Here is a 57671-nt window from a genome sequence, read left to right as displayed (position 1 = left end):
TACCTCACACGAGGTTACAGGAATGATAGGTAATAATTTCATGAGGCTGATAAACAGGTCTGGCGGAGTGGTGGATATTGGCAGAAATATCGCTATCGAGCATGAATAATGTAACAAGCCAGAAAAGCTTTATGTGTCTAATAACGAAGCTCTGAGACCACAATTTTTTAGCAGTGCCGCTTGTTTATACTATCTAAAAATGTAGCGGTTCCCTCATTTTCTCTCGCTTGAAAATTAAACTAAAGCTGCTCTGTTGAAGAAGACAGGATAAAATAAAAATCATGGGTAAACAAGTGTTGACCTATAGAAAAGACATAGATGGTTTAAGAGCTCTAGCCGTTCTATCCGTCATAGCCTTTCATACAGGGCTGGAATTTTTTCCTGGTGGTTATGTCGGTGTTGATATATTCTTTGTGATTAGCGGTTACATTATTACAAGTGTCATTTATAGCGAAGTTAAAAATAACGAATTCAGCTATATTGGATTTTACAAGAGGCGAGCTGCTAGGCTTCTCCCTTCTTTTATTATAACTCTACTCATAGTGCTTGCTTTCGGTTTCTACTACTACACGAGCAAGTCGTTTGACAGATTGGGGAAAGAAATTTTTTTTTCATCAATAGGGGCTGCAAATCTTTTGTTTGCCCAGGGTGTCGATTACTTCGCGGAAGATGCGGCCAACCAACCTTTAATTCATTTATGGTCGCTTGGTGTCGAAGAGCAGTTTTATCTTGTTTGGCCCGTTCTGCTATTGGTTGCTTTTAGGATCTCGAATGTTTCGGTGATTCCATTGTCATGCCTTGCCTTTATAGCGACAACAATAATAGCAATAGCAGCAACCAACGCTGGAAATAGCCAGGCATATTTTTTATTGCAATATCGAGCAAACGAGCTGTTGATCGGCTCGCTTACGGCACTAGTTCTTTCAAAATATAAGAGCCTAAATATTAACATGCATTTCAGCAAGTATATGAATTATTTGGGTTTGGCTCTTATGCTTGCGCCCGTACTGCTTTATGACAAGAACACTGCATTTCCAGGCTATAATGCATTAGCACCATGTATTGGCGTTGCGCTTATCATCGCCTTTCCTAGCAAAGGCATAGTTACCCAGGTGCTTTCTCACAGAATTTTGGTTTTTATCGGATTAATATCTTATCCTATGTACTTATACCATCAACCTCTTGTTTCCTTCATCCGTTACTTTGACATGGCAATGCCAGGCTATGTTTTATTCATGACTATTGTTGTTTTATCTTCTCTCATGGCGATGGCAACCTACCGTTACATCGAGCATCCAATTAGAAGCATCGGACGTTCAAGTTCATTAAAATCTTCTGTGACCATAGGAATGATTTCTCTTTCTATTCCAGTTTTAGCTGCCACGGGATTAGCTGTTGCAAAAACAAACGGCCTACCAGAAAGGTTTGAATACTTGAACCGGTTTGCCTTGCAAGTCAGTGAGTCGCATTCATCTACTTTTCACAAATACTACGAGCGAGGCTTTAAAGTTGCAAGTGCTGAAAAGGGTGAGGTTTTATTTGTTGGAGACTCAGTATTGCAGCAGTACGTTTTTCCGTTGAGCATTGCTCTTGGTTTTAGCTCAGGCGAGGTGGATACAGTAACGAGGGGCGGTTGTGTGCTTCTGAAAGGGGTAGAATTTATCGATAAATACGCAGATATATCATGTAATGACTTAAGGGAAAGTTTATACAGATCTCCGAAAAGATATGATTATGTGGTGATTTCTCAATCCTGGGAATCTTATCAAGATTTAATCACGAACTTTCCTGACAGTGAAAATAGTTATGACAGATGGACTGGATTTCTAAATCAGACGATTGAGCATTTCTTAAAGTATGCAGAAGAGGTGATTATAATCGGAGCCCACCCAAGAGTGTCTGGTACTACGAACTTGCAACCATCTATAGGACTCACTGAAGAAATCTATCAAGCCGGCTTGAGATCGCTAAGAATAAATAATCTTGAGGGGTTAAGTTCCGCAAGTTTTTTCTTTCAAAAATTTGAATTAACCAGCGGCGTGACAATTTTGGAGCCTCATAAAATTTTTTGCACGCCTGTATGCATGGTTGACAATGAGTCGTGGTCTTACTTCAGTGATAGCCAGCATATTACAAGCGCTGCCACAAGTTATGTTGTCGAGAAAATAAAGAGTATTCTTGTGTCAAAAGCGAACGAGAGCTAAGCGCTACATAGTTGTAAATTAGATAATCCTCTTCGATGCGAGAGCTGCTGATGAGCCAAAGAGTACCCTATGGCTTATGTTTTTCATACTCTAATCCTGCTCCCATGCATGAAGCTGCTGGACACAGGTAGCATCGAAATCAAGCGATCCTCCGTGCCAATAAAAAAATTATTTATATCAAGCGCCTACGTGTATTCACCCAGCAGGATCGATGACGTCAGTTATGCCTTGACTCAGTCTTCCCGTATGAAGAAATCCATTCACTTTCAGGTTCGTATTTTTTGTAAGCATGTGTAATGGTTATTGTATTCCTGTAACGTCTGGCTGATTGGTGAATCTACCAAGCCTTCAGCTAGCAGACGGGGAAGCAGGAAAAGGACGCGGATCTCTATGCAGGAACCCTAGGGTCCATCTGCTATTCATGGGGATCGCATGCATTAGGGGAAACTGCCATGAGCACGCGGAATGTCTCGAAAGCAAGGGAGAAGACAATGAAAAAATTTGCACGTGGTGCCTGCTTCGTTGTTACGTTGCTGCCACTGGGCTTGGCAGGTGGGTGTGCCCTTGCACCTGGAGGCCATATCGATTATGAGGCCCAGGAAGTATCATTGGATGAACAGGTCGATATCATTACGATTACTCCGGAATTGATTTCGGCGTATCGCATGGATAACGGCACCAGCAAGGCTCAAGGCATCACGCCGGAGCTAGCGAGCGAAATTGAAAATTATGAGTACCGAGTCGGCCCCGGTGATGTACTGAATATCGTTGTCTACGAGCATCCAGAGCTTACCATCCCGGCGGGTGGGGAGCGTAGCGCAGAGGAGTCTGGCAATATAGTCCACTCCGATGGAACTATCTACTATCCTTATATCGGGAATTTAAAAGTCGAAGGTCGTACAGTCGGTGAAATTCGGCAAATGATTACCAGCCGTCTTTCAACTTATGTTACCGAGCCTCAGGTTGAGGTCAGAGTGGCTGCTTTTCACTCCAAGAAAATTTACGTGAGCGGAGAGGTCAATACACCTGGTGCGCAACCTATCACAAATGTTCCGCTGACAATATTGGATGCAATTAGCGCAGCTGGTGGAGCAACAGAAAATGCTAATTGGCATAATATCACCTTGACACGGAATGGCCAGGATAGAACATTCTCTCTTTATGAAATGCTGAAAAAGGGGAACCTAACACACAATTCGCTTCTGCAGCCAGGCGACTTACTCCATGTAGCTTCTTCCGAAAATCAGAACATATCGGTGATGGGACAAGTCAGGAACCCTGGTAACATCACGACGGGAAGGGAGCGTATGAGCTTGACCGACGCACTCGGACGCGCGGGTGGAGTTGTCGAGTCCAGGGCAGAACCGTCGGGTATATTCGTGATTCGCGGTAATCCTGCGGGAAGCAGCAAGATGGCGACTGTGTACCAACTCGATATTTCCAATGCCGTCGCGCTTAATATGGGATCCTATTTTCCTCTCGAACCGCATGATGTCGTTTACGTAACTTCGGCTCCGCTGGCGCGCTGGAACAATGTAATCAGCCTGCTTCTGCCGTCAATATCGTTGCCCGGTAATGTGGCCTCGACTTCCAATGAAGTTGGCGATCTCTAAGACACCGAAGCTCTTTCCTATGGTGGGCACTTTTCGCACGATAGAGCAGGATATTGTGCTCACCATAGTTAAGTTTCTACCCATGATACTCCTGATGCGCGTGTTCAGAGGGATGGCTGACGATGAATAGCTTGAGTGCAAGTCCGCTTGTCAACGCCGGATCTGGTTTGGCGCCGACCACCAGCATGCCTGGGGAAGAGAACGTTGACCTAGGGCGCATGCTGGGAATGCTTGTAGACAACAAGTGGAAAATTATCTTCCTGACCTTGCTGTTCGGAATGATGGGGGCAGTATATTCGCTATTGGCTACACCTATTTATCAAGGTGATGCGCTCGTTCAGGTTGAAAAGACAGGCCCTAGAACGGGTGCAGATGAGATTGCTGCGATGCTACTTCAGGAGGAGCCAATCACCGGGGCACAGATTGAAATCCTCCAATCTCGGCTCATTGTTGGACAGGCCGCAAATCGGCAGAAACTTGATATTAGCGTGACCCCTGTTGTGTTCCCGTTAATTGGTAATGCGATTATCCGCTATGATATACCCAGGCCCGATTTCGCGCAGGGAAGGCCGGAAATCTGGGGAGGCGAGCATGTCCACGTCGAATCACTAAGCGTTGCCCCCGAGTTGGAGAACAAGCCGCTAACGCTTGAAATCGAAGAGAGCGGATATCGAGTTCTCGGGCCTGAAGGTGAGGAATTACTGTTTGGTCGCGCGGGTGAGCGCTCCGCATCAAGCAACCCCTGGATTGAAATTTACGTAAGTGAAATACAAGCGCCGGTGGGAGCTCAGTTCGAACTGCGTAAACGAAGCCAGCAGGCTACTATCGATTATCTCAGAAACCGTTTCGTCGTTACTCAGAAAGGCGAACGAGATACCGGAGTGTTGCAGCTAGTTCTAACAGGGCCTGACAAAGATGAAGTAGAGTCTTCTCTCGATGCGATTACTGAAGTATATCTGGCCCAAAATATTGCCAGGCAGGCCGCTGAAGCGGAAAATAGCCTGGTATTCTTGGATGAACAACTGCCCAAAGTACGTGATCAACTGGTAGAGGCGGAAAATCGGCTCAATTCTTACAGGATGGAGCAGGAAAGCGTGGATCTCACCGAAGAGACACGCAACATACTTGCTGCCATGGTGGACCTCGAGAGTCGCTTGAATGACCTTGAAATGCAGGAAGCCGAATTGTCGCGCCGATTCACTCCAAATCATCCTGTCTATGCCGCATTGCTGGACAAAAGGGCTCAGCTTGAGCGCGAACGCGCTAACATGGAACAGCGTACCAGCAACCTGCCGGAAACCCAGCAGCAGATTCTGCGCATGAATCGCGATGTCGAAGTCACTCAGCAAATATACGTTCAACTCTTGAACCGCATGCAAGAGCTCAACATTGCGAAAGCCGCAACCGTCGGCAATGTAAGAATCATTGATTTCGCAATGACGCGATCAGCCCCCATCAAACCGAAATCCGGTCTAATCGTCATTATTTCACTACTGGTAGGGTGCTTGCTTGCTGTAAGCTTTGTTTTGCTGCGCGGCTTTTTAAGTAAAGGTGTCGAGAGCGCCGAGCAGCTTGAAGATATTGGGCTGCCTGTCTATGCTACGGTTCCTCGTTCTGCTGACCAGATGAAACTGGTAAAGCGTGTTAAGTACCGTAATAACAAGGCGAGTCAGCATGCCATTGGGAGTTTTCTAGCCAAGTTGTACCCAACGGACATGGCAGTCGAGGCTATCCGCGGTCTCCGTACCAGTCTGCACTTTGCCATGATGGATGCGCGCAATAACGCAATTATGATCACGGGGCCTAGCCCTGGTATAGGTAAGAGCTTCGTTACCATTAATCTGGCCTTTGTCTGCGCTCAAGCAGGACAGCGAGTACTGGTCATTGATGCAGATATGCGCAAGGGTAATTTGCATTTTACCTTCAACGACAAATCAGAAAATGGTCTCTCAGAAGTACTCGCGAGCAAGCTGCCTGTCGAAAAGGCGATCAGACGTTCAGATGTGCCCGGCCTGCATTACATAACCCGTGGTGTAGCGCCGCCTAACCCATCGGAACTCCTGATGCGCCATAGCTTTGCTGAAGCGATTGGCCAAGTAGCACAGGAGTATGACCTCGTGCTCATTGACACACCTCCTATCTTGGCGGTTACCGATGCGTCGATTATAGGCAAGGTTGCTGGTACGTCTCTTCTCGTGGCCCGCTTTGGCGTTAATCCGGTAAGAGAGGTCAAGGTTGCGTCGCGCAGACTGGCAAATACAGGCGTGCAAGTGCAGGGCTGTATTTTAAACGCCATCGAGAAAACGGCTGCTATTAGCTACGGATACGGCTATTACAGCTATTCGTATAAATAACAACGGCCCGCCACGGCCTGGTGGACAACCATCAGGCTTTGGGAGCTTATCTTCCGCAGATATGTTGAAGGTGGAATGCCGTGAAATATACGACTAAAACAGCAGACGTAGATAGCATTCGCGGAGGGCTTCGTTATATACACGGAATTAGCTCTACGCATATCTGCTGGCTGACACTGTTCCTGTACCTTTATCTATTGAGCCCATATTTTGATTTGCGAGCTGCCGTGCTTCACGGTGGCATGCTGTCTATCGTGATGTTACTGGTATCGCACCCAGCTATTACTCTCAAGGCAATGCAACAGGTACCTTTGGTTGTAACTTTTATAGGGCTTTGTTTCTTTTGTCTGTATAATTTAACTATTTTCATTTTCTATACCGAAGTTTTTGCTACGACATTCTTGACCTATATGATACAGGTCGCTCTCTACATATTGCTCGGTTATGTTTTGGCCTTGTCGTTGGTAATTAAGTCGCTGGACATGGATCAGGTCTTGACTTTGTGCTTCAAGCTTGTGGCTTTTATAGTATTTTTGAATGCTTTGGTCATTCTTGTCGAATACAATTTACCGCCATTTCGAGCTTTTATTGAATCGATGCTTTATCAGCCGGAAAATGCTAATATAGATTACTTGAACAGAGAGTTCCGTCTGAGAGGTATAGCTTCAGGCGGGGCGGCAAATCTGTCCCTCTTCCATGGCACGGTCTTGATACTGCTGCAGGCGCTTTATATAAAGAAAAAAATAGGCTTTCTTTATTTTGTTACCGCTTCGGTGACCATATTTACTTCTCTTCTGTTCATTGGCCGTACAGGTATTGTGGTGGCGATTATAGGTATCGCTTTATTTCACGTTCTTAACTTCATTCTTTCAAGGGAGAAACTGTCGCTTCGCCGATTACTCCTTTATGCCACTATTGCTGGAATTGTCATGGCTGTACCCCCCGTCTTTGCTTTCCTGTTTCCTGAAAACGTCCTCTCCTATTCTATAAATTTCTTATATCGAGGTATAGAGGGCGTCCAACAGGAAGGCACCACGGCAGCTTTGGCGAGAATGATAAATATTCCGAATGAGTGGCCTAAGCTGCTGTTCGGTGTTGGCGTGCATAGTGGTGACTTTGGATTAAAGGGCAGTGTGGATCTCGGCTACATGCGAATGTTCACTGCGCTAGGTATTCCCGTGGCTATCGCGTTCTACATTTTTGTGGCCTTTCTGGGTAAATGCGTCTACCACGTAACGCATTACAAGAGTTTTTGGCTTGTGTTCATGATCATCATGTTTATTGCTGAATACAAGGAGCCATTTATCTTTAAAGGCTATTCGGCAAGGCTTATGTGGCTGGTTGTAGGAGTGGGGCTCTGCTACAGATACGCCAATTTGCATTCCTCTGGTAACAAAATTGCTGCCGCTTAATGCTCAGCGTTACGTAATTTATTTATCCTAATTCTTAAAGGAAGGTAGCCATGAGTACGCTAATTTCCATAGTAGTACCTGTATACAACAAGGAAAATTACGTTTCACGAGCGATTAAGTCAGCATTGGCCCAGACATACACAGACTTTGAACTCATCATCGTCGATGATGCTTCCACTGACCGCAGCATGCAGAAAGTGGCAGAATTCAAGGATTCGAGAATTCGTGTACTGCACCGTCCGCAACCCGGCCCTGGGGGCTATGCCGCGCGGAACTATGGCATTCGCGAAGCCCGGGGAAGCTGGATTGCTTTGCTTGATGCCGATGACGCTTGGTTTCCTGAGCATCTAACTCAATCAATGCGAATCGCCAGCGAGTTTCCAGATATTTCCATTGTCAGTGCCGCCCGGATGAGTGATGTAGGCGGTACGAAGAAGCTGGATCCTTTTGCAAAACGATTTATTGATCATGGCCCGCAGATACTTTACCTATCCGACTACCTTGAGTTTGCTTGCAAAGGGTTGCGGGCCATGGGTACCAATTCGATCCTAGTAAAACGGGATGCACTCTACCGAAGCTCCATTTTCCCGGAGGGACGTACCGAGCGTTCAGGTGACCTTTATACATGGGTAGAGCTCTTGGCAAGAATGAAGCGCATGGTTTGGTCGCCTCATGTCGCTTCTATTTCCTATCGTCAAGCTTCCTTTGTTTCTCGCAATAGTGTTCCTTCGATGCGTCTGTTCCATGAAATGGTGAGCGACTTGGAACCCTATATCGATGAAAAGCAGTCGAGAATATTAAAGAGATATGCCAATAAAATGGTGAAATACGCCTGGCTTGAAATGAATAAAATTAATTCTCCCATAAAGCCATCTGAGCTTCGCAGGTGTTTCTTCTGGGAAGTGGATCTGTTTTTTTGCAGCAAGTGGTTCCTGATTTCTTTGTTGCCTTTTGAATTTCTCGAATCCCTTCATAGGCGCTATTCCTTAAGTCGGTAGTTTTATCCTGGTTCTAATCTGGGAGGAATTATGTCATGAAAAAAATCTATCGCCTGGTTCCTGTTGGCATTCGCGAAAGAGCTGCCTTCATGCTGCGCGCTGGTTATTATCCTCAGTTCAACAAACCAGTCACTTATAACCAGAAAGTAAACTACAGGAAGCTGTATTGGAAAAATTCACTATTTGTTACATGCTCTGACAAGGTTGCGGTGAAAGAGTATGTGGCCGAAAAAATTGGACGCGAACACATCATTGACAGCGTTTTCATTGGCGAAACAATCACGCCCAAACAAGCCAAGCAGCTAATGACAGATTATGGTCCTTTGGTCGTTAAGGCAAACCACAACTCTGGTCCAGTTCAGTTTCTCGAGGCTGATGATAATGAAGAAGCCATCCGTAGAGTTTGCCGCAATATTAATCAGCAGCTTTCTGAGGACTATGGAAAGGTAAAACAGGAGCCTTGGTACAGTCATATAAAGCCAAGGGTGCTTGTTGAGCGAAAGCTGCGTATGGCTGATGGCTCTGATCCTTGTGACTACAAATTCCATGTATTTAATAGTCGTGACGGTAGCAAGCAGACAGTAATACTGCAAATGGATTACGACCGCCACAGGATGTTGCATCGTTCCTTTTTTAATGAGTCGCTTGAGTGGTTGCCTTTTTCCTGGAAGCAGCCTTGCCTTAGAACCAGCATAATACGTCCGCCTGGGTACGGCAAGATGCTTGAAATTGCAAAGTTGCTCGCACTCCCTTTTTCACATGCCAGAGTTGACCTTTACAATATTGACGGAAATATATATTTCGGTGAAATAACTTTTGCGCATGCTTCTGGAAGAGGCAGGTTTTCTTCCATTATATATGATAAGTGGTTAGGTCGGTTATGGGAGCTTGATCCTGCCACTTAGAATAATAAAGAACTTAACTTGCCATGAAGGTGATTTTTCTGTCATGCATATCTTCCACATCATTACCAGTCTCTACCCTGGTGGCGCTCAGTCGGCACTCTGCCGCCTATGCATGCGCGACACGAATAACAAGCATACCGTGGTTGCCATGATCGGTGGTGGGGCGTTAGAGGCAAGGCTAATTGAACAAGGCATTGTTGTCGAGGCGTTGGATTTTACCCGACGGGGCGGTCTATTAAAGGGGTTTCTGGCTCTCTGGAGACTTTTAAGATCGTATCGCCCGGATGTCGTCCAGACGTGGATGTACCATCCAGATCTGATTGGCGGTGTTTGTGCTCGTCTTGCCGGAGTTCGTCATGTCTGCTGGGGCATTCGACATACGACACTTGAACCCGGCAAGAGCTCTCGCTCATCTATTTTGACCGCTAGGCTGTGCGCCTCGTTGTCCGGGTTGGTTCCATGCAGAATCGTCTGCTGTGCGCACGAAGCGGCGCGTGTGCATGAATCCCTTGGATATCGTTCCGAAAAGTTGATCGTGATCCCCAACGGTTACGACCTTTCTGATTTTTATCCCTATATGGAGAATAGGGGGGCGCGTCAGATATTTCTTTCTGATAGCGAACTGCATTTGCCCATCTTGGGTATGGTTGGGCGCTTCAATGCACAGAAAGATCACGAAAATTTACTGAGAGCTTTGGTTGATCTCAAAGCGCGAGGTGTGGACTTTCGCTGCCTACTGGTAGGTGCCGATCTAGACGCTGACAATGAGACGCTCGTAAGGTGGATCGAGAAGTTTGATCTTCAGCACGAAGTTAAACTTCTGGGGTTGCGATCGGATATTCCGACAGTCATGAACGCTCTTGACCTGCACGTTCTCTCGAGTTCATTTGGCGAGGCTTTTCCCAACGTGATCGCTGAGGCGATGGCATGTGGTACACCCTGTGTCGGCACGGACGTTGGAGACACGTCAATGATTATTGGTAAGTGGGGGTGGGTTGTCCCCCCGCGTGATTCCAAGAAACTTGCCGATGCCATACATCAGGCAATCAAAGAGCGCGAAACCTCCCCTTCGCTTTGGGCACAACGTCGCCGTTCCTCGGCGGAGCATATAAGGACGCATTTCACTATCGACCGAATGGTAGCTGCTTTCGATGACTTGTGGTCAAACTGCATGGAGGCGAGAGAATAGTATGAAATTCCTTATCGTGGCCGGCGCACCAGGATCGCTGATCAACTTTCGTGGCCATCTCATCAAGGATCTGATTGCGAGTGGATTTGAAGTACATGCTGCCGCACCGGATCTCAGCAAGGACGGCCTGACACACACGAAGCTGGTACAAATGGGGGCAAAAGCCCATGACGTCTACCTCAGTCGTACCGGAATTAATCCTTTCCATGATATGCGCACGCTGGTAGAGCTGGTACGTCTCATGTGGTCCATCAGGCCCGAATATGTGATGGGCTATACGATCAAACCCGTAATTTTTGGGACTTTTGCTGCAGTCCTGGTACGTTGCCCGAGGCGATATGCACTGATTACGGGATTGGGTTATTGTTTCTCCAGCTATGGGCAAACAGCTAAAACACGCTTCATTGGCTGTATTGCAGCCAAACTCTATCGGCATTCGTTGCGTTTTGCCAACAAGGTTTTCTTTCAGAACCCTGACGATCAGGCTCTTTTTCGCGATCGGAACATAATCAATGGGTCTGTTCCTTCCGTGGTTGTCAACGGTTCCGGCGTCGACATCGACCACTACGTGCCGTGTGCCTACCCTCGGCAAGTCGAGTTTCTTCTGATCGCTCGGCTATTGATCGACAAGGGAATTCGTGAATACGCAGAGGCGGCTTATCGCCTCAAGGCCGAATACCCCGCTGCCGTTTTCACACTGGTCGGCGATCTCGACAGTAACCCGAATTCCATTACCGCCCAAGAACTCGACCGCTGGATACAGGATGGTGTCATCAACTATTTGGGCAAGCTGGATGACGTACGTGATGCACTGGGTAACGCTAGTGTCTTCGTACTACCTTCCTTCTACCGCGAGGGTATTCCCAGAACGATTCTCGAAGCTCTGTCAATGGGACGTCCCATTATTACCACTGACACTCCCGGTTGCCGCGAGACGGTCGTCGACGGGGAGAATGGCTATCTGGTGCCACCTCAGAATGCCACTGAGCTAACAAACGCCATGCGCGCCTTCATTGAGTCGCCGCAGCTCATCTCCACCATGGGGAAGCGCTCACGCGAGCAAGCACTGCGGAAATACGACGTGTGCAAGGTCAACGCCGTCATGCTCAAGGAGATGGGAATTTCATGCTCAAGCGTCTCTTCGATATCAGCGTTGCCGCGGTCCTGTTGATCGTCCTGTCGCCGCTTATGCTTGCGATTGCTGCTCTGATCAGACTCAAGCTCGGCGCTCCCGTGCTGTTCAGTCAGGTGCGTCCCGGTCTCCAAGGGCGACCTTTCCGGATGTTCAAGTTCCGCACCATGCTTGATGCGCGTGATGTCGATGGCGTATTACTCCCCTCGGACAAGCGTTTGACTCGATTTGGCAAGAAATTACGGGCGACGAGTCTGGACGAGCTGCCCGAACTCTGGAATGTTCTCAAGGGCGAGATGAGCCTGGTCGGGCCCCGGCCGCTTTTGATGGAATATCTTCCTCTCTACAGCCCGGTCCAGTACCGTCGGCACGAGGTGCGCCCGGGCATAACCGGCTGGGCTCAGATCAACGGGCGTAACAATTTGAGCTGGGAGGAGAAGTTCCGTCTTGATGTGTGGTATGTCGAGCATCACTCGCTGTGGCTCGACATCAAGATTCTTCTTCTGACCGTGACAAAGGTACTGGCTCGGGAAGGTATCGCCGCCAGAAGCCACGAGATCACCCCGCGTTTCAACGGCTCTCGCAATGCTCGTTCATTGGACAGGAATCCATGAGACGTCAGAACATTCTCCTCCTTTCAGCGGGGCGACGCGTCGAGTTGCTGGAGTCCTTCCGCAAGTCGCTGAGCTTCCATCTGCCTCTAGCCAAGGTATTGGCGGCCGATACAGCCTCTCGCTACTCTGCTGCCTGCCACTTGGCTGATTCTTGCTTCGACATACCTCGAGTTTCCGATCCCGGTTATATCGACGCTTTGCTTGCACTGTGTCGAGAGCAACAGGTCGGGCTGGTGGTCCCTACGATCGATACCGAGCTGATGGCTCTTTCGTGGTACCGGTATCGATTTCTTGAAGAATCGATTCAACCCGTTATCTCGGATGCAAAATTGATAGCGCGTTGTCGGGACAAGCGACTCACTGTCAAGGTGTTCAAGTCGATCGGGATCGATACGCCTGATGTCTATTCACGTGACGCCCTGGCTTTCCCTTGTTTCTGCAAGCCTTACGATGGCAGTAGTGGCAAGGGAGCCTTCCTTGTCTCCGGACCGGATCGTCTCAGTCGCTCCATGCTCGAAGACGAGCGAAACATCTTCATGGAGCCGATCGGTAAGGATTACGACGAATACACTATCGACGCTTACTATGACCGGCATGGAAACATGCGCTGTCTCGTACCGAGGCAGCGTCTTGAGGTGCGAGGCGGTGAAGTCAGCAAAGGGATAACCCGCAGAGGGTACGTATACGACTATCTGGCCAAGCGGCTCAAGCGATTGAACGGTGCACGCGGCTGCATCACCGTACAGCTCTTCTACCATCCCGTTACCCGGAGCATCAAGGCGTTCGAAATCAATCCGCGTTTTGGAGGCGGCTTCCCACTGGCCGATGCCGCCGGTGCCAACTACCCCGATTGGCTGATCCGCGAATATCTCCTGGATCAACAGATCGAGAGCTTCGATAGCTGGCAGCAGGATCTTTTAATGCTGCGTTACGACGCCAAGGTATTGGTGCCGCTCGACAAGTAGCGGCATCGCCGGCATTCATGAATCGAAGGGAATTATTTATGTTGAACACTCACTTTTCCCCATGGCCCTCCTTCACCCTGGAAGAAGCCAAAGCGGTCGAGCAGGTGCTCCTCTCCAACAAGGTCAACTACTGGACCGGTAACGAAGGGCGGCTATTCGAGCAGGAGTTTGCCATGGCATCTGGCTGCGAGTACGCCATCGCGGTCAGCAATGGCACGGTCGCCCTCGAACTGGCGCTGCGTGGGCTGGGCATCGGCCCTGGTGACGAAGTCATCGTGACCTCCCGCACCTTCATGGCTTCTGCTTCCTGCGTCGTTGCCGTGGGAGCGACGCCGGTCTTTGCCGACGTCGATCGCGACTCCCAGAACATCACACTCGCCACCGTTGCGGCCAAGATCACCCCGCACACAAGGGCCATCATTGCGGTTCACCTGGCGGGGTGGCCTTGCGACATGGACGGCCTCATGGCGCTGGCGCGCAACGGTATCGATGTGGTAGAGGACTGTGCACAGGCTCACGGGGCGCGCCATCGAGGCCGCGCTGTCGGGTCCATCGCGAAAGTTGGTTGTTGGTCCTTCTGTCAGGACAAGATCCTGACGACAGGTGGTGAGGGTGGAATGGTAACGACCAACGACCCGGATCTCTGGCGGCGCATGTGGTCCTACAAGGATCATGGCAAGAGCTGGGATGCCGTACACCAGGAACGACATCCTTCCGGGTTTCGTTGGCTGCATCATCACTTCGGTACGAACTGGCGGCTCACCGAGATGCAGGCGGCCATCGGAAGGTTGCAGCTGCGTCGCTTGGCGGAATGGTCGGAGAAGCGCCGGCACAATGCCCAGCGCATCTGGGATGCTGCCAGGCACTGTTCGGGGTTGCGGGTGCCGACTCCTCCCGAGCACATTCAGCATGCTGCCTATAAGTGCTACGTATTCATTGAACCGGAGACGCTAGCCGAGGGCTGGGATCGGGATCGCATCATTGATGAGATCGTTTCCCGCGGCGTGCCTTGCTACAGTGGTTCCTGTTCCGAAATTTATCTGGAAAAGGCCTTTGACGGAACCGGTTGGCAGCCGCCTGAAGGTCTGCCGGTGGCGAGGGAGTTGGGCAGGACCAGCCTGATGTTTCTCTGCCATCCTACGCTCACCGAGGCGGAGATTGATCTCACTTGCCGGGTGCTGTCCGAGGTAATGTCGCTTGCCGTTGATTGATTGGGATCTTATTGCGCCTTGAGCTTACAGGAGCTCCATGTTTTCCAACCTGAAGGAACTGATCGCCTTCTATGTGATGCCGTTACCCCTGTTCTTCTGCCTTCTTGTCCTCGCTGCGCTGCTATTTCTCAGCGGGCGACGGCGAGTGGGGTGCGGGTTGGGGACGTTGGCTACGGTCATGCTACTGTTGGCGGCCTGTAGCCCCTTGGCCGATAGGTTACTGGAACCCCTCGAGAGTCGTTACCCACCGCTGCAGCTATCCGGTGATGAACCATGGGTGGAAACCATCGTGGTTCTGGGAGGAGGCTGGCAGCCCGGGCGGGGAGGCTCAAGCCTGTCGCGTCTAAATGAAAGCTCACTCTATCGGCTGACCGAAGGGTTGAAGCTGAGGCAGGATTTCCCTCAGGCTCGCCTGGTGGTCAGCGGGGGCAGCCGGTTGGAGGGCATGCCACCCGTGGCATCAGCTTATGCCCAAGCGGCCAGCGAGCTTGGTGTAGCTACCGAGGGGCTGGTGGTTGTCGACTGGCCCACCGACACGGCAAGCGAAGCCCGGGCAGTACGCGACTTGCTCGATCAAGGCAGCCGCCTTTTGTTGGTCACTTCCGCCTCTCACATGCCCAGGGCCATGGCCCATTTCCGTGCAGTAGGTCTGGATCCCGTGGCGGCCCCAACCCATCGCCTGGTGAATCCTGGGGTGTCCTGGAACCTGGCTTATTGGCTGCCTACCAGCCAGGCATTGAGCAAGACCGAGCGGGCTCTCCACGAATACATGGGACTGGTCGCCTTGACATGGGAGCACTGAAAGCTTCTCGCCACGTTTCGCATCTGACTCTATCACTTCGACATCGGAAGGGAGGCGTCATGAACGGCCACTCCCACTCATCCCTTCATTGAGGGAGAGGATATGAAGGCGGTGGGAGCGGCCTCTCGCGAATCCGGCATCTGTGCCGGCCGGCTACCGGTTTCCATGGGAAGATCCAGCGAGCGCTGCCTGGAAGGCGCAGGAGACCGACCTAGCCATACCAGGTCGACGATCCCATCTCTTGGGACATAACCCGTGGGGGCTGCCATCAGCAGCTCTCGAATCCGCTCATGCTGGAGGTATTCGACAGCTTGCAATAGCTGCCCCAGATAAGCTTCCATGCGTGACCAGGGCCAGTAGTATTCTCTGGCAGTTCTAATGCGAGGATGGGCCGTAGGCGCCTCGTTCTCACCTATCAGCAGCTCCTCATAGAGTTTCTCGCCGGGTCGCAGGCCCGTATGACGAATCTCGATGTCACCTTCGGGGTTCTCCTCGCTCAGCACTTCAAGTCCCGAGAGCCGGATCATCTCCGCTGCCAAGTCGGCAATGCGTACCGGCTTGCCCATGTCGAGGACGAAGACGTCGCCACCGCTACCCATCGCTCCCGCCTGGATCACTAGCTGGGCGGCCTCGGGAATGGTCATGAAATAGCGTGTCACCTCTGGGTGGGTCACGGTGATGGGCCCCCCTCTGGCGATTTGCTCGCGGAACAGCGGAACCACCGAGCCAGAAGAGCCTAGAACGTTGCCGAAGCGGACCATGCAGAAGCGCGTATGAGACTGATGGTCGGCCAGTGCCTGACAGATCAATTCGGCAATCCGCTTGGTAGTTCCCATCACGTTGGTAGGGCGCACCGCCTTGTCGGTCGAGACCAACACGAAGGTTTCCACCTTGCAGGCCACGGCTGCCTGAGTCGTGGCCAAGGTACCGAAGACATTGTTAAGGATACCTTGGGTCACGTTGTGCTCCACCATGGGAACATGCTTGTAGGCGGCGGCGTGGTAGATGGTTTCTACACCGAAGGTACGCATCACGGTGTCCAGACGTTGTCGATCCTGCACGGAACCCAGCAGAGCCCTCACCGAAACCTTCAATTCTTGCTCCTGCATTCGCTGTCGCAGGGTGCGCTCAATGGTGTAGAGCGCAAACTCGCAGAGCTCGTACAGCAACAGTTCCCTAGGACCCTGCTGGAGCAATTGGTGGCATAGTTCCGAACCAATGGATCCGCCCGCACCAGTCACCATGACCACCTTGCCTCGTACGTTGGCGTCTAGCAGCTCCTGATTCGGTGGCACTGGGTCGCGCCCCAGGAGATCTTCCACGGTAACGTCGCGAATCTCGTTGAGACGGGCATGGCCGGCGATCATCTCTTCCATGCTTGGCAGGGTCTGAACGGGGACGGACAAGGGCTTCAGGGTACGCAGGATTTCCCGTCTGCGTGAGCGTGGCGCGCTGGGCATGGCCAGCAGGATGCGTTCGGCCCCGTAGTGCTTGAGCAGACGCGGCAGCATTTTGGGATGGTAGACTTGCAGCCCCTCGACGAAAGTACCGTGCATACCTCGCCAATCGTCGACGAAGGCCACCGGGGCATATTCCGTACCCTGTCGAAGGGTATTCACCAGTTGCGAGCCCGCTGCCCCGGCACCGTAGACGATGACCCTGGCCTTGTAGCGGATCATGCTGTGCATGTTGAGTGAGCGCAGGAGGTAACGCACGCCCCCTAAGCTCAGCAAGGCCAGCATCGGATAGATCAAGCAGGCTGAGCGTGGCAGGGAGATGGCAGACAGGCTGGAGATGATGACGAGCAGAGCTGCGGAGGCTGAAATCCCGATAAGTAGCGTTTTCATCGCCTTGACGCTCAGATAGCGAATCACAGCGCGGTAGAAGCCCAGTCTCGCAAATATGGCCAGGCTTATCGGCAATACGATCAACCACATGCCCCAGGCATCGGGGGCCAGGAGCGGTTCAAGGTTCTCGAGGCGCAACCAGATGGCCGCGATGAAGCTGAGGGTCAGCAGAATGGCGTCGATGAAAAGTTGTATCATTCGCTTGTAGTGGCGAGGCAAGCGAAAAAGACGGTAGAGAATCATCAACATGTCGAGTCCTTTCTGCAAGTGATATCTAAAAAACTTGAAAGGAATGGCTGTCAGACCAATGTATTTGATTCTCTGCAAGCAATCCCTTTTGTTAAGCAATGTTACAAAGCATATGAAAGGAAAAGGGAATTCCCAAGTTGATTTTACTAAGCATGAATTCTTGATGTATACGTTTAGTTACAACTCATAAGGAGCAAAAAATAAAGCAGAGGTAGCGAGATATTTAATGCACTTGAAAGGATGCGGGAGCAAATTATCTGTGATAGAGAGGAAGTGCCTTCCAGCTATTTTGGATGATGCGGCGTGGTACTTGCGTCATCAGCCAGAATCATTCTCTGAGGAGGCGCTGGGCACGTAGCAGAAGAAAAATGCGGGCGCATCGGGACTATCTTATGATTGAGGGACCGAAACCTGGCTAATCCTGCCAATGTCATCATCGAGGCGCTATGTTTCAACGAATCCTGATACTTTGCACCGGCAATATCTGTCGTAGCCCTGTCGCTGCGGCCATGCTGGAAGCTCGACTACCCGGCAAGCAGATCGAGACAGCGGGCCTGAACGCGCTGGAGGGGCAGGGGGTAGAACCCACGGCCCGATCATTGGCCGAGGCCGAAGGTTTGGACGTTAGTGCTCACCAGGCGCGCCAAGTCAACTTGGATACCCTGTTCAAGGCCGATCTGGTGCTGGTGATGTCCGATGGCCAGCGTCTTGCCGTCGGCCAGATGGCTCCCTCCATGCTGGGTAAGACGATGCTCTTCGGGCGCTGGCTGGATGGCGGTCAGGGACGCGAGATCCCCGACCCCTACCGCAAGAGCGCCGAAGCTTTTCGGCAAGTGCACCAGCTGCTTCACGAGGCAGCCGATAGTTGGGTGGGCAAGTTGTGAAGCGAGCCTGGGCGCGACGTAATTGGTTCGCGTCAGAGCATGCCGGTGAACGCGAGGTAGGGAGTATCGTGAATGTCCCGAGCGACATCGGAGCGACAGATAGTCGAGCGAGGCGGCAGCCCTTGGCGATGGGGGAACACGCTCCTGCTGGGGGCTTTCGTTTCGCTATTGCTTCTGATCCCATGGGGGTACAAGGCAGTATCACTAGCGGCACTGATGCTGGCGATCGCGGGGGCCATGCTGCGCCGTGACCCGACGAGGTGGCTGCGGCAAAGGCTGGATAGGGAGGATCGGCTCTGGTTGTTGGCTTTCATGGCTTTCTCAGGGCTGTGGTGCTTGGACGCAGCTCGCAGCAGTGTATTCCTTGGCGTGAACTCGAACAGTGAAATGATGCCATTATGGCCCCTGGTGGCGGCAGGGTTGCTGGTGTGGTGGCGCCGATACCCGCCCTCACGGGAAGGCTTGTGGCTAGGCCTGGTGGTAGGAGGGGTGGGAGCCGGAGTCATTGCCTTGTACGAGCGCTTCGTGCTCGGTGCCTATCGCGCCGACAACGGTATGAATGCCATTCCTTTCGGTAATCTCTCGCTGCTGCTTGGCGTGCTGGCGCTAGTGGCCATGCTGGGTCGCCTATACCGTCCGATTCCCTCCTGGCCCTGGCTTACTCCTGCATTGGGGCTATCCGCGGTAGCCGGTCTTGCTGCCTCCTTCCTGTCCGGCACCCGCGGCGGCTGGCTGGCCGTACCCCTGCTTGCCTGGATGAGCTACGGGGCCTTTCGTCCTTTTCTTCCTCGGCACCAACTACTCCAGCTGGCCGGAGCGGGCTGGCTTCTGGTGGCAGCGCTGGTAGCGATGACCGCTATCACAGGCTACGGAGTAACCCAGCGGGTGGAGCGGGCCATCGATGACGTTCGGAACTACGCAATCGAGGGGGATGGTGGCAGCTCCGTGGGACTGCGGTTGGAGATGTGGCAGGCTGGAGGACGTATGCTCCTGGAGAAGCCGCTGCTGGGGTGGGGAGAGGAAGGACTCGTGGAGGCACGCGACATGATGGTGAATCGCGGTTTGTTGCACCCCGGGGCGAAGCGTCACGATCAACTGCACAGCGACCTAGTGGATACCGCAGCACGACGCGGCCTGCTGGGAGTCCTGGTATTGCTGGCTTTCTATGGAGTGCCTGCGGTGTTGTTCGCGCGTCACTTACGTCGCTCTCACGACATGCAGGCAAGAATCCTGGCATTGTCAGGCCTACTGGTCGTTATCGCCTTCATCGGATTCGGGCTGACGCAGTCGATGCTGCGAGACGTGAGGGGATTGAGCGGCTACTTGGGATTGTCAATGGCTTGCTGGGTGTTGCTGAAGGCACGTATGGCTGAACGGGGAAGGAGGTCAACCGCGGAAACCAGAACGGTGATATAAGGCAGCCACGATAAACATTCAAGTGAACCGCGGCATGGCGGAGCCATGTTACTTTCTGTATCTGTGTTATATTGTGTATTGAGATAGCCGCAGCTGACAGTCATGGTCAGTGCCCGATCAGGTAAAACGCTTGTGGCTATCTCATACATGAAACGGCTGCTGACAGAGGGCCAAGCATTAAATGTGCCATGAACGAGAACGAAATTCCTCAGGTAAAAGGCAGTTAGGTAAAGCCGAATGCTGCTCCAGTTCCTGATGGTTTTTATGATCGTCATTACGCATTTTTTCGCTGCTGCCGCTGCTGAAAGCAACTCATCAAGAACCCGCTTTTCTGATGAGGCGCTTAAATGAACAAGATGAATACCGTACACCTCCCCGTTGCTAGAACATCGAAGGAGCTGCGCAGGGAAATGTTGCGCGCCAATCGATTCCTGGGGAGACACCAGGCATGGTGGGGGCTGGTGTTGACCCCCGTTGTTCTCTTTGTGTTCGCGCTGTTGACCGTCGGTGGCTGGAATTGGTGGTGGCCTTTTGCCGCCTTCATTGTGGCGTGGGGAACTGTCGAGCTATGCTTCCTCCCGCGACGCCTGGCGATCCAGCGGCTCGCCGCCATTGAGAGCCGTGCCGAAGTGGTAAGGCTGGCCTGGCTACATGGCGTTGCCCTGCGCGACGTCATCCGGGAGCGGCATCGAACCGGACATTAGTCATGACCGCTTTTCCCCTCCCGGTCCAGTAATCCCAGATAACAGGGAGGAGAAGAGGGCGAGGCATCCTCGGCGTCTTCCTGCTGCAGCGCGCCGAGTATTGCTTGGCGCAGGAGGGGCAGGTGTGATGCTTCCAGGTCGCGCATCGCAGAAAGCAGCGTAAGCCTGTCCCGGCGAGCATGGCGCATGAGGGGAAGCAGGTTGTCGGGGGCATCACGTAACTCCCCTCGGTAACGAACGGCAAACACCGCACTGCTGATTTCTCCCCTGCGGAGCTGCCGGCTCAGGGTAAGGGACGGCGAGGCATCGCGATACCAATCAGTCAGTTCCAGCCGCTCTCTTGGCATGCCGCGTGGCCAGAGCCTGTCCACCAGGATACGGGCGCCATCGCTGGGGTCGGGCGCGGCATAGATTCTCTTCAGTGCAATGTCGTATGACATGGGCACCTCCAGTCCTTGTCCAGAATGACTAGTTTCGTCATTACGCCGGGTAAGGGCAACTCATACCTGATCGGTTGTCTTTTCGAGCTGCTGTCAAGCCGTATGAATTCGCCTGGGCGCTTGCCTGGCTCGTTCCCGATGTCATCGCCCGGGCGGCAGCAAGGCGGGGTTGGACGTCGCGATACGGTTGAGGTGTACTTGACATGGATTACGTTAGGCTCGGGCATCGACAAACCCAGTCCTTGGAACATTGTCGGCTCCGCCATCAATGCGAGGGATTGTATGAGCGACTTCCTGTTCAGCTCGAGGCGCCTTCCTCCGGGGCGCCTCGCCGAGGAGCTGGAATCGATTTATCTCGAGGATCCCGTTTCTGCACGGGAGTTTCATGGAGACTGGGGGTCCCTGGCCGTAACCCCCTCCCGTTATTTCGGTTTCGCTCCAGTCGAGAACGGAACCCATCTCTGTCTGGTCATCGGCGGCCCGGTGCTGTACTTCAAAGACAACCGCTTCCTGACAGGCAACGATGACCAGGCGGGTACCAGGGCCATTCTCGCTCACTGGGAAGAGGGACAGATGGACTGGAGCGAAGATATCAGTGGTCCTTTCGTTATCTTGGTCATCGACAAGGCCTCGCATCATGTCATCTGCATCACCGATCTCATGATGTTCATCCCCGTCTATCGATACCAGAGGATGTCCTGGCTGGCCTTGGGTACCCATGTCGATGCTCTAGCGGGGGCCTGCGGCCCTGAGGTGGATTTCGATGAGGCTTCACTCGTCGATTTCGTTCTTCACGATATCGTGACCTTTCCATACAGCGCCTATCGCCAGATCCGTCAATGCCACCCAGCCACGAAGCATGTGTTTCGGCTGAGTCATGAAGAGGCTCCTCGCTTGGAGCGTACAACCTACTGGCTGCCCGATGAGACGGCATCGTTCCGCAACCTGGAGGAGGCGGCCGAAGCCTTGAGGAGAGGGCTCGTCGGCTATATCGAGCGGGTTACGGGCCCGATGCGGCGGGTAGCCCAGTTCATCAGCGGTGGAGAGGATTCCCGTGTGCTGGCAGCCATGCTGCCGCAGTGGCTGGAGCGAGACAGCTTCATCTTTCTCAATAGCATGACCCGCGAGGGGCGCATTGCCGAGAAGGTGGCATCTGCTAGCGGGGCTCGCTTCCTTCCCGGCTATCGAGACGAACTTCACTACTTGGCCATATTGCCGGAGGCTTCGCGTCTGGTAGGTAGTGGACACCAGTACATTCACGCTCATGCCCTGGGTTTCCATCGGCGCCATGGGCTCGCGGATTACGATGCAGTCTTCGGGGGCTACGTCAGCGATACCCTGCTGAAGTCACGCTCCGCGCGGAAGCCGCCGCTGTCCAGCTACTTCAGCTTCCTGCCGCAGTGGCAGTTACCGGGCGAGACCCGGACGCAGGCGGTGAAAAATCCCCTGTTTCCCGACCAGCTGCTGCAGGAAGTGACGCGGCGGCGTCGCGAGCATTTTCGCAGAGTGAAAGCCATGCGGCCGCAAAGCGCTCACGAGTGGTTCTCGCTCTGGCCGATGACGATGCGGCTCGGGATTTCCAACCTCTACAGTAACCGTCGCCTGTTCAGGAGCTACGAGGTGTTCATGGCCAAGGAGGCAGTGAAAGTCAGTGCCGCTTGTCCTGCGCGCTGGAAGCTCAATCGACGATTGTTCCTCGCCGCGTTCGGGCCGTACCTGAAACGGACCCGCTTTCTGTTCCATGCGGACGGTCGGCTGCCGGCCTTTCCCTGGTGGGTGAACTTTCCCTTGCATACCACGCTGTGGAGCGCGCGGGAACTGGCAAGACGCTTGGGATTGCAGACGCGTTATCAGGGCTCCTGGGCCGATTGGAAGAGGCTAATGGCCAGTCCGGAGTGGGAGATGGCAAGGGCCGGTGTGAGGCCTGAATACGTGCGACTCCCGGCATTGTGTACCGCATTGGCATCAGGTGCTCTGCAGGAGCATGGACTCAACGCCATCCAGCGCATCAACCTTCTGCAAACATGCCAACAAGTCAGCAACGCGAACCTGCGTCGACAAGCGGAATGGCGGGACACCTCGGCCCGCGTGTGCTGAAATCGGTGCGCTACGTTTCGAGCGCATCCTGTGCGCGCTTCTGCCATGGTCCGGGTAGGTCGGCGGCACGTGACAGCGCCCGCCGGGCTTCGCCATCCTCCCCTTGGGCTTGCAGCAACAGACCCAGGTTCAACCAAGCTGCCCCCAGGTCTTCGCGTTGTCTCACGGCGTTTCGCAACGCCTCGATGGCTCCGAGTGTATCGCCAATGGTATGGCGGGCATTGCCCAGGGCAAAGTACCCCATCCCCGAGTTCGGGAAACGCGCCACCAAGGCTTCCCAGGCCGGCAGGGCGGCCTGGGCCCCCTGGACCTGCTCGAAGGTGGCGATTGCCTCCAGTGCGCGGCGCTGACCCACGCTCTGCGGCATTTCTCCCGGCGGCATGGCGACGAATGCCCAGCGATCGCTGCGCGCCCAGGTGGCATCGAAGCGGCGGAAGGACTCGATGCGTTCTGCTTCCTCGCCGCTGTGTAGCGTCATTTCCTCGGTATCCAGATCGTAGCCGATGGCCACCGCGTAATGCCACATCGGCCATGTCGGTAGAGAGAGGTTCTGCATGACGACCACCGGCTGGCCGGCAGCGATCTCAGTCAACAGCGCATCGAAGCTGTTCTCGAGCACGAAGGGGATGCGGCCGTGGCGCCTCACCGTCGCAAGCATTTCGGGTTGTACGCTGCCTTCGCGACCGGGTATGAAAACCTGTGGAATCAGGCTCTCCATGGCCACGTCCACGTCGCTATGGTTGAGGATCATGGCCAGCGAGGCGGGGCCGCACTGGTATTCACGCTGGGAATGGAAGGGCACGCCATCGACCAAGGCCTGCCGGGGGAGAGCCCGCTCGGTGCTCTCGGCCAGGCGCGGCGTGGAGGCACAGCCCGTTAGAATCATCAGCCAAAGGGCCAATAGCAGAACGCCCGCTAGGCGGGCGTTCATGCATGCTGGCTGAAAACGACCTTGCATGTCCTGTCTCATCAGCGCGTGAAGGGGAAGACGTTGGTCAGGCCCAGGATATCGGTGACCAGCAGCACGAGGAAAATGAGCACCAGAGCGCCCACGACGCTGGCACCGGCGGGCAACTGGTCGAGCTGCTCGGCCATCTGGCGCGCTTCTTCATCGGAGAGCGCCGCGACGCGGGCCTCGACTTCGGCAAGATCGACGCCTTGGGCGACGAGCTGTTCCTGAACGCCGGCCCGGGACAGGACCTCGTTGATGCGCTCTCGGTCGGCGTCGGCACGTTCGGCCGAGAGGGCTGCCTGGGTAGAGACCAGTTCGCTGGCGGGAAGCGGGGCGGCCGACACCGAGACGCTGCCGAGTACCAGGGCCAGAATCAGCAGGGGACTGAGAAAGCGGCGGAGTGTTTTCATGATCAGTGTTCCTTCTTCTTGAGATAAGGCTTCCGGCTCTTGAATGATCCAGCGCTCCCGGTTCGGTGAGCGCAGAGGTCCACTTGCTCCAACGATGCTGTATAAGTATAAGCAGAAAGCGCGTGAAATTTCATGCCCTTGCATAATTCTATATGGCCGAGCACCCGGGGCGGCGGCGTCACGTCATCCCACACGGTAGGAAGACGGCAATTCGGCAAGCAGGCCGCGGCCACCCGCCAGGGTCAATGCCAGATCGTGAAGCCCCTCCCAGAGCGGCAGTTGGGCCGCGCCCTTGATCGAAAGGTCGAGACGCTGGGCGAACAACAGCAGCTTGTGCAGGCGTTTCCTTGGCAAGCGTGCGATGGCCTGCTGATAGGCCGGGCGGCGCTTGTCGAAGATGGCCGGCTTCTGCGCCTTGCAGGCGTGCTCGAAGCTCTGGCCCTGGTCGAGGTGCTGATGCAACGAGAGCAGCGTACGCAGTTCGCGGTTGAGTGCCCACAATACGATGGGAGCTTCGACGCCTTCACCGCGGAGGCCGCGGACGATGCGCGAGACGCGATCCCGCTCGCCCTTGAGACAGGCATCGGCCAGGGTGAAGACGTCGTAGCGAGCGCTGTCTTCCACTCCGCCGGCAATCTGTGCCGGGCCGACGCGTGTTCCAGGCGGAAGCAGCAGGGCCAGTTTCTGCAACTCCTGGTCCGCTGCGAGCAGGTTGCCCTCGGTGCGCTCGCCCAGCAGGCGGGCGGCATCGAGGTCCAGCGAGAAACCGTGACGTTCGGCGCGATCGCGCAGCCAGAAGCCTAGCCGGGAGACGTCTACCGGCCATACCGGCACGAACAAGCCGAGCTTGTCGAGTGCCTGGAACCAGGCGCTCTTCTGCTGACGGAAGTCGAGCTTTCCCATGCTGATGAGCAGCACGTTGTCCTGGGTGCCCGGTGCATCGGCATACTCTTTGAGCGCCTTGGCGCCCTCCTGCCCCAGGCTCTGGCTGCCCAGGCGCAGCTCGATCAGCTTGCTCGAGGCGAACAGCGAAAGACTGGCCGAAGCCTCTCGCAGCCGGCCCCAGGCGAAATTGTTCTCCACGTGGAGAATATCGCGCTCTTCGATGCCACGCTCACGGGCGGCGGCGCGCACGGTATCGCAGGCTTCCATGTGTTGCAGCGGCTCCTCACCGGCAACGATCACCACCGGCGGCAGCTTCTTGGCCAGTGCTTCCTGCAGTTTGTCGGCAAAGACCTTCACAGCAGTACCTTCACGCGAACGCGTTCCACATGGTTGTCATCATGGGTCCAACGAGCGCAGTCGGTCGAACAGGCGGCGCAGGGCCTCCTGGCGCAGTTCCTGGCGCGCTTCTTCACGCAGATCGTCCTGGGCCAGTAGGTTGTCGTCACTGACAGTGAAGCGGGTCGACACCTCAAGGTGTCGCTCGGACAGCCGATAGGCGCCATCGCTGCGTCGCTGGACCGAGAAGGGTACCGACAGGCTCATCTCATGCTCCTGGGGGCCACTGTCGAGCACACTCGTCTGACGCTCACGGAACGTCTCGGGGCCGAGGTTGAGTACCAGCGGGGCATTGTCGTGCACTCGGATGTCGACCGACGCCAGGCGCTCTTCCACCAGGCGGGCCAAGTCGCTGTCCGTGCCCGCCAGGGCGAGCTCGTCCACTGTCAGACCTGGCGTATCGAAGCCACGCAGGTGAAAGCCGCAGCCGGCCAATGCCATGGCGGCACTGGCGGTCAGGGCGAGGGTGAGAAATCCGCGTCGCTGCATGAATGCTCCCGTTCGGTCTGCGTCAGCCCACTACGATATTGACCAGCTTGCCCGGTACGACGATCACCTTGCGCACCGTCTTGTCCTCGGTATGACGCTGGACGTTCTCGGCGGCAAAAGCTTCGGCTTCGATAGCCTCCTTGGAGGCATCGGCAGCCACTTCGATGCGGGCACGCAGCTTGCCGTTGACCTGCACTACCAGTTCGAGGGAGTCACGCGCCAGGGCTGATTCATCCACCTTCGGCCACTGCGCGTCGATGGCTGGCTCCTTGTGACCCAGTTCGTGCCACAGAGCGTGGCAGGCATGTGGCGTGATCGGCGCGAGCAGAAGGATGCAGGCCTCTACGGCCTCGCGAGCCACCGCCAGGCCCAGGGGCGTGGTATCGTCGAACTTCGAAAGAACGTTGCTCAGCTCCATCACAGCGGCAATGGCGGTGTTGAAGGTAGTGCGCCGACCGATATCATCGCTGGCCTTCTTGATGGTCTCGTGAGTCTTGCGGCGCAGCTCGCGCTGGGAATCATCGAGCGCCGCAGCATTCAGCATGCCCGGCTCGCCTGCTTCCAGATGTTCGGCCACCATGCGCCACAGGCGCTTGAGAAAACGACTGGCACCCTCGACGCCGGAGTCGGACCACTCCAGCGACTGTTCGGGCGGGGCGGCGAACATCATGAACAGGCGCACGGTGTCGGCGCCGAAGCGGTCGATCATCGACTGCGGGTCGACGCCGTTGTTCTTCGACTTGGACATCTTCTCGATGCCGCCCATTTCCACCGGCTGGCCGTCGCTGACCAGTACCGCACTGACCGGGCGACCCTTGTCGTCGCGCTTGACCTCCACGTCGGCGGGGTTGAACCACTCCTTGCCGCCGTTCGGCGTCGGGCGGTAGAAGGTCTCGGCGATCACCATGCCTTGGGTGAGCAGCCGCTGGAAGGGCTCGTCGACCTTCACCAGATCCAGGTCACGCATCAGCTTGGTGAAGAAGCGCGCATAGAGCAGGTGGAGGATGGCGTGCTCGATGCCGCCTATGTAGAGATCCACCGGCAGCCAGTAGTCGGCGCGCTCGTCAAGCATGGCCTGCTTGTTGTCGGCACAGCAGAAGCGCGCGAAGTACCAGGAGGACTCCATGAAGGTATCGAACGTATCGGTTTCGCGCACCCAGCCCTCGCCAAGCTCGTAGAACTCGGGCATCTTCTTCAGCGGCGAGCCGCTGGCATCGACGGTGACCTCCATCGGCAGGGCGACTGGCAACTCATCGTCGGAGAGCGGCACGGTCTGGCCCTCAGGGCCATACTTGACCGGGATCGGCGCGCCCCAGTAGCGCTGGCGGGCCACACCCCAGTCGCGCAGGCGGTAGTTTATCTTCACCTCGCCGCGACCCAGTTCCTCGAGTCTCGCTGCGATGGCATCGAAAGCGGCATCGAAGTCGAGACCGTCGAACTCGCCGGAGTTGATCAGGCGACCAAATTCCACGTAGGCGGCCTCGGAAAGGTCCGGTGCTCGGCCGGATTCGTCGGCAATGACCGCCTCGATGGGCAAATCGTATTTGCTTGCGAACTCCCAGTCGCGCTGGTCGTGGCCGGGTACCGCCATCACCGCGCCGGTGCCGAACTCCATCAGCACGAAGTTGGCGACATAGACGGGCACCTCGCGGCCGGTCAGCGGATGCACCGCCACGTGCCCGGTGGGCATGCCACGTTTTTCCTTGGTGGCCAGCTCCGCCTCGGAAGTGCCGCCGCGAGCGCACTCCTCGCAGAAGGCGGCCAGCTCGGCGTTGCCTTCCGCCGCGGCCTTGGCCAGCGGATGCCCAGCCGCCACCGCTACGTAGGTCACGCCCAGCAGAGTGTCCGGGCGGGTGGTATAGACCGACAGCGGCTCGGCGACGCTGCCGTCCGCGCCCTTGATGTCGAACGTGAGTTCCACGCCACGTGACTTGCCGATCCAGTTGCGCTGCATGGTCTTGACCTGCTCCGGCCACTCGATCTTGTCGAGATCGGCGAGCAGCTCATCGGCGTAGTCGGTGATCTTGAGGAACCACAGAGGAATCTCCTTGCGCTCCACCAGGGCGCCGGAGCGCCAGCCCCGGCCCTCGATGACCTGCTCGTTGGCCAGTACGGTCTGGTCCACCGGGTCCCAGTTGACCGTGGCCATCTTCTTGTAGACCAGCCCCTTGTCGACCAGCTTGGCGAAAAACCACTGCTCCCAGCGGTAGTAGTCGGTATCGCAGGTGGCGAATTCGCGGCTCCAGTCGTAGGCGAATCCCAGAGCCTTGAGCTGGTTGCGCATGTAGTCGATGTTGTCATAGGTCCACTTGGCCGGTGGCACCCGGTTCTGGATCGCGGCGTTCTCGGCCGGCATACCGAAGGCGTCCCAGCCCATGGGCTGCATCACGTTCCTGCCCTGCATGCGCTGGAAGCGCGAGACCACATCGCCGATGGTGTAGTTGCGCACGTGCCCCATGTGTAGCTTGCCGCTGGGGTAGGGGAACATCGACAGGCAGTAGTACTTCTCGCGGCTGGCATCCTCCACCGCCTTGAAGCACTGATTTTGCTCCCAGAACTGCTGGGCGTCGCGTTCGATTTCAAAGGGCTTGTACTGTGCGTCCATCGGCTTTCAAATTGACCTTAAAGTGTTCGGGCACGGAGCATCGTGCACTTGCGCAGGAAATTGTTCGACGTCATGCCCCGCCTTCAACCAAACGATAAAACGTTGAACTGACGGCAGGATGGCGTCTAAATGGTAACCAAGGATACCCCAGTAGGGCATGCCCGGCCATGCCCGGCCTATGCAGAACCCGCTTCGAGGAGATGACCATGAGCGAACGTCCCGACTCTCATCGCGAACATCGGCTGCGCGAAGGCTACGAGCGTATGCTGGCCCGCTTGCGTGAAGGCGCGGATGACCTGACCTGGGAGAATCTGCAGCGGGAGCTGGATGAGGCGGTCGAATTCGAAGCCGAGTTCGAGGAGTTCACCAAGGATGAGCTTGCCCTGTTGCGCGCCTGGGTCGAACGCGATCTGGTCGATATGCGTCGTTACCTGCGGGCGGGAGGCCGTGGTGTAGCCGCTTGGTTGGGCATCGACCTCGATCAGCTCTCGCGCAAGGTGGTGGACTCGCTATTCTCTGTGGCCGATCGCAGCATCGTAGAGAACGCCCGACTCAACGAGGATCTCGAAGCCGCCCGTGCCGACTACTGCGAAGGCGAAGTGGCCGCACCCGGACGCATGGCCTGCGTGCACTGCGGCGCGGAAGTCGACCTGGAAGGAGTGGCCCGCATTGAGCCGTGTCATCGGTGCGGGCACCGATATTTTGCGCGTGCTTCGAAGTGACGCTCGGCATTGCAGCTACTGGACGGGGGGCTTCGTGTCAGGATGCCACTGGCTCCCCTCGCGCCCTCTCTCGCCCATCCTGCCAGCTCATTCATCCTGCCAGGGTTCGCCAGATGAACTTCAGGTCCTCGGCAAGGCTCCACTCCCTCAGGTAATGCAGGTTGATGCGGACCTTGTCCGGCCAGATAACGTCGCGGTTGTAGCCCTCCGGATCCACCGCGCTGTCGAGTAGCTTCTCTTCATCCCGGTACTTAAGCGTGGCGGGGCCGGTGATCCCGGGGCGTACACGCAGCAACAGACGTTGCTCACCTTCCAGGCTGTCGGCAAAGCCCTCCACGTCCGGGCGTGGCCCAACGAAACTCATGTCGCCTTTCAGCACGTTCCAAAGTTGAGGCAGTTCATCCACCTTGGTCCGGCGCAGCAGGTGCCCCAGCGGCGTGATTCGAGGATCACGGGAGCAGGTCACCGTCGTGGTGACCCCCTGGGCCTCCCTCATGGTCCGTATTTTATATAGCGTGAAGATCCTGCCATTCATGCCGATACGCCTTTGCATGAAAAGACCATTCCTGCGGGTGTCGATGGTGGCGGCAATCCAGGCCAGACCGATCAACCACCAAACCAGAAGCAGACCCAGAGTGGCCAGGAGAACATCCAGTTTACGCTTCTTGCTGCGTGATACGGGACGAAAGAGGTTCACGGTATCGCTCCAGTAAACGTGAATGATGCATTGCCGGACTGGGGCAGGGTGAAGCAGAAGTCAGCCGATTACCGTCTCTGTGTCTCGATGCATCTGGAAGGTGCGCCGTATGGCTTCTTGTTCCAGCAGCACGGTGATTTTTCTCCCTATCCTTCCCCGGGATTGGCTGATTCTGCGGCGGAAGGGAAAGAGGGCATGAATCACCGGAGTCAAAAGCGGAAAATAGGCGATATGCAGCCTGGCGTAGGCCCTGCGAAACCCGAAACGCTCGATGAGGAAATCGTGTATGCCGGTTTCGTGGCTGATGTTTCTGGCACCATCCGAGACATAGGCAAGTCCCCGTAGGTTGAGGTAGTAGCGGTTCATGTGGTGGATCAAGGCGTAAGATGCATACCGCTTCAATGCATCGGGGGTTAGCCAGATGGAGAGATAAAAACAAGCCCCATCCCTGACGAGATTCTCGCTGAAGGCTACCATCCTTCCACTACTGCGATCGCGGACCGCAAAGAACTCGGTCTCCGTCGGCAGGTCTAGAACCGCTCTGACGAAGTCGGGTTTTGCCATCATCGGCTCGAAAGTATCGTAGCGTTGATACGCTTTACAGTAGACCTCGTGCCCTTCCTGCAGGATGACTTCACGAGTCACCGGTTCGACGAGAAACTGTCGCTCTCCCCGTCGAATCTTGCTGCGGGTGTTGGCGCTGAGATCCTGCAACTCCTCGGGATCCGACTTGATGATGTGCCACCACTCAGTGGGGGTCTCGCTATCGAAGTCGGTCTCCCAGCGAATCAAGAAGGCAAAATGCTTGGCCAGCAGCGCTGTTGCCTGCGGTTGGCGTAGCTCAGGATTGCGGTGCGGCATGGATAAAGGAAGCAGGGCGCCCAGGTGTTTGCGCCAGAGAAAGCCGTTATGGCGAAAATAGCGATACCCGATCATGAGCGCCCCATGAAGAGTGCATTTGCCAGCAGTGAGTGACCCGGCTGTGGTTCGTTACGCAGTGTTACATGGTAGGGCGAGGCGTTCCTCCTGAAATTCCTCGCTGTGACGCATGAAAATGCATGGTGGGGATCCACGTGGCGGGTTGGAGTGTTCTGCTACTGCGGCGTGTGATGTCTGGTTGCTCGGGGCAGTATTTTCATGCGAAGAGGGACAGGGTCTCGTTGAGCAGCATGACGGCTATCACCAGCACTACCATCGCCGTGGCATAGCCCAGGTTGTGACGCATCATGCGGTAGCCGCTGACGCCGTAGCGACCCTGCAGCGAAAGATTGATACCCGACAGCGGCCCTACCGAAGTGCCCACTGCCCATGAGGCGAGGGCGGTGAAGGCGAACAGGGTCTGCTCGTTGCCGCTCAGGTTGAGCGTCGAGGCGAGTACCGAGACGCCAATGATCGGATGCAGCCCCACCACGGCACTGGCCACGATCGCGAGGAAGCTGAGGACCGCCTGAGCGGGGCCAAAGTGGGCGAATAGCGTCCATTCACTCCCCGTGGCTGCGGCAACCAGGGTCGAGAGCCCCAGGGTCAGCAGTCCGGCGGAGAGGAACAGGGCAATTTCGCCGCGCATGGCGGGCAGGCGCGAGAGGGTATGTTGGCGCACGCGGTGCAGGGTCCAGCGCGGCCCGGCGGGCAGGTTGCTGGCCAATGCCGCGGCCGGCAAGAGAAAGGTGATGATACTGACGATGCTGAGCTCGGGGGTCAGCTGGAAATGAAACAGCATTACCAGGGCGGCCATCACCACCGGCATCAGCAAACTGCGGGGCGAAAGCGAGAAGCCCGCGACCTCGGACAGATCGAAGCGGCGTGACAGTTCCAGCGTGGTCAGAGTGCCGCTGAGCAGTGCCAGCGGTAGACCCACTGCGAGAATGCGGGAGTACTCCATATTCGGTGCCAGGGTCATCACCACACCCATGGAGGCGAAGAAGGGGGACCACAGCGCAGCGCTGGAGAGACCTCGGTTCAACGCCAGAAGTTGGGGCGTGGTCAGCGGGCCGCGTCGGGTCAGGCGATCGCCGATCATGAAGACCGTCGACAGGTTGAGTATGGTGCCGAGTAGGTGCACGCCTAGCCAGGTGCCCAGGGTGCCGCGGCGACCGGTGACAGGATGGCCCAAGGGACGTTTCGAGCCGCTGCGGTTACCGATCAGCCCGATGAAACTCACCCCGACCAGCATCGCCACTACATAAGTGTTGCCGCTAGTGACCGTTGGCCAGGCAATTTCGGCGGCGTAGCGCCACCGAGCCAGGACCAGTAGCCCCAGACCGATGGCGGCCAGCGCGCCGGCCTGCCAGCGGGTGCGGCGGGGAATGTCGCGCCACAGCAGCAGGGTAGCTAGCCACAGTGCATAGCCGACTCCGTGTGGCAGCGGCGTCAGCCCGATGAAGCCGAGAATTTGCAGCACCAGGCCGATCAGTATCAACACGCCAGCCAGGGTGTGGCGTGTGGAGGTCGATGGAGAATCGGGCGAGGGGGCGATGACGTCGGGCTCCGGATCGAGGTGTTTTGTAAGCAGTCTAACAATATTCTCTTATGCGCGGCGACTCGATGCGTCACGCGCCTCTTCCAGCAGGGAGAGCATTGCCCGCGCGGCATTCGACAGCGTGCGGCTTCGGTGCACCAGATAGCCCAGCGAGCGATGAATTACGGGATGCTCCACGTCCAGCTCGTGCAGCTCTCCGGCTACAAGCCGCTCCGGCAGCAGGCTCCATCCCAGGCCGATGGCCGTCATCATCTTGAGAGTTTCGAGATAGTTGGTGGAAAGCGCCACGGGTAGCGTAAGGCCGGCAGCAGCGAAGCGTGACTCGACCAATGTGCGAGTGAAGGTCAAGGGGCCGGGCAGTACAGCATCGAAGTCGCACAGCTCGTGTAGCATGAGGCGCGCGCGACTCGCCAGCGGATGATCGTGGGCGCAAACGAAGCACATTCGATCGTCCCACACCGGCACCACGTCGAGTTGCGGGTCCGGAAGCGGGGCCAGAGTGACCACGGCCATTTCCAACTCGCCATCCAACACGCCCTGGTAGGCCTGCTCCGAGTCGAGGAAACGCAGGTCCATGCGCACCTCCGGGTGAGCCTGGGTGTAGGCCTTGAGCAGCGGAGGCAGGCGATGCAGGCCGATGTGGTGGCTGGTGGCCAGGGTCAGGCTGCCGGCGACCCGGCCCTCGAGATTGGTCAGCGCGCGGCGGCTGTCGTCGACCATGACCAGTATCTGCCGGGCGCGGGGCAGCAGTACCCGGCCCGCCTCGGTCAGTGTGACGCGCCGGCCGATGCGGTCGAACAGCCGCGCGTCGATCTGTGTTTCCAGCGTGGCGATGCGCTTGGAAACCGCCGGCTGGGTCAGGTAGAGCTGTTCGGCGGCGCGCGAGAAGCTGCCGCTGTCGGCCACGGCGAGGAAGGCTTGCAGGCTTTGGGTGTCCATCGTTTCGTTGTATTCCTTAATGGAATCCAATGAATAAATAACATGAATTGCTTTTATGGGCGAGCCGCGCAAGACTTGGTCAAGACTCGGACCGGATAGCAAAGGGCCCGTAGAGCCCGGGAGAACGACATGGCAGGCCAGACGCTTTACGACAAGCTGTGGTCGCAGCACCTGGTAAAGGAGCGCGACGACGGTACCGCACTGATCTACATCGACCGCCAACTGCTGCATGAAGTGACTTCGCCGCAGGCCTTCGAGGGCCTGCGGCTGGCAGGGCGCAAGCCGTGGCGCCTCGACGCCAACCTGGCCACGCCGGATCACAACGTGCCGACCACCCTCAAGGAGCGCGCCGAAGGCAACGTCGGTATCAAGGACCCGGTGTCGCTGATCCAGGTGCAGACACTCGACGACAACTGCGTCGAGTTCGGTATCGAGGAGTTCAAGATCAACGATCCGCGCCAGGGCATCGTCCACGTAGTGGGGCCGGAGCAGGGCGCCACGCTGCCGGGCATGACCGTGGTCTGTGGCGACTCCCACACCGCCACCCATGGCGCCTTCGCTGCCCTTGCCCACGGCATCGGCACCTCAGAGGTGGAGCACGTGCTCGCCACCCAGTGCCTGCTGGCGCAGAAGATGAAGAACATGCAGGTGCGCGTCGAGGGCGAACTCGGCACCGGCGTCACCGCCAAGGACGTAGTCCTGGCCATCATCGGCAAGATCGGTACCGCCGGCGGCACCGGCTACGCCATCGAATTCGCCGGCAGCGCCGTCCGTGAGCTCTCCATGGAGGGCCGCATGACAGTGTGCAACATGGCCATCGAGGCGGGTGCCCGCGTCGGCCTGATCGCCGTAGACGACACCACCATCGAGTATCTTGCCGAGCGCCCCTTCGCCCCCAGGGGCGAGCAGTGGCAGGCCGCCGTGGCCGACTGGCGCAATCTGGTCTCCGACTCGGACGCCCAGTTCGACAAGGTGGTGACGCTGGACGCCGCCGAGATCGAGCCTCAAGTGAGTTGGGGCACCAGCCCCGAGATGGTCACTGGTATTTCGGGCGAAGTGCCCGACCCGGTCGAGCAGGACGACGACACGGTCAAGCGCGGCTACACCCGCGCGCTGGAGTACATGGGGCTCGCGCCGAAGCAGAAGATTACCGACATCAGGCTCGACAAGGTATTCATCGGCTCGTGCACCAATTCCCGCATCGAGGACCTGCGCGAAGCGGCCAAGGTGGCGCGCGGCAAGAAGGTGGCCGACTCGATCAAACTCGCCATGGTGGTGCCGGGCTCGGGCCTGGTGAAGCGCCAGGCCGAGGCCGAGGGGCTCGACAAGATCTTCATCGAGGCGGGCTTCGAGTGGCGCGAGCCGGGCTGCTCCATGTGTCTGGCGATGAATGCCGACAAGCTCGGTGCCGGCGAGCACTGTGCCTCCACCTCGAACCGCAACTTCGAGGGGCGTCAGGGGTACGGCGGGCGTACCCACCTGGTCAGCCCGGCGATGGCCGCCGCCGCCGCCATTGCCGGTCACTTCGTCGACGTCCGTCGCTTCGACGCCCAGCCTGCAGCAGAGGAGGCCTGAGTCATGAGAAAGTTCGAACGTACCGAGGGGCTCGTCGCTCCGCTCGACCGGGCCAACGTCGACACCGACCTGATCATTCCCAAGCAGTTTCTGAAGTCGATCAAGCGTACCGGCTTCGGCGTCAACCTGTTCGACGAGCTGCGCTACCTCGACGAGGGTCAGCCCGGTCAGGACTGCTCGAAGCGCCCGCTCAATCCCGATTTCGTGCTCAACCAGCCGCGCTATGCAGGCGCCAGCGTGCTGCTCGCACGGCGCAACTTCGGCTGCGGCAGCTCACGCGAGCACGCCCCCTGGGCGCTGGAGGACTTCGGCTTCCGCGTGGTGATTGCGCCGAGCTTTGCCGACATCTTTTACAACAACGCCTTCAAGAACGGCCTGCTGCTGGTCACCCTGCCCGAGGAGACGATCGACCGGCTGTTTGGCGAAGTGGAAGCCAGCGAAGGCTATCGCCTCGATGTGGACCTCGAGAGCCAGCGCGTGATTACGCCAAGTGGGGAGATCCTCGAGTTCGAGGTCGATGCCTTCCGCAAGCACTGTCTGCTCGAGGGGCTCGACGACATCGGCCTCACCCTGCAGGACGAGGACGCCATTCGCGCCTTCGAGCAGCGCCATCGCGCCGAGCGGCCGTGGCTGTTTCGCGAGTCTGCCCAGGCCTGACGCGCTCACCCTGCATTCGCCCTCTGCATCTGCCGGAGGCAGCGGGGCTGATCCGGGACAAGTTGACCAACCGAGAATTGAAGGGCGTGGGGGACAGGCCGAAGAGGAGGTCCGGTGCCATGGATGGCATCGGTAGCGTACAGGGAAGTATTTACAGCGCCTCCTCTCAGGCCTGTCGCCGTACAGCCCGCCGCCATTCGCTCGAGGATGGCATGGACGAGGATGGAAAAACATGACACGCAAGATTCTGGTACTGCCGGGTGACGGCATCGGCCCCGAGATCACTGCCCAGGCCAGCCGTATCCTGGCCGCCTGCCAGGCCCATGGCCTCGACGTCGAGGTGGAGGAGGCGCTGGTCGGCGGCGCCGCCTACGATGAACATGGCGAGCCGCTGCCCGCGGTGACCCTGGACAAGGCCAGGGCCGCCGACGCCATTCTGCTCGGCGCCGTGGGCGGGCCCAAGTGGGACAAGCTCGAGGATTTGGCCAAGCGTCCCGAGAAGGGACTGCTCGGCCTGCGCAAGAACCTCGGCCTGTTCGCCAACCTGCGCCCGGCCATCACCTACCCGCAGCTGGCCAGCGCTTCCAGCCTCAAGCCCGAGCTGGTGGCCGGTCTCGACATCATGATCGTGCGCGAGCTGACCGGCGGCATCTACTTCGGCCAGCCGCGTGGCATCGAGGTGCGCGACGGGCAGCGCGTCGGCTTCAACACCTATGTTTACTCCGAGAGTGAGATCGAACGCATCGGCCGGGTCGCCTTCGAGCTGGCGCAGAAGCGCGGCAAGCGTCTGTGCAGCGTCGACAAGGCCAACGTTCTCGAAGTCACCATCCTGTGGCGCGAGGTGATGGAGCACCTGGCGCCGGAATATCCCGACGTCGAGCTCTCCCACATGTACGTCGACAACGCCGCCATGCAGCTGGTACGCGCCCCCAAGCAGTTCGACGTCATGGTCACCGGCAACATGTTCGGCGATATTCTCTCCGATGCAGCGGCGATGCTCACCGGCTCCATCGGCATGCTGCCCTCGGCTTCGCTCAACGAGAGCGGCCAGGGCATGTACGAGCCGTGCCACGGCAGTGCCCCGGACATCGCCGGGAAGAACGTCGCCAACCCGCTGGCGACCATCCTCTCGGTGGCGATGATGCTGCGTTATACGCTGGGCGAGCCGACGCTTGCCCAGCGCATCGAGGACGCGGTGGGAAAAGTGCTGGACGACGGTCTGCGGACCGCGGATATTTCATCCGAAGGCATGCGCACCGTATCGACCAGCGATATGGGAGATGCGGTGCTGGCGGCCTTCGAGGCGGCCTGAACGCCGTCTCCCGAACTGCTGTCGTTGCCCTGAGCCCGGGCCCGCCTGCGAGGTGGGCCCGGGTCATGTATACTATTGGCCTCATTCTTTTCAGGAGGACTTCACATGTTGAAAGTCGCTTTCGTCGGTTGGCGCGGCATGGTGGGCTCGGTGCTCATGCAGCGCATGCAGGAGGATGGAGATTTCGACGGCATCGAGCCGATCTTCTTCACCACCTCCCAGGTCGGCAAGCCCGGCCCCGACATCGGCGTGGACGTACCTCCGCTCAAGGATGCCACCGACATCGATGAACTCAAGGCGCTGGACGTCGTGATCACCTGCCAGGGCGGCGATTACACCAAGCAGGTCTACGGCGACCTGCGCGGCAGTGGCTGGAAGGGTTACTGGATCGATGCGGCCAGTACACTGCGCATGGAGGACGAGGCGACCATCGTGCTCGATCCGGTCAATCGTCGTGTCATCGACGACCAGTTGGCCCGTGGCGCCAAGACCTTCGTCGGCGGCAACTGCACCGTCAGCCTGATGCTGATGGGGCTTGGCGGGCTGTTCGAGGCGGACCTGATCGAGTGGATGACCTCAATGACCTATCAGGCCGCCTCGGGGTCCGGCGCCAAGCACATGCGCGAGCTGCTCAATCAGATGGGCGCGCTGCGCGACAGCGTGGCGAGCGAGCTGGACGATCCCGCCAGTGCCATTCTCGATATCGATCGCAAGGTCACCGAGGCCATGCGCGGTAATGGGTTCCCGATCGAGAACTTCACCGCACCTTTGGCCGGCAGCCTGCTCCCCTGGATCGACACCAAGTTGGAGAACGGCCAGAGCCGTGAAGAATGGAAGGGCAGCGTCGAGACCAACAAGATCCTTGGGCTCCAGGACAATCCGGTTCCCATCGATGGCATTTGCGTTCGCATCGGCGCCATGCGCTCGCACAGTCAGGCCTTCACCATCAAGTTGAAGAAAGACGTGCCGATAGATGAGATTGAGGAGCGCATCGCCAAGCACAACGAATGGGTCAAGGTGATCCCCAACGACAAGGAGGCCACCATTGCCGGGCTGACGCCGTCGATGGTCACCGGCACCTTGAGCGTCCCGGTGGGGCGCCTACGCAAGATGAACATGGGGGGAGAGTATCTCTCCGCGTTCACTGCCGGCGACCAGCTGCTGTGGGGTGCTGCCGAACCGCTCAAGCGCATGCTGAAGATCCTGCGCGAGCAGTGATCGTCTCGCAGTGCCAATGACGGGGCATCTCCTGCGGGGGATGCCCCGTTTTTGCGTGGGGCTTGCAGCAAGCGCTACGAGGATATGTTACATATTTCTCCATGGTCTTAATCTCGGTCGTCGAAAGAACCGGGCGTTTTAAAGCAAGCGGGCAACGCAAGGGAGCTCAATGAGACGCAAGTTGACATTAGCCATGCTGCTGGCGCTGTCGGGTACAAGCCCGCTGGTGCTGGCGCTGGGAGTTGGGGAGGTCGATGTGCGCTCCTCGCTCAATACACCATTGCGTGCCGTCATTCCGCTCACCGATACGGCCGGGCTCGATCCCGACTTGCTGCGTGTCAGCGTGGCCGAGTCTCGTGAATTCGAATCTGCCGGGCTGGTGCGCACGCCGCTTGCGGCCAGTGTGAAGGCCGATGTGGCGGTGCGCCAGGGGCAATGGGTGGTGACGCTGTCCAGCGAGCGCGCCGTGCGTGAACCTTGGATGGACCTGCTGCTGCGCTTCGACTGGCCATCGGGACGCCAGCTTCGCGAAGTCACCTTGCTGCTCGACCCAGCCGATTACGACAGCATGCCCGTGCTGGTGAGCGGTTCGAATCGCCAGCCTGAGCCCGCGGCCAGGCCCGCCGCCGAAGAGCAGGCCGTCGAGCCCGAAGCTGTTGAGGCTCGCGCTACCGTTGCGCCGATGGTCGGCCAGGCTCAGGGAGAGGATCGCGCCTGGGTCGGCAGCGGCGATACGCTATGGTCGGTAGCCGGGCGCCTGCGTCCCGACAGCAGCATCAGCATGGACCAGATGATGGTGGCACTGGTCGAAGCCAATCCCGACGTTTTCCCCTCGGGTAACATCAATGCCATGCGCGCAGGGCACACCCTTGCCGTACCGTCGCGCGATGCCATTACCGCACGCTCCGCGGACGAGGCATCCCGCATCGTTCAGGCCATGAACCAGGCCTGGGCCAGTCGTGGCAGCGGCGCGCCCGCCCGCGTGCCCCTGGAACCTTCGATTGCGGCAGGCGAGAGTGTGGTTGCTCAGCCATCTCCGGCCGTGACAGAGCCAGCTGGGCAAGCCGAGGTCCAGGCTGAGGTAGAGGCCATGCCGCCAGCCGCTGAAACCGATGCCTCGCCTCGGCTCACGCTGCTCAGCGACGATGAGCTTGCCGCCGAGACCGCAATGGGCATTACCGAGGATAGCGACCGGTCGGCATCGAGTGCCGAAGGCGTTCTCGATACCGAGGTATTGGCAACGCTGGGTGTCGGGGAATTGGCCCTGGAGGGGAGCGATCCTCGCTTCGTACTGTTCGAACGGCATTGGCAAGAGAGCCGCGCCGCGCTCGAAGAAGTGCAGGCCGAACGCGACGCTCTGCAGCAGGAACTTGGCGGCTTGCGTGACGAAGTCGAGGCCATGCGCGAGCAACTGACTGCGCTGCTGTCCAGCGGTGCGGGCAGCGAAGGCGTCGGATCCGGCAGCGTGGTGGTGCAGAGCGAGGCCGACACTCAGGCCGACGCGCCCTGGTGGGGAGGCATGTACCCGACGACCATCGATCGCAACCTCATCCTTGGCGGGGCGGGACTGGCTGCCTTACTGGGTCTCTGGCTGTGGGTTCGCCGCCGTCAGCGCCGTGATGCTGCCCCAGCGACGGGAAGCAGTGCCATGCCCAACATGATTCACGGCATGCCACCTCCCGGTGACGTGGCGGTGCCGCCCGGCGCTACCACCAGTCCGCCCCCGCCCAATGCGGCAGGCATGGCTGTCGGTGAACCCGGCTCTCACCCGGAAGAGGTGCCGCGCAGCACCATGCCGCAGGCCGAAGCGATCAGTGAAGCAGATATCTTCATGGCGTACGGCCGCTACGACCAGGCTAGGGAGCTGTTGGAGGCGGGCCTGGACCGCGATCCCGAGCGACACGACCTACGACTCAAGCTGCTCAACGTGCACGTGGAGCAGGGCAACCGGCAGGCGGCAGAGCGCGAGGCGCAGTTGCTTGCCGAGACTGGCGACTCGGCGCTGGTGGCTGAAGCCGGGAGGCTGCTGGCCAAGCATCAGCCCACGCCGCCCAGCAATGGCTCCCATGCGAGCAGTGATGAAGCGCCACGCGAAGACGCCCAGCCAACGGGACGGGGGGGCGTTGAACCTAAGGAGCACGCTGCGGAGCAGGAGGCGCCTTCGGTTCCGGTCGAGCCGCAAGAGGTCGACTTTCCCCGCCTTGATACTGTCGGCCGAGAAGACACGCCGCCGGACGAGGTGACGCCCCAGGAGCAGCTGCCACGGGACGAGACGAGGGACGAAACATCGGATGGACTTGGCGACGAGAAGCCGCCAACCGATGTTTCAAGACGGGCTCCGCTCACCGAACGTAGCGAGACGACGGAGTGGCGTACGATCGATTACCAGCCTCCTACCCTGGACCCGGAACCGCCTTCACGAGAAGAGACGCCCATGCAGCCCAGCGTCGAGTTCCCCTTGATGAGCGATGCCATTGATGCCCGGCAGGAGGACGAACAGCCGGAGCGTTCGAGCGCTCTTTCGAACGATGAGGCGGAGGAAGCCGAATGGGAGGTGGAGGAGGTGGCCTTCCCGCCGCTGGACCGCGATAATGGCATTGCCATGGGCGATAACGGCAAGCGTGACGACCTGGAACAAGCCCGCCTCCTGCTGAAGAGCGGCGACGTAGAGCGGGCTCGCCCGCTGCTGCAGCGACTGTTGAGGGACGGCGGCGATCCTCAGGTGCGCGACGAGGCCCAGCAACTGTTAACTCACTATCGGCTCTGAAGGCGGCATGACCCTGTTTCGACCTCTCGATGAACGCCATCCCCTCAACGGCCGTCTGGCCATGGGGGTGGAATATGACGGCAGCGCCTACTGTGGCTGGCAGAGACTCAAGCATGCCCCCTCGGTCCAGGCCGAATTGGAGCGGGCGCTCTCCAAGGTGGCGGGCCAGTCGGTGACGGTGCATGCCAGCGGTCGGACCGATTCGGGCGTGCACGCCACGCGTCAGATCGTGCATTTCGATGCGCCCGCATCGCGCTCGCAGAAAGCCTGGGTGTTCGGTGCCAACGCCAACCTGGCCCGCGATGTCGCGGTACACTGGGTGCGCGAGGTGCCCGACGAATTTCATGCTCGCTTCAAGGCGCTGGCGCGACGCTATCGCTATATCATCCTCAACCAGATGAGCCGGCCGGTGCTGGAGCGCCACAACGTGACATGGTGCCGTGACCCGCTCGATGCCGATGCCATGCACCGTGCGGCCCAGGCGCTGGTGGGCGAGCACGACTTTTCCAGCTTTCGCGCTGCGGGTTGTCAGTCGAAGACGCCCTGGCGCCACCTGCACTTCATCGAGGTTCGCCGGCACGGTCCGCTGGTCGTCGTCGACGTGCAGGGAAACGCCTTCTTGCACCACATGATCCGAAACATCGTCGGGGCGCTGGTCAGCGTGGGGCGCGGCGAGCAGGGCGACGGTTACCTGGCCGAACTGTTGATGCTCAAGGATCGCACGCTTTCCGACGTTACTGCGCCGGCCTGTGGGTTGCACTTCGTCGATTCGCTCTATGACGAGGTCTGGGGGTTGCCGCGGGAGCCGCTCGGTCCGAATTTGCTGGCGTTTCTGGGCGAGTGGAGCGGCGAGCGCGAACTGCCGGCTTGTCCCATGGTCGAATTTCGTCGAGGCCGGCCAGTGGCCGGGGCGACGAGGGACGATTCCATGGTGAAGGAGGGTGAGTCATGAGGCTGTCACAGCCTGTGCGCACGCGCATCAAGTTCTGCGGCCTGACGCGCGAGCAGGACGTGACCGACGCCGTGGCGGCGGGAGCCGATGCGCTCGGCTTCGTACTCTGGCCCGGCAGTCGCCGGCATGTCGATGAAGAGCGTCTCGCGGCGCTGGCAGCCTGTGTGCCGGCCTTCGTCACCCGGGTGGGGTTGTTCGTCGATGCCTCGCCCGAGTTCGTTGTCCGCGCCAGCCGCCATCTCGACCTGTTGCAGTTCCATGGCGAAGAGAGCCCTGCCTTCTGTGCCGGTTTCGAGCGACCCTGGATCAAGGCGCTGCGCATGCGCGACGATATCGATCTGTGCGGTGCGGCCGAGGCCTATGCCGGCGCCCAGGCGCTGCTGCTGGACGCTTATCGCCCGGGTGTGCCGGGCGGTACCGGGGAGACCTTCGACTGGTCGCGAATCCCCGCAAGCCTGACAAAACCTGTTATCCTCGCGGGTGGGCTGAGCCCGGGCAATGTAGCCGATGCCATCGAGCGCGTGCACCCGTTCGCGGTGGACGTCTCCGGCGGTGTGGAAGCCGAACCCGGCTGCAAGGATTCCCGACTGCTGTCGGCTTTCGCCACGGCGGTGACTCAGGCCGACCGCAAGCGCCTGGGATAATCGTTTCGCCCAAGCTAGATTCCATCCCTGTCCCTTATGGCGACCCTATGAGGTGTCTTTAGTGAGCAAGTTCAGTGACCTGACCCGACTGCCGGACGCACGTGGCCATTTCGGCCCCTATGGCGGTCGGTTCGTCTCGGAGACCCTGAGCTTCGCCCTGGACGATCTCGAGAAGACCTATCTGCGTCTTCGCGACGATCCGGATTTCCAGGCCGAATTCGACTATGACCTGGCCCATTACGTGGGCCGTCCGTCACCGCTCTATCATGCCGAGCGATGGTCGAAGCAGCTCGGGGGGGCTCAGGTCTGGCTCAAGCGCGAAGACCTCAATCACACCGGTGCGCACAAGGTGAACAACACCATTGGCCAGGCGCTGCTGGCCAAGATGAGCGGCAAGCCGCGGGTGATCGCCGAGACTGGCGCCGGTCAGCACGGGGTGGCCACGGCCACCGTGGCGGCACGCCTGGGCCTCGAGTGTGAGGTCTACATGGGTGCCGAAGACGTCCAACGCCAGAAGCTCAACGTCTACCGCATGCGCCTGCTCGGGGCCAACGTGATACCGGTGGAGTCCGGCACCCGTACCCTCAAGGACGCCATGAACGAGGCGCTGCGCGACTGGGTCACCAACGTCGACGATACCTTCTACATCATCGGTACCGTGGCCGGGCCGCACCCGTATCCCATGCTGGTACGCGACTTCAACGCCGTGGTCGGCCGCGAGGCGCGCCGCCAGTCGCTGGAGGAGTTCGGCAAGCTGCCCGACGCGCTGATCGCCTGCGTAGGCGGCGGCTCCAACGCCATGGGCCTGTTCTACCCCTTCGTCGAGGATGACGGGGTCGCCATGTTCGGCGTGGAGGCCGGCGGCGACGGTGTCGACACCGGGCGTCATGCCGCGCCGCTGACGTCGGACGCGCCGCGTGGCGTGCTGCACGGCAACCGCACCTACCTGATGTCCGACGAGGGCGGCCAGGTCTCGGATACCCATTCGATCTCGGCGGGCCTCGATTATCCGGGCGTGGGACCCGAGCATGCGCTGTGGAAGGATGTCGGGCGGGTGCAGTACGTGGCGGCCAACGACGACGCCGTGCTCGAAGCGTTCCGCGAGCTGACCCGGGTGGAAGGCATCATGCCGGCGCTGGAATCGGCCCATGCGTTGGCCCATGCCAAGGTGCTGGCGCCGACCATGCGGCCCGATCAGAATATCGTGGTCAACCTCTCCGGCCGCGGCGACAAGGACATCATGACGGTCGCCAAGATTGACGGCCTGGAGTTTTGACGATGAACCGAATCGATAAACGCTTCGCTGAACTCAAGGAGCAGGGCCGCCGCGCGTTGATTCCCTACATCACCGCCGGCGACCCGGCACCGCAATATACCGTGGGGTTCATGCATGCCCTGGTAGAGGCGGGTGCCGACGTGCTCGAGCTGGGCGTACCGTTCTCCGACCCGATGGCCGACGGTCCGGTGATCCAGAAGGCTTGCGAGCGGGCGCTGAGGCACAGCGTGCGCCTAAGCCATCTGTTCGAGATGGTGCGGGAATTTCGCCGCACCGATCGCGACACGCCGGTCGTGTTGATGGGCTACCTCAATCCCGTGGAGCGCATCGGTCTCGAGGCCTTTGCCGATCAGGCCGCAAATGCCGGCATCGATGGCGTATTGACCGTCGACATGCCGCCCGAGGAGGCCGATGAGTTCGGCCCCATTCTCAAGGCGCGAGGTCTTGCCTCGATCTTTCTCGTCGCCCCTACCACTTCAAGGGAACGGGCCGCTACAATATGCGCCCATGGCGAGGGCTACCTCTACTATGTCGCGCTCAAGGGCGTGACCGGGGCCGCAACGCTCAACGCCGACGACGTGGCAAGCCATCTGGCGCCCCTGCGCGAGCTGACCGATCTGCCGCTGTGTGTCGGGTTCGGCATTCGTGACGGCGCCTCGGCGGCGGAGGTCGGCAAGGTGGCCGACGGCGTCATCGTCGGCAGCGCCTTGGTCAGCCGCATCGCCGCCAACGCCGAGCGGCCCGAAGCGATCGCCGGTGAGCTCAAGGCGATACTCAGCGAGATGCGCCAGGCCCTGGATGCGCTGCCGACTCGCTGAGCTTGCCTTTGCCCAAGATTCGATTCATGACGCCTGGTACGGCTGGGCGCAACAGCATACGGAAGCCTTTCTGACATGAGCTGGCTCGACAAGATTGTTCCCTCCATGGGGCGAATTCAGCGCAAGGACCGGCGGGCCAGCGTGCCCGACGGACTGTGGCGCAAGTGCCCGAAGTGCGAGGCGGTACTTTATCTACCCGAACTGGAAAAGCATCACAACGTCTGCCCAAAGTGCGATCACCATCTGCGGCTGACCGCGCGCAAGCGGCTCGACTGGTTTCTCGACAAGGACGGGCGGGAAGAGATCTCGGCCGAGCTCGAGCCGGTGGACCGCCTGAAGTTCCGCGATTCCAAGAAATACAAGGATCGGCTCAACGCAGCGCAGAAGGAAACCGGCGAAAAGGACGCCCTGGTGGCGATGCGTGGCACCCTGGACGGCTTGCCGGTGGTCGTGGTGGCCTTCGAATTCACCTTCATGGGTGGCTCCATGGGAGCCGTGGTGGGCGAAAAGTTCGTGCGAGCCGCTGCCCTGGCCCTCGAGGAGCGCATTCCGTTCATCTGCTTCTCCGCTTCGGGTGGGGCGCGGATGCAGGAGGCGCTGTTCTCGCTGATGCAGATGGCCAAGACGTCGGCGGCACTGGAGCGCCTGCGCGAAGCCGGTGTACCCTACATCTCGGTGCTGACCGACCCCGTATTCGGTGGCGTTTCGGCGTCGCTGGCCATGCTCGGCGATCTCAATGTGGCCGAGCCCAACGCCCTGATTGGTTTCGCCGGGCCGCGAGTCATCGAGCAGACTGTGCGCGAGAAGCTGCCCGAGGGCTTTCAGCGCAGCGAGTTCCTGCTTGAGCATGGCACGGTGGATATGATCGTGGCCCGTGGCGAAATGCGCGGTCGCCTGGGTGCCGTGCTGCGAAAGCTGACTCACCAGCCCCCTAGCGGCCTCGAGGACGGTATGGTCCACGAGCCAGACCTGGTCGATGAGGCTGAGCGTGCGGCCGCGGAGGAGGGCGAGTTCATCGATGCCCTCGAGCCCGAAGCGTCGGAAGAATCTTCGCCGGCGTGGTCCGAGGATCCCGATCGCTCTGACTCGGCGCGCTGAACGACCGTGAATGCTTCGACGCCATCTCGCACGCTGGACGCCTGGCTCAGCTACCTGGAACAGATCCACCCGGTGGGCATCGACCTCGGCCTCGAGCGGGTGGCCGAAGTTGCTCGCCGCATGGGGCTATTGGAACGTTGCCTGGCAGCGCACGTCATTACCGTGGCAGGTACCAACGGCAAGGGCTCGACGGTAGCCATGATCGAGGCGCTGGCGCGAGCACATGGTCTCGCTACTGCCGCCTACACGTCACCTCACCTGCTGCGCTACAACGAAAGGCTGCGATTCGACGGCAGCGAGGCGGACGATGCCACGCTCATCGCCGGTTTCGAAGCCGTCGAGGCGGCGCGCCTGGACGATGAACCCGTTAGCCTGACCTACTTCGAGGCCGGCACTCTGGCGGCCCTGTGGGCGATCGCTTGCCGCCGTCCCGATCTCGCCGTGCTCGAGGTCGGGTTGGGTGGCAGGCTCGATGCGGTCAACGTCATCGATGCCGACGTCGCCGTCATTACCACTATCGCGCTCGACCACGCCGACTTCCTCGGCACCGATCTCGAGGGCATCGGCCGTGAGAAGGCCGGTATCATGCGCGCCGGTCATCCCGTCATTCTGGGCAGTAACGCGCTTCCCGCGAGCGTGCGCCAGCGTGCCGATGAATGCGGTGCACAGGCCTTGCAGCTGGGACATGATTTTCACTGGCTGCCTCGTGGCGCCGGTCGCTTCAGCTGGCAGGGAGCGGGTGCCGATGGGACTTTTTCAAGCCTCGAGGACTTGCCCGATCCGGGGCTGCCGCTGGACAATGCCGCTACGGCCCTGCAGGCCCTGAGAGCGGCCGGTATGACGCTCGACGAAGTGAGTTGCCGCCTGGCCCTGCGCGAGCTGCAGGTGCCCGGCCGCATGCAGTGGCTGGGACAGTGGTGTCTGGACGTAGGCCACAACCCGCACGCCGCCGCTTACCTGGCGGGAAGACTCGCAGAGCAGCCATGCCGCGGGCGTACCTGGGTGCTGCTTGGCATGTTGGGCGACAAGGATGCCGATGGCGTCATCGGGGCGCTGGCGGGCGTTGCGGATGGCTGGGTTGCCGTGACCCTGGCCGGTGACCGGGCACGTGCCGCCGCGGACCTGGCGGGACGCATCGAGAGCGCCGGGGGGCATGTGGCTTACCAGGCCCAGACGCCCGAGGACGGCGCGGTGTGGTTGTCCGGTCGCCTGGCGCCCGACGATCGCGTGCTGGTATGTGGCTCCTTCTTCACGGTAGCGGCCATTCTGGCGTGGAAACAGGGGCAGGCGGCTTAAGCGGGGGCAGGAGGAATGATGAAGTACGGAATGCGCGAACGAATCAGCGGTGCAATCATTCTGATTGCCTTGGCGGTGATCTTCGTGCCGATGTTGTTCGATGAGCCGGCACCTCGCGACGAACGCCCCCAGCCGATGCTGACCATCGGGCAGCCGGTACCGGTGGAGCGGCGCAACGTACCCGATCCGCAGCCGCCGACGAGTCTGGGGCAGATCCGTACTCCCGAGACGAACCCCGCACTGGTAGAGCCGCAGCCGCCTTTGGCAGATGTCGAGCCTGAACCGGGCGACGCCGAACGTGTCGAGCCGGAGCCAGCCGTGGCGCTGCAAGAGGGTGGCGCGAGCAGCGACGCGAACCAGGCTGCATCGCCGGCCGATGCACCTCGGCAGGATCCGATTGCCGACCTGGCCCAGGCCGCTTCCGAGCGCCTGGCGAACAGCCAGTCCCCTGCCCAGAACTCCGAGCCCGAGCGCCAGGGCTCGTCGGCGAGTGCATCGCCGGGGGGCGAATGGGCCGTGCAGGTGGGAAGCTTCGGCGAGCCGGGCAATGCCGAACGCCTCCAGTCACAGCTGCAGGAGCAGGGCTTTCCCGTCTATAGCCGGCAGCGCGACAACAACATGACCACGGTCTACGTGGGGCCCTTCGAGTCGTCGGATTCCGGTGAGCGCGCCATGAGCGCAGTGAAGGAGCAGATCAACCTGCAAGGACTGCTGGTCAGAGTGAGAGAATGAGGCCATGACGCTGACCTGGCTCGACTGGGTTTTTCTCGCCGTGCTGGCCATCTCGACTCTGGCTGGCTTCATGCGCGGGCTGATACGTGAAGGCTTGGGCCTGGCGGCCTGGATCGTCGCGCTGTTGGCGGCGCGGCTGCTTGCCGAGCCGGTGGCTGATCTGCTTTCCGGGCTGATCGACAGCCCCGACGGCCGGCTGGTACTGGCCTTCGTGCTGGTGATCCTCGGGGTGGTGCTGCTTTGTGGCATTATCATCCGTATGGTGCATGCTGCCGTGGAGTGGGTCGGCATGGGCTTCTTCAACCGCGTTGCCGGTGCCTGCTTCGGTGTCGCACGTGGCGCGGCCGTTCTGGTGGTGGCGACTATCCTGATCAGCTTGACGCCGCTGGCACAACTGCAGGCATGGGAGGACGCCGAGCTGCGGCCGACCTTCGAGCAGTTGCGCAACTGGGCCGTGAATCAGCTCGAGGCCTGGGAAGGCCGCGTGCCCGAGGCGCCGGAAGGGTGGCGGGACATTCCGTTGCCCGAACGGCGTGACAGGGGCGAGCCCGGCGCCGAGGCGTTGTGAACAACGGTTTTTTCTTGCCGACTACGGTCGGCACCCTGCAAGCGAGGTAAGGTGGAATGTGCGGTATCGTAGGCCTTCTGGCCAAGCAGACCGTGAACCAGGCGATCTATGACGCTCTGACGGTGCTTCAGCATCGCGGCCAGGATGCCGCGGGCATGATGACATGGAGCGAAGGGCGCTTCCTGCTGCGCAAGAGCAACGGCCTGGTACGCGATGTGTTCCACACTCGCCACATGGCGCGGCTGCAGGGCAATCTGGGTATCGGCCATGTACGCTATCCCACCGCGGGCTCGTCCAGCGAGGCGGAGTCGCAGCCGTTCTACGTCAATTCCCCTTACGGCATCGCGCTGGCCCACAACGGCAATTTGACCAATTCCGACCAGCTCAAGCAGGAGCTGTTCTCTTCCGACCTGCGTCATATCAATACCAGTTCGGATTCCGAAGTACTGCTCAACGTGTTTGCGCACGAGCTGGGCAAGCAAGGGTTGCATCTCACTCCCGGCGACATCTTCGACGCGGTGCGGCGGGTGCATCGTCGCTGCCGCGGTGGTTACGCCGCGGTGGCGATCATCAACGGTGTCGGCCTGGTCGCTTTCCGCGACCCCAACGGCATCCGGCCGGTGGTGTTCGGCACTCGCGACGAGGGCAACGGTCAGGAGGTGATAATCGCCTCCGAGTCGGTAGCGCTCGACGTGGGCGGCTTCGAACTGCACCGCGACCTGGCGCCGGGCGAGGCGATCTTCGTCGACATGGAGGGTCAATTCCATACTCAGCTGTGTGCCGATGCGCCTACGCTCTCGCCCTGTATCTTCGAGCATGTCTACCTGGCGCGCCCCGATTCGATCCTCGATGGCGCCTACGTCTACGGCACACGCATGCAGATGGGGCGCAAGCTCGGCGACCGTATCCGCAACGAGTGGCCGGAACACGACATCGACGTGGTGATACCGATCCCCGATACCTCACGTACCTCGGCGCTGGAACTCGCTCAGCACCTGGGCGTGACCTATCGTGAAGGCTTCATGAAGAACCGCTACATTGGCCGGACCTTCATCATGCCGGGCCAGACCCAGCGCAAGAAGTCGGTACGCCAGAAGCTCAATGCCATCGGCGTCGAGTTCAAGGACAAGAACGTGCTGCTGGTGGACGACTCCATCGTGCGCGGCACCACCTGCAAGCAAATCATCCAGATGGCGCGGGAGGCCGGTGCCAACAAGGTCTACTTTGCCTCGGCGGCGCCACCGGTGCGCTATCCTAACGTCTACGGTATCGACATGCCGGCGGCCACGGAGTTGATCGCACATGGTCGCAGCGAAGCCGAGGTGGGCGAGCTGATCGGCGCCGACCGTATCTTCTACCAGGACCTGGACGACCTGAAGGAGGCCTGTCGTGAGGTCAACCCAGGGCTCGAGGAGTTCGACTGCTCGGTCTTCGATGGTCGCTACGTGACCGGCGATATCGACGATGGCTACCTCTTGGCGCTCGAGGCCTCGCGCAACGATGCCGCCAAGCAGGAGCAGAGTGTCGGCGCCCATGCATTGGTGGGCATGCACAACCAGGAAGACGACATCGACGATTGAGGCCCACCATGCATGACGAAACGACTCCCAACGACAGTTGGGCACTGGAAACCCTGGCGATTCGTGCGGGCCATCAGCGTACCCATGAGCAGGAGCATGGCGAGCCGATCTTTCCCACCTCGAGCTTCGTCTACGCCAGTGCCGCCGAAGCGGCGCGCAAGTTCAAGGGTGAGGAGCCGGGCAACGTCTATTCGCGCTTCACCAACCCCACCGTGCATACCTTCGAGCGTCGTTTGGCAGCGCTCGAAGAAGGGGGGCGCTGTGTCGCGACCAGTTCCGGCATGGCGGCGATCCTGGCAACGGTACTCGCCCTGCTGCAAGCCGGTGACGAGATCGTCGCCTCGCGCTCGCTGTTCGGTTCCACGGTCAGCCTGTTCGACAAGTATTTCGGCAAGCTGGGCATTACCACGCGCTATGTAGAACTCGCCGACCTGGCGGCCTGGGAGGCAGCGATGACGTCCCGGACTCGCCTGCTGTTCGCCGAGACGCCCTCCAATCCGCTTTCCGAAGTGGTCGATATCGCGGCGCTTGCCGACATCGCCCATCGTAGTGGTGCGCTGCTCGCCATAGACAACTGCTTCCTGACCCCGGCTTTGCAGAAGCCGCTGGCGCTGGGGGCGGACCTGGTCATTCACTCCGCCACCAAGTACCTGGATGGGCAGGGGCGGGCGGTCGGTGGCGCCGTGGTGGGGCGTGAAAAGGAGCTCGAAGAGGTGTTTGGCGTGGTGCGTACCTGCGGGCCGTGCCTGAGCCCGTTCAATGCCTGGATCTTCACCAAGGGGCTGGAGACGCTCAATCTTCGTATGCGTGCCCACTGCGAGAATGCCCAGGCCCTGGCAGAGTGGTTGCAGGGGCACCCCGCAGTGGCGCGGGTACACTACAGCGGCTTGTCGGACCACCCGCAGCACGGGCTGGCCAGCCGCCAGCAGAAAGGCTATGGCGCGGTGCTGGGGTTCGAGGTCAAGGGCGGGCGCGAGTCGGCATGGTCGGTCATCGATGCCACCCGCATGCTCTCGATCACCGGCAACCTGGGTGACGTCAAGACCACTATCACCCACCCCGGTACCACTACCCACGGGCGTCTTTCCGATGCGCAGAAGGAGGCGGCGGGCATCGGCGAGGGGCTGGTTCGTGTGGCGGTGGGGCTCGAGGCGGTGGAGGATATACGGGCCGACCTCGCACGCGGGCTCGATGCGCTGATTTGAGTCACGAATCCGGAAGTGGGAGAAATGTATATCCGGGTGACGAACAGGGAATTTTTACGAACGTAACGTTCGGTTTTTTCTGCGCATCTTGAGCGTTCGTTACGGTATGCTGCCACCCATCGATGACGAAGCTCAACGGGAGCGACGAGATGTGGCGCAACACTCGCTCAGGCTGGGGCCTGGTCAGCATCACTCTGCACTGGGCCAGTGCCGTGGCGGTCGTGGGCTTGTTCCTTCTCGGCTGGTGGATGACGGGCCTGAGCTATTACGACTCCTGGTACAACCTCGCCCCATGGTGGCACCGCTCCATTGGCATGCTGCTGCTGTTCGCCACGCTGCTGCGTGTTCTCTGGCGCCTGTTTCAGCCGACTCCCGTCGCGCACGGTAGCCGCATGGAGCGTGTTGCAGCGCATCTTGGCCATATCGCCCTTTACGTTCTGATGCTCACGGTAATGGTCAGCGGCTACCTGATCTCCACTGCCAAAGGGCGTGGCATCGGCGTCTTCGACTGGTTCGAGGTGCCCGCGCTCATCAGCCACTTGCCCGACCAGGCCAGTATCGCCGGAGAGATTCACTGGTACAGTGCCGTGGCGTTGGTACTACTGGCGGCAGGTCACACCCTGGCGGCACTCAAGCACCACTTTCTCGATCGCCACGATACCTTCATCCGCATGCTGAACCCGGCACGTACGCGTCGCCGTTGAACGCCAGCGCCTATGGGCGCTACTACCAAGGAGAGACTCATGTTCAAGAAAGCCGCACTCGCTACTGCCTTAGGCGCCGTTTCACTGGCCGCCACCGGTCTGGCCATGGCCGACGACTACGTGGTTGACACCGAAGGGCAGCACGCCTTCATCCAGTTCAAGATCAACCATCTCGGCTTCTCCTACATTCTCGGTAACTTCGAGGTGTTCGAAGGGCGTTTCCACTACGATTCCGAAGACCTCGAGGCCTCGAGCGTGGAGATGGAAGTTCAGGTGAGCAGTCTGAACACCAATAATGCCGAGCGCGACAAGCACTTCATCAGCAGCGACTTCCTGGATGCCGACGAGTATCCCACAGCCACCTTCGTCTCCACCGGCTTCACGCCCAACGGCGACGACGAAGGCGTGTTGACCGGTGACCTGACCTTGCACGGCGAGACCCGCGAGATCGAGATGCCGGTGACACTGATGGGCGAGGGCGAGGATCCCTGGGGTGGCTATCGCGCCGGCTTCGAGGGCAGCACCACGCTGACGTTGGCCGACTTCGGTATCGACATGAGCGATTTCCCCGAAGCGATGCATGAGCTCGAACTCTACGTCACCTTCGAGGGTGTGCGTCAGTAGGGCCTTCAAACGGACGATACTTCTCAGTCAGCAAGAGCGACACCCCCGGTCATGGCCGGGGGTGTCGTTTATTGGGCCGCAGGCGGGAGCGGGTCGGTCTCAGCGGGTCTCGTTGAGGACGGCATCGGGGAAATGCCGCCTGAGAATACGATTCTGAAACTCATCCACGAACCGGCTGTTGATGATGATAATGAAGCGCTCGAATGCGGTATTTTGTTCCTGCTGAGCGAGATCGTCGATGCTGTGGTAGATGCGGTCGTCGTGCAGATGGAGAATGTCGCCTTCCTGCAGTGTGGCTGACATCAGTGACTGAGCGCCGGCCTGGTCGGCGTATAGATGGTTGGTGCCGCCGCTGACGTTCTCGCGCTGAAGGACCATGATGCTCAAGGCCTTGCAGCCGTCGGCATGGATTCCCTGGCCCTGCAGGGGATCGACCTGGCCTTCGCCACGCACGCCGGTAATCTGCATCAGGATCGGTTCGTTGGGCCCCAGGTTCCACAGCATCGCCCAGGCGTGCACGAAGGCCTTGACGTCGGGGCGGTCGAGAAATTCGGGGGTAAGGGGCTCATAGTAGCGCAGCCGGTCGGCCATGCTTTCTGCCGCATTGAAGGCGCCGCCCTGGGCCATGGGGCAGTGCCCCATTTCTCTGACTTCGCCGGTCTCGTCCAGCGCCAGCCAGGACATGCGCTTCCAGCGGCTGTTGACGTAGGGATCGCGAGGCAGGTCGGCGGTGAATGTCTGCCAGGCCGACAGGTCCACGCGTGAGCGAACGTCGGTCAGGGACCAGTGACGAGTAGCCAGGTCATGGCTGACCCCTGGCGCCCAGTAGTGGACCAGCGGATTGATTGGCATGCCGGTGAAATCGTAACCATGCTTGAGTGTTTCGAGTTTCATGTCGCTATCTCCAAGTGGGACGGGCGGGATTGCCCGATGTTGTCGGGGAGACCCCGTGCAACAAACAAAATTGAAAAGAAATGAAATAAAATGTCAAAGATTGTAGCTGGAAATATTAGACCGTCAGGCTGCAGACGGAGGGCCAAGGCGGAAAAAGGCGGAGATTTCCCACCAAGGACGTAGGAGAATTCAGACAATGCTGTGTAGGATGTAACGAAAAACGGTGAGATTGTTCCATTATGGGAACGTGAGCATCGTCATACCCTTGCGAGGAGTGTCGTAATGTTCCGCGAACAATGCCTCAGGCGATGGCTGAGTCGATGGCGGGTAAAGCCATCGGCTGCGGTAGCCGCTGGCTCTGCGGAAAGCGACGATGCCGTCGAGCGCGTACGCCGTCAGTATCTGGAAAGCGAACAACGCTTCCGGGCCCTGCTCGAGAGCCTGCCCAAGGTGGCGGTACAGGGCTATGACCGCGATCGCCGGGTCATCTACTGGAACGCGGCCAGCACACGGCTCTACGGTTACACGGCAGAGGAGGCTCTCGGTGGCCTGCTCGAGGATTTGATCATTCCCGATTTCATGCGGGAGGGCGTCGTCCAGGCGCATCGGGCCTGGATTCGGCAAGGTATCGAGATCCCCGCTGAAGAACTGGAACTCAAGCACAAGAGCGGCGAACTGGTACCGGTCTTCTCGCACCACGTCATGCTCAAGGAGCATACCGACGATCCACTCATGTTCTGTGTCGACGTCGATTTGTCGGACCAGAAGCAGGCCCACCGCGAACTCGAATTCGCCACGCGCTTCGACAGGCTGACCAAGCTGCCCAACCGGCAGACCTTCGAGACGGATCTCGACCACGTCCTCGAGGGGGTTCGTCGTCGGGGTATCGGCCTGGCGCTGATCTATCTCGATATCGATCGCTTCGTCGAGATCAATGACGCCCTGGGCTATGAGCAGGGCGACCAACTGCTGGTCGAGTTGACGCGCCGCCTGCGCGATGTGCTGCGCTCTACCGACCTGTTGTCCCGTCTATCGAGCGATGAGTTCGTGTTGGCCTTTCCCGGCCTGCGCCGCGAGGAGGACGTGCTGCAGGTAGTGAACAAGATTCAGGGGTTGTTCAAGCTCCCCTTCGGCTTGGAAGGGCATGAGCGCCGCATCTCGGCCAGCATCGGCGTCTGCCTCTTTCCCGATAATGGCAGCGGAGCGCGCGAGCTGATCCGCAATGCCGACGTGGCCAAGAACCGTGCCAAGCTGGAGGGGCGCGGAAGCGTGCGCTTCTTTTACCAGCACCTGCACGACGAGCTGGTACGCGAGCATCGCATGGCCGAGAACCTGGAGCGCGCCCTTGATGGCCACGAACTCACGCTGCATTACCAGCCCCAGGTATCGGCGATCAGTGGGCGGATCGAGAATCTCGAGGCCCTGCTGCGCTGGGAGCCGCGCGAAGGGCCAACGGTATCCCCGCATGAGTTCATTCGCGTGGCCGAACGCTCCGGACTGATTCACCGCCTGGGCGACTGGGTCATGGAAGAAGCCTGCCGGCAGCGGGCGCAGTGGCGAGATGCTGGGGTACTGCTGGAACGTATCGACATCAATATCTCGGGGCGACAGCTATCGAGGCCGGACGTGTTCGAACGGCTGCACCAGTGCCTGGCACGCCACGGGCTCGGGCCACGAGAGATCGGCATCGAACTGACCGAGAACGTGCTGATCGAAGCCGATGGTCGGATTCTGGAAGGCCTCTGGGAGCTCTATCATTGCGGTTTTCGCATCGCCATCGATGATTTCGGTACTGGCTACTCCTCGCTGAGCTATCTGAAGCGATTCCCGGTGACGGCATTGAAGATCGACCGCACCTTCGTACGTGATGCCCCGGGGGAGCCAAAGGACAGGGCGATCATGGAGGCGGCGGTGTTCATCGGTCACCGCCTCGGGCTCGAGGTCGTGGCCGAGGGAGTCGAGGATCAGCGGCAACTGGAACTGATCCGCGAGATGAAATTCGATCTCGTGCAAGGCTATTACTTTTACCGTCCGATGCCTGCCGCGATGACCGAGCGTGTCCTGCTGGGGCTGGTGGTAAGCAGCCCCGGCGACTTGCAGGGCTGAGCAGAGGCGTAGTTTCGCGTAGAATGCGTCTCCCGCATGCCGACGGAGTTGCTCATGCCATCTTCCTCAACCGATGCCTCCCTGGGGCAGATGCTCTGGCGGCAGACCTGGCCGATGGCCATCGGGGTGTTGGCACTGCTTGGCTTCCAACTGGTGGACAGTGCCTTCGTCGCTCGCCTGGGTACTGCGCCGCTGGCGGCGCAGTCGTTCACCTTTCCGCTGACCTTCCTCATCATTGGCGTTCAGGTCGGGCTCGGCATCGCCATCGCAGCGCTGATCTCGCGCGCCTTGGGCGCCGGTGAGACAGCCAGGGCGCGGTGTCTTGGCTCGCTGGTGCTGATGGTCGGTAGTGTGATCCTCGCTCTGCTGGCGTTCGTGCTGTGGTGGTCCCAGGCTGCGATTTTCTCGCGCCTGGGTGCCGACGAGGCAACGCGCGAGTTGATCCGCGATTACTGGGCGCCTCAGCTATTGGCAGCCTGGCTGGGGGCGGTTCTCTACTTCTTCTATAGCCTGTTTCGTGCCCATGGCGATACGCGGCTGCCCGGCAAGATCATGGTAATAACCAGCTTGTTCAACCTGCTGCTCGATCCACTATTGATCTTTGGTGTGGGCCCCTGGGCGGGGCTTGGTCTTCCAGGAGCAGCCTGGGCCACGGCAATTGCCTTTGCCAGCGGGCTGCTGCTGGTTGCCAAGCGGCTGCGGCAGAATGATTGGCTGGCGCGTGATGGGCTCAGACGGGAGCTGGCTGGCTCGGCACGCCCCTTTGTCGGCATTGCCGGGCCGGCAATGGTCAGCCAGTTGATGCCGCCGCTGGCGTCGATGCTTGCCATCTCGGTGGTGGCGAGCCTGGGGGAATCATCGGTGGCCGCATGGGGGCTTGCGAGCCGGCTCGAAACGCTGGCACTGGTGGTCGTGCTGGCCCTGACCATGTCGTTGCCGCCCTGGCTGGGGCGTTGCTACGGCGCTGGCGACTGGGCGCAGGTCAGGCAACTGGTGCGCTTGGCGTTGAGAATCGTGGTGGGATGGCAACTCACCTTGGGCCTGTTACTGGCTCTGCTCTCGCCATGGGCGTCTCAACTGCTGGCGGGCAGCCCTGACGTGCGAGACGACCTGACGCTGCTGATCCGTTTTCTGCTGCCGAGTTACGCTGCTCTTGGTGTCTGTATGCTGGTTGTCTCAGCTGGCAATGCGCTGGGTTGGCCGCTGCGTGCCATGCTGATGTCCACAGCGAGGCTGTTCCTGTGCTATCTCCCGTTTCTCTGGTTGGGAGCTTCGCTAGGTGGCTTGCCGGGGCTCGCCATGGGAGCGGCGTTCGGTAACGTACTGGCTGGGGTGGTCGCTTGGCAGCTGATGCGCCGCATGCTGGCACGAAGAGAAACCGGAGCCGACACTGAGTCGAAACTTTTGCCTCGTGAGCGAACCTGATGCTCGTTCCGCTGTCAGGGTTAGGACGTAGTGGCTCGACCGGTTCGGGCCATGAAAGCAACTCTGATGGAATGGAGTACGTAATGAAGCTCACCAAGTTTCTGGCAACGATCGCACTCACTCTGGGTATCGTCGGCGTAGCGTCGGCACAGCAGATGCAGGCGCCGCCTCAGGGGGATCAGGTGGACCAGCTCGATCAGTTGCTCGATCTGGACGAGAACCAGCAGCAGGAGATTCGTAGCCTGCTGGACGAGGCCGAGAGTCAGTTGGCCCCCAAGGAGCAGGAGGCTCAGGCGCTGCAGGCGCGCCTCGGCGATTATGTCGGCCCTGACTACGATGAAGACCTCATTCGTGAGGATGCCTCACGGCTTGGCGACCTGACCGGCGAGATCACGGCCGAGACGGTATTGCTCCAGTCGCGCATCGAGTCGGTATTCACCGATGAGCAGCGTCAGCAGCTGGATGAGGCGATCGCCCAGCAGCAGCAACAGATGCAAGACCTCCAGAACCAGATGCAGCAGCAGGAGGGGCAGCCGGCCCAACCCGCGCAGTAAGTTCGGCCCCAGTATCCCGCTACGCTGCGTGATGCTGGTATTCGAAAAAGGCCCTG

50 protein-coding genes (1 of these 50 running past the window's edge) are annotated in these 57671 nt (G+C 59.2%); 38 read left to right on the top strand and 12 right to left on the bottom strand.

Translation table 11 applies throughout. From position 1 onward, the window contains the following. The 13 genes from HBJ55_RS03070 to HBJ55_RS03010 form a co-directional block, all read left to right on the top strand. Positions 1-109, top strand: partial view of a right-handed parallel beta-helix repeat-containing protein gene (locus HBJ55_RS03070; protein ID WP_167110921.1) — the end only. It extends 974 nt beyond the left edge of the window; only the last 109 of its 1083 coding nucleotides appear in the window; its start codon lies beyond the left edge, outside the window; its stop codon occupies positions 107-109. A 172-nt stretch (positions 110-281) separates the two neighbouring features. Next, positions 282-2204, top strand: coding sequence for an acyltransferase family protein (locus HBJ55_RS03065; RefSeq protein WP_167110919.1), 1923 nt, complete (start codon positions 282-284; stop codon positions 2202-2204). A gap of 491 nt (positions 2205-2695) precedes the next feature. Then, positions 2696-3817 (top strand): polysaccharide export protein, encoded by a 1122-nt coding sequence (locus tag HBJ55_RS03060; RefSeq protein WP_167110917.1) that lies wholly within the window; start codon positions 2696-2698, stop codon positions 3815-3817. Between the two features lie 122 nt (positions 3818-3939). After that, complete coding sequence (locus HBJ55_RS03055; RefSeq protein ID WP_206022170.1) at positions 3940-6171, top strand: polysaccharide biosynthesis tyrosine autokinase; 2232 nt, start codon at positions 3940-3942, stop codon at positions 6169-6171. Positions 6172-6251: 80 nt separating this feature from the next. After that, on the top strand, positions 6252-7583 hold the full coding sequence (locus HBJ55_RS03050; RefSeq protein WP_167110915.1) for a hypothetical protein: 1332 nt from the start codon (positions 6252-6254) through the stop codon (positions 7581-7583). A gap of 50 nt (positions 7584-7633) precedes the next feature. After that, complete coding sequence (locus HBJ55_RS03045) at positions 7634-8581, top strand: glycosyltransferase family 2 protein (protein WP_167110913.1); 948 nt, start codon at positions 7634-7636, stop codon at positions 8579-8581. A gap of 35 nt (positions 8582-8616) precedes the next feature. Further along, positions 8617-9486 carry an ATP-grasp fold amidoligase family protein gene (locus HBJ55_RS03040; protein WP_167110911.1) on the top strand — a complete coding sequence of 290 codons (870 nt, stop codon included), beginning with the start codon at positions 8617-8619 and terminating at the stop codon, positions 9484-9486. A 43-nt stretch (positions 9487-9529) separates the two neighbouring features. Beyond that, positions 9530-10675: a glycosyltransferase gene (locus tag HBJ55_RS03035; RefSeq protein ID WP_167110909.1), complete on the top strand. Its 1146-nt coding sequence runs from the start codon at positions 9530-9532 to the stop codon at positions 10673-10675. A gap of 1 nt (position 10676) precedes the next feature. Beyond that, positions 10677-11846: a glycosyltransferase family 4 protein gene (locus tag HBJ55_RS03030; RefSeq protein ID WP_167110907.1), complete on the top strand. Its 1170-nt coding sequence runs from the start codon at positions 10677-10679 to the stop codon at positions 11844-11846. Beyond that, on the top strand, positions 11801-12421 hold the full coding sequence (locus HBJ55_RS03025; protein ID WP_167110905.1) for a sugar transferase: 621 nt from the start codon (positions 11801-11803) through the stop codon (positions 12419-12421). Before HBJ55_RS03030 ends, HBJ55_RS03025 begins: the two co-directional genes overlap by 46 nt. Next, positions 12418-13386, top strand: a complete 969-nt coding sequence (locus HBJ55_RS03020) for an ATP-grasp domain-containing protein (protein WP_167110903.1) — start codon at positions 12418-12420, stop codon at positions 13384-13386. The genes HBJ55_RS03025 and HBJ55_RS03020 overlap by 4 nt, the downstream gene beginning before the upstream one ends. 38 nt (positions 13387-13424) lie before the next feature. Beyond that, positions 13425-14597, top strand: coding sequence for a DegT/DnrJ/EryC1/StrS family aminotransferase (locus tag HBJ55_RS03015; protein WP_167110901.1), 1173 nt, complete (start codon positions 13425-13427; stop codon positions 14595-14597). A 37-nt stretch (positions 14598-14634) separates the two neighbouring features. Continuing rightward, on the top strand, positions 14635-15399 hold the full coding sequence (locus HBJ55_RS03010; RefSeq protein ID WP_167110899.1) for an ElyC/SanA/YdcF family protein: 765 nt from the start codon (positions 14635-14637) through the stop codon (positions 15397-15399). A 77-nt stretch (positions 15400-15476) separates the two neighbouring features. Here the strand turns inward: HBJ55_RS03010 and HBJ55_RS03005 are convergent, their stop codons facing one another. Beyond that, positions 15477-17495 (bottom strand): nucleoside-diphosphate sugar epimerase/dehydratase, encoded by a 2019-nt coding sequence (locus HBJ55_RS03005; protein WP_206022169.1) that lies wholly within the window; start codon positions 17493-17495, stop codon positions 15477-15479. A 446-nt stretch (positions 17496-17941) separates the two neighbouring features. On the opposite strand from HBJ55_RS03005, the gene HBJ55_RS03000 reads away from it, so the two are divergent. The 3 genes from HBJ55_RS03000 (at position 17942) to HBJ55_RS02990 (ending at position 20499) form a co-directional block, all read left to right on the top strand. Further along, on the top strand, positions 17942-18379 hold the full coding sequence (locus HBJ55_RS03000) for a low molecular weight protein-tyrosine-phosphatase (protein ID WP_167110897.1): 438 nt from the start codon (positions 17942-17944) through the stop codon (positions 18377-18379). A gap of 390 nt (positions 18380-18769) precedes the next feature. Beyond that, on the top strand, positions 18770-19795 hold the full coding sequence (locus HBJ55_RS02995) for an O-antigen ligase family protein (protein ID WP_167110896.1): 1026 nt from the start codon (positions 18770-18772) through the stop codon (positions 19793-19795). A 347-nt stretch (positions 19796-20142) separates the two neighbouring features. Then, positions 20143-20499: a hypothetical protein gene (locus HBJ55_RS02990; RefSeq protein WP_167110895.1), complete on the top strand. Its 357-nt coding sequence runs from the start codon at positions 20143-20145 to the stop codon at positions 20497-20499. On the opposite strand, the gene HBJ55_RS02985 is transcribed toward HBJ55_RS02990, so the two are convergent. Then, positions 20496-20939 carry a DUF488 domain-containing protein gene (locus tag HBJ55_RS02985; RefSeq protein ID WP_167110894.1) on the bottom strand — a complete coding sequence of 148 codons (444 nt, stop codon included), beginning with the start codon at positions 20937-20939 and terminating at the stop codon, positions 20496-20498. The two genes, HBJ55_RS02990 and HBJ55_RS02985, sit on opposite strands and share 4 nt — an antisense overlap. Before the next feature lie 24 nt (positions 20940-20963). Between HBJ55_RS02985 and HBJ55_RS02980 the strand changes: the two genes are divergently transcribed. Continuing rightward, positions 20964-23036: an asparagine synthetase B family protein gene (locus tag HBJ55_RS02980; RefSeq protein WP_206022168.1), complete on the top strand. Its 2073-nt coding sequence runs from the start codon at positions 20964-20966 to the stop codon at positions 23034-23036. 10 nt (positions 23037-23046) lie between these two features. Here HBJ55_RS02980 and HBJ55_RS02975 read toward each other — a convergent pair whose 3' ends face one another. The 5 genes from HBJ55_RS02975 to leuS all read right to left on the bottom strand — a co-directional run bounded on the left by HBJ55_RS02975 (position 23047) and on the right by leuS (position 28773). Continuing rightward, on the bottom strand, positions 23047-23994 hold the full coding sequence (locus HBJ55_RS02975) for a PA2778 family cysteine peptidase (RefSeq protein ID WP_240935963.1): 948 nt from the start codon (positions 23992-23994) through the stop codon (positions 23047-23049). 11 nt (positions 23995-24005) lie between these two features. After that, entirely contained in the window at positions 24006-24398 is a 393-nt protein-coding gene (locus HBJ55_RS02970; protein WP_167110893.1) for a PA2779 family protein, read from the bottom strand. Between the two features lie 183 nt (positions 24399-24581). Then, positions 24582-25640: a DNA polymerase III subunit delta gene (gene holA / locus HBJ55_RS02965; RefSeq protein WP_167110892.1), complete on the bottom strand. Its 1059-nt coding sequence runs from the start codon at positions 25638-25640 to the stop codon at positions 24582-24584. A gap of 39 nt (positions 25641-25679) precedes the next feature. Then, on the bottom strand, positions 25680-26168 hold the full coding sequence (locus tag HBJ55_RS02960) for an LPS-assembly lipoprotein LptE (protein ID WP_167110891.1): 489 nt from the start codon (positions 26166-26168) through the stop codon (positions 25680-25682). A 22-nt stretch (positions 26169-26190) separates the two neighbouring features. Next, a complete protein-coding gene (gene leuS, locus HBJ55_RS02955; RefSeq protein WP_167110888.1) occupies positions 26191-28773 on the bottom strand; it encodes a leucine--tRNA ligase in 2583 nt (860 codons plus the stop codon). A 206-nt stretch (positions 28774-28979) separates the two neighbouring features. Here leuS and HBJ55_RS02950 point away from each other — a divergent pair, with 206 nt between their 5' ends. Beyond that, complete coding sequence (locus tag HBJ55_RS02950) at positions 28980-29495, top strand: zinc ribbon-containing protein (protein ID WP_167110886.1); 516 nt, start codon at positions 28980-28982, stop codon at positions 29493-29495. A 91-nt stretch (positions 29496-29586) separates the two neighbouring features. On the opposite strand, the gene HBJ55_RS02945 is transcribed toward HBJ55_RS02950, so the two are convergent. The 4 genes from HBJ55_RS02945 to HBJ55_RS02930 all read right to left on the bottom strand — a co-directional run bounded on the left by HBJ55_RS02945 (position 29587) and on the right by HBJ55_RS02930 (position 33610). Next, the gene (locus HBJ55_RS02945; protein ID WP_167110884.1) at positions 29587-30192 is read right to left on the bottom strand and encodes a sugar transferase; all 606 of its coding nucleotides are present in this window, start codon (positions 30190-30192) and stop codon (positions 29587-29589) included. A gap of 60 nt (positions 30193-30252) precedes the next feature. Then, positions 30253-31128 (bottom strand): GNAT family N-acetyltransferase, encoded by an 876-nt coding sequence (locus HBJ55_RS02940; RefSeq protein WP_167110882.1) that lies wholly within the window; start codon positions 31126-31128, stop codon positions 30253-30255. A 199-nt stretch (positions 31129-31327) separates the two neighbouring features. Further along, on the bottom strand, positions 31328-32623 hold the full coding sequence (locus HBJ55_RS02935) for a hypothetical protein (protein WP_167111063.1): 1296 nt from the start codon (positions 32621-32623) through the stop codon (positions 31328-31330). A 96-nt stretch (positions 32624-32719) separates the two neighbouring features. Then, positions 32720-33610, bottom strand: coding sequence for a LysR family transcriptional regulator (locus HBJ55_RS02930; protein ID WP_167110880.1), 891 nt, complete (start codon positions 33608-33610; stop codon positions 32720-32722). Between the two features lie 129 nt (positions 33611-33739). Between HBJ55_RS02930 and leuC the strand changes: the two genes are divergently transcribed. From leuC to HBJ55_RS02845, 17 genes are all read left to right on the top strand, one after another. Beyond that, entirely contained in the window at positions 33740-35185 is a 1446-nt protein-coding gene (leuC, locus tag HBJ55_RS02925; protein WP_167110878.1) for a 3-isopropylmalate dehydratase large subunit, read from the top strand. A gap of 3 nt (positions 35186-35188) precedes the next feature. Next, a complete protein-coding gene (gene leuD, locus HBJ55_RS02920; protein ID WP_167110876.1) occupies positions 35189-35842 on the top strand; it encodes a 3-isopropylmalate dehydratase small subunit in 654 nt (217 codons plus the stop codon). 232 nt (positions 35843-36074) lie between these two features. Beyond that, on the top strand, positions 36075-37154 hold the full coding sequence (leuB, locus tag HBJ55_RS02915; protein WP_167110874.1) for a 3-isopropylmalate dehydrogenase: 1080 nt from the start codon (positions 36075-36077) through the stop codon (positions 37152-37154). A gap of 105 nt (positions 37155-37259) precedes the next feature. Next, positions 37260-38372: an aspartate-semialdehyde dehydrogenase gene (gene asd, locus HBJ55_RS02910; RefSeq protein ID WP_167110872.1), complete on the top strand. Its 1113-nt coding sequence runs from the start codon at positions 37260-37262 to the stop codon at positions 38370-38372. Positions 38373-38553: 181 nt separating this feature from the next. After that, positions 38554-41139 carry a FimV/HubP family polar landmark protein gene (locus tag HBJ55_RS02905; RefSeq protein WP_167110871.1) on the top strand — a complete coding sequence of 862 codons (2586 nt, stop codon included), beginning with the start codon at positions 38554-38556 and terminating at the stop codon, positions 41137-41139. 7 nt (positions 41140-41146) lie between these two features. Continuing rightward, positions 41147-42091, top strand: a complete 945-nt coding sequence (gene truA, locus HBJ55_RS02900) for a tRNA pseudouridine(38-40) synthase TruA (protein ID WP_167110870.1) — start codon at positions 41147-41149, stop codon at positions 42089-42091. Then, positions 42088-42735 carry a phosphoribosylanthranilate isomerase gene (locus HBJ55_RS02895; RefSeq protein ID WP_167110869.1) on the top strand — a complete coding sequence of 216 codons (648 nt, stop codon included), beginning with the start codon at positions 42088-42090 and terminating at the stop codon, positions 42733-42735. The genes truA and HBJ55_RS02895 overlap by 4 nt, the downstream gene beginning before the upstream one ends. Positions 42736-42796: 61 nt before the next feature. Further along, positions 42797-44011 (top strand): tryptophan synthase subunit beta, encoded by a 1215-nt coding sequence (gene trpB, locus HBJ55_RS02890; protein ID WP_167110868.1) that lies wholly within the window; start codon positions 42797-42799, stop codon positions 44009-44011. 2 nt (positions 44012-44013) lie between these two features. Beyond that, positions 44014-44829: a tryptophan synthase subunit alpha gene (trpA, locus tag HBJ55_RS02885; protein WP_167110867.1), complete on the top strand. Its 816-nt coding sequence runs from the start codon at positions 44014-44016 to the stop codon at positions 44827-44829. 75 nt (positions 44830-44904) lie between these two features. Then, positions 44905-45927, top strand: a complete 1023-nt coding sequence (gene accD / locus HBJ55_RS02880) for an acetyl-CoA carboxylase, carboxyltransferase subunit beta (RefSeq protein WP_167110866.1) — start codon at positions 44905-44907, stop codon at positions 45925-45927. Between the two features lie 6 nt (positions 45928-45933). Further along, positions 45934-47223: a bifunctional tetrahydrofolate synthase/dihydrofolate synthase gene (folC, locus tag HBJ55_RS02875; protein ID WP_167110865.1), complete on the top strand. Its 1290-nt coding sequence runs from the start codon at positions 45934-45936 to the stop codon at positions 47221-47223. A gap of 18 nt (positions 47224-47241) precedes the next feature. Then, a complete protein-coding gene (locus HBJ55_RS02870; RefSeq protein WP_167110863.1) occupies positions 47242-47955 on the top strand; it encodes an SPOR domain-containing protein in 714 nt (237 codons plus the stop codon). 4 nt (positions 47956-47959) lie between these two features. Then, the gene (locus HBJ55_RS02865) at positions 47960-48523 is read left to right on the top strand and encodes a CvpA family protein (RefSeq protein ID WP_167110861.1); all 564 of its coding nucleotides are present in this window, start codon (positions 47960-47962) and stop codon (positions 48521-48523) included. Positions 48524-48579: 56 nt separating this feature from the next. Then, on the top strand, positions 48580-50103 hold the full coding sequence (purF, locus tag HBJ55_RS02860) for an amidophosphoribosyltransferase (RefSeq protein WP_167110859.1): 1524 nt from the start codon (positions 48580-48582) through the stop codon (positions 50101-50103). A gap of 8 nt (positions 50104-50111) precedes the next feature. Then, on the top strand, positions 50112-51308 hold the full coding sequence (locus tag HBJ55_RS02855) for an O-succinylhomoserine sulfhydrylase (RefSeq protein WP_167110857.1): 1197 nt from the start codon (positions 50112-50114) through the stop codon (positions 51306-51308). A 149-nt stretch (positions 51309-51457) separates the two neighbouring features. After that, positions 51458-52012: a cytochrome b gene (locus HBJ55_RS02850; protein ID WP_167110855.1), complete on the top strand. Its 555-nt coding sequence runs from the start codon at positions 51458-51460 to the stop codon at positions 52010-52012. 39 nt (positions 52013-52051) lie between these two features. Then, positions 52052-52636 (top strand): YceI family protein, encoded by a 585-nt coding sequence (locus HBJ55_RS02845; protein WP_167110853.1) that lies wholly within the window; start codon positions 52052-52054, stop codon positions 52634-52636. Positions 52637-52735: 99 nt separating this feature from the next. On the opposite strand, the gene HBJ55_RS02840 is transcribed toward HBJ55_RS02845, so the two are convergent. After that, positions 52736-53530, bottom strand: coding sequence for a 2OG-Fe dioxygenase family protein (locus tag HBJ55_RS02840; protein WP_167110851.1), 795 nt, complete (start codon positions 53528-53530; stop codon positions 52736-52738). 282 nt (positions 53531-53812) lie between these two features. Between HBJ55_RS02840 and HBJ55_RS02835 the strand changes: the two genes are divergently transcribed. The 3 genes from HBJ55_RS02835 to HBJ55_RS02825 all read left to right on the top strand — a co-directional run bounded on the left by HBJ55_RS02835 (position 53813) and on the right by HBJ55_RS02825 (position 57615). Next, positions 53813-55636, top strand: coding sequence for a putative bifunctional diguanylate cyclase/phosphodiesterase (locus HBJ55_RS02835; protein WP_167110849.1), 1824 nt, complete (start codon positions 53813-53815; stop codon positions 55634-55636). 54 nt (positions 55637-55690) lie between these two features. Beyond that, positions 55691-57061, top strand: a complete 1371-nt coding sequence (locus HBJ55_RS02830; protein ID WP_167110847.1) for an MATE family efflux transporter — start codon at positions 55691-55693, stop codon at positions 57059-57061. 83 nt (positions 57062-57144) lie between these two features. Next, positions 57145-57615 (top strand): Spy/CpxP family protein refolding chaperone, encoded by a 471-nt coding sequence (locus tag HBJ55_RS02825; RefSeq protein WP_167110845.1) that lies wholly within the window; start codon positions 57145-57147, stop codon positions 57613-57615. Positions 57616-57671 lie beyond the last annotated feature (56 nt).

This window comes from Billgrantia bachuensis (assembly GCF_011742165.1).
In the GTDB taxonomy this organism is placed as follows: domain Bacteria; phylum Pseudomonadota; class Gammaproteobacteria; order Pseudomonadales; family Halomonadaceae; genus Halomonas; species Halomonas bachuensis.
This window is presented reverse-complemented; position numbering and strand designations above follow the sequence as displayed.

What these genes read in the sequence shown, in the direction of transcription:
- HBJ55_RS03065 (WP_167110919.1), top strand. Translation starts at nt 282, where the DNA reads ATGGGTAAACAAGTGTTGACCTATAGAAAAGACATAGATGGTTTAAGA.
- HBJ55_RS03060 (WP_167110917.1), top strand. Translation starts at nt 2,696, where the DNA reads ATGAAAAAATTTGCACGTGGTGCCTGCTTCGTTGTTACGTTGCTGCCA.
- HBJ55_RS03055 (WP_206022170.1), top strand. Translation starts at nt 3,940, where the DNA reads ATGAATAGCTTGAGTGCAAGTCCGCTTGTCAACGCCGGATCTGGTTTG.
- HBJ55_RS03045 (WP_167110913.1), top strand. Translation starts at nt 7,634, where the DNA reads ATGAGTACGCTAATTTCCATAGTAGTACCTGTATACAACAAGGAAAAT.
- HBJ55_RS03040 (WP_167110911.1), top strand. Translation starts at nt 8,617, where the DNA reads ATGAAAAAAATCTATCGCCTGGTTCCTGTTGGCATTCGCGAAAGAGCT.
- HBJ55_RS03035 (WP_167110909.1), top strand. Translation starts at nt 9,530, where the DNA reads ATGCATATCTTCCACATCATTACCAGTCTCTACCCTGGTGGCGCTCAG.
- HBJ55_RS03030 (WP_167110907.1), top strand. Translation starts at nt 10,677, where the DNA reads ATGAAATTCCTTATCGTGGCCGGCGCACCAGGATCGCTGATCAACTTT.
- HBJ55_RS03025 (WP_167110905.1), top strand. Translation starts at nt 11,801, where the DNA reads ATGCTCAAGCGTCTCTTCGATATCAGCGTTGCCGCGGTCCTGTTGATC.
- HBJ55_RS03020 (WP_167110903.1), top strand. Translation starts at nt 12,418, where the DNA reads ATGAGACGTCAGAACATTCTCCTCCTTTCAGCGGGGCGACGCGTCGAG.
- HBJ55_RS03015 (WP_167110901.1), top strand. Translation starts at nt 13,425, where the DNA reads ATGTTGAACACTCACTTTTCCCCATGGCCCTCCTTCACCCTGGAAGAA.
- HBJ55_RS03010 (WP_167110899.1), top strand. Translation starts at nt 14,635, where the DNA reads ATGTTTTCCAACCTGAAGGAACTGATCGCCTTCTATGTGATGCCGTTA.
- HBJ55_RS03005 (WP_206022169.1), bottom strand. Translation starts at nt 17,495, where the DNA reads ATGTTGATGATTCTCTACCGTCTTTTTCGCTTGCCTCGCCACTACAAG.
- HBJ55_RS03000 (WP_167110897.1), top strand. Translation starts at nt 17,942, where the DNA reads ATGTTTCAACGAATCCTGATACTTTGCACCGGCAATATCTGTCGTAGC.
- HBJ55_RS02995 (WP_167110896.1), top strand. Translation starts at nt 18,770, where the DNA reads ATGCCATTATGGCCCCTGGTGGCGGCAGGGTTGCTGGTGTGGTGGCGC.
- HBJ55_RS02990 (WP_167110895.1), top strand. Translation starts at nt 20,143, where the DNA reads ATGAACAAGATGAATACCGTACACCTCCCCGTTGCTAGAACATCGAAG.
- HBJ55_RS02985 (WP_167110894.1), bottom strand. Translation starts at nt 20,939, where the DNA reads ATGTCATACGACATTGCACTGAAGAGAATCTATGCCGCGCCCGACCCC.
- HBJ55_RS02980 (WP_206022168.1), top strand. Translation starts at nt 20,964, where the DNA reads ATGACTAGTTTCGTCATTACGCCGGGTAAGGGCAACTCATACCTGATC.
- HBJ55_RS02975 (WP_240935963.1), bottom strand. Translation starts at nt 23,994, where the DNA reads ATGCAAGGTCGTTTTCAGCCAGCATGCATGAACGCCCGCCTAGCGGGC.
- HBJ55_RS02970 (WP_167110893.1), bottom strand. Translation starts at nt 24,398, where the DNA reads ATGAAAACACTCCGCCGCTTTCTCAGTCCCCTGCTGATTCTGGCCCTG.
- HBJ55_RS02960 (WP_167110891.1), bottom strand. Translation starts at nt 26,168, where the DNA reads ATGCAGCGACGCGGATTTCTCACCCTCGCCCTGACCGCCAGTGCCGCC.
- leuS (WP_167110888.1), bottom strand. Translation starts at nt 28,773, where the DNA reads ATGGACGCACAGTACAAGCCCTTTGAAATCGAACGCGACGCCCAGCAG.
- HBJ55_RS02950 (WP_167110886.1), top strand. Translation starts at nt 28,980, where the DNA reads ATGAGCGAACGTCCCGACTCTCATCGCGAACATCGGCTGCGCGAAGGC.
- HBJ55_RS02940 (WP_167110882.1), bottom strand. Translation starts at nt 31,128, where the DNA reads ATGATCGGGTATCGCTATTTTCGCCATAACGGCTTTCTCTGGCGCAAA.
- HBJ55_RS02930 (WP_167110880.1), bottom strand. Translation starts at nt 33,610, where the DNA reads ATGGACACCCAAAGCCTGCAAGCCTTCCTCGCCGTGGCCGACAGCGGC.
- leuC (WP_167110878.1), top strand. Translation starts at nt 33,740, where the DNA reads ATGGCAGGCCAGACGCTTTACGACAAGCTGTGGTCGCAGCACCTGGTA.
- leuD (WP_167110876.1), top strand. Translation starts at nt 35,189, where the DNA reads ATGAGAAAGTTCGAACGTACCGAGGGGCTCGTCGCTCCGCTCGACCGG.
- leuB (WP_167110874.1), top strand. Translation starts at nt 36,075, where the DNA reads ATGACACGCAAGATTCTGGTACTGCCGGGTGACGGCATCGGCCCCGAG.
- asd (WP_167110872.1), top strand. Translation starts at nt 37,260, where the DNA reads ATGTTGAAAGTCGCTTTCGTCGGTTGGCGCGGCATGGTGGGCTCGGTG.
- truA (WP_167110870.1), top strand. Translation starts at nt 41,147, where the DNA reads ATGACCCTGTTTCGACCTCTCGATGAACGCCATCCCCTCAACGGCCGT.
- HBJ55_RS02895 (WP_167110869.1), top strand. Translation starts at nt 42,088, where the DNA reads ATGAGGCTGTCACAGCCTGTGCGCACGCGCATCAAGTTCTGCGGCCTG.
- trpA (WP_167110867.1), top strand. Translation starts at nt 44,014, where the DNA reads ATGAACCGAATCGATAAACGCTTCGCTGAACTCAAGGAGCAGGGCCGC.
- accD (WP_167110866.1), top strand. Translation starts at nt 44,905, where the DNA reads ATGAGCTGGCTCGACAAGATTGTTCCCTCCATGGGGCGAATTCAGCGC.
- HBJ55_RS02870 (WP_167110863.1), top strand. Translation starts at nt 47,242, where the DNA reads ATGAAGTACGGAATGCGCGAACGAATCAGCGGTGCAATCATTCTGATT.
- HBJ55_RS02865 (WP_167110861.1), top strand. Translation starts at nt 47,960, where the DNA reads ATGACGCTGACCTGGCTCGACTGGGTTTTTCTCGCCGTGCTGGCCATC.
- purF (WP_167110859.1), top strand. Translation starts at nt 48,580, where the DNA reads ATGTGCGGTATCGTAGGCCTTCTGGCCAAGCAGACCGTGAACCAGGCG.
- HBJ55_RS02855 (WP_167110857.1), top strand. Translation starts at nt 50,112, where the DNA reads ATGCATGACGAAACGACTCCCAACGACAGTTGGGCACTGGAAACCCTG.
- HBJ55_RS02850 (WP_167110855.1), top strand. Translation starts at nt 51,458, where the DNA reads ATGTGGCGCAACACTCGCTCAGGCTGGGGCCTGGTCAGCATCACTCTG.
- HBJ55_RS02845 (WP_167110853.1), top strand. Translation starts at nt 52,052, where the DNA reads ATGTTCAAGAAAGCCGCACTCGCTACTGCCTTAGGCGCCGTTTCACTG.
- HBJ55_RS02840 (WP_167110851.1), bottom strand. Translation starts at nt 53,530, where the DNA reads ATGAAACTCGAAACACTCAAGCATGGTTACGATTTCACCGGCATGCCA.
- HBJ55_RS02835 (WP_167110849.1), top strand. Translation starts at nt 53,813, where the DNA reads ATGTTCCGCGAACAATGCCTCAGGCGATGGCTGAGTCGATGGCGGGTA.
- HBJ55_RS02830 (WP_167110847.1), top strand. Translation starts at nt 55,691, where the DNA reads ATGCCATCTTCCTCAACCGATGCCTCCCTGGGGCAGATGCTCTGGCGG.
- HBJ55_RS02825 (WP_167110845.1), top strand. Translation starts at nt 57,145, where the DNA reads ATGAAGCTCACCAAGTTTCTGGCAACGATCGCACTCACTCTGGGTATC.